We start from the raw sequence: 56275 nt of genomic DNA, 5'->3' as shown, positions 1-56275 counted from the left end.
CGCGCACGGCGTAGCACGGAAAGAAATATGTCTCACACCTAATTGGCTCGGAAGGGCCATCGAGCGAGGCCCTGCAAACGACAAGCGTCAACGCACCTCGGGAATGGAGCTCAACGATATGACCTCATTCTGGAATGCAACCGTGATCTTCCCGGTCATGGCGATCTCGTCGCACATTGAAGCGCCCCAGGCGATTTTCGTTTCGGATCAACCGCCCGATTGCGCAGACGTCGTTGAAAAGGTTCTGATCAAGACAAAAGGCCGGCTCCTGTCGTTCAGCTCAACCAAGGATAAGTGCACGGTTGTTTTTCTTCTGGATAAGGACGGGGAGCGTCCCGAAAAAGTTATCATAAAGGTCGATAGAAACAAGATTTTCGACAAGATCGAATAGTTTCTCGCACTGCAAGGATACAATCATAGATTGCCATCTTCACGCAACTGAGTATCTCTCGCACTGAAGATGAAACTGAAAATACAATATTGAAGCCCTCGGCGGCTTTCAGTTGATGGTTTGGTTCCAATGGAAGTGGATGATCGTTCATGACAGGCAAGATCACGCGCAGAATGATATTTCTAGTATGCGCGTTTCTCATCGTGCTGACGGCACTTGGTCTTCTGATGCGATTCTATGGCCCGATGGCAGAAAGTCATCAAAAATACGGCGAGATTACCAAGGTTTAGGGCGATCTCGTTAATCGCCAGGTCGGCGGCAAATTGACTTGGGGCCGTTTCTTGCGTGTTTGGATTTTCGGCGCGCCAGCTCAATGCGAGCCCGTCGGCTCGGAGCCCAGATCCGCGTGACATCATAGCGATCGAGAGCTGGGCTCCATTACATGAACGGGCGTGGTGGATCACGTTTGTGCCGGTCTAAGTGAGGCGGAAGCCACAATCAGCCCGGCCGCTCTCAAGTGAGAGAAATTACCAGGCGTCAATTGCAGGCATCGATCCGTTTCAACGCGGCGGTGATGCCTGAGAGGGAATAGGAATAGCTGGTGGCGGTTCCCCGCTTCGAGGTGGCGTGCAGTTCCAATTTGTCGCCCGACTTCAGCGCCTGGATCATGGACGGCTGGTCAGCTTCGTTCTGAACCCAGCCGTGCCTGTCCTGGGTGAACATCGCAAAGGTTTTGCCGCCAATCACGGCCGTCATCGGCGCACCTTGCCTGAGATCGTAACCCACCATTGCCTCCGGGACGTAGTCCTTTCCCGATGGGCGCGCGACCATGAAGAAATTGTCGCCATGATCGACATTGGCGGGCATCTGCGCCGTCGGCGTTGACAGGATATAGCAACTCGTGCCGCCGTCGGACTTATAGGAAAATGCGCCCCATGCACCGAATTGATCGAGGCGGACGGGCGGTGCAGCGTGAGCTGCGGTGATTGCGGACATGGTGAGCACGAGAGAGGCTGCGAGAATTTTGACAGTCATCGTTTCCTATCATTTCTTCTGTCAAGGAAGCCCGGCGCGAACATGCACGTAGACATCTCGTCATGCTTTCAAGCTTGCCGCTACTGATCGGCCCGCTGCGGGCAATTTCCTTCGAGATTGATCTGGACCCGATCCGCCGATCGCGAATCGGTCGCTTTTCATAACGCGGATTTTGTGTCATGTCATGATATATATGGAGGCCAGTGATTTGCCTATCGGCGCGTAGGCTTGCATAGGTCTCGAAGCAGCCAATAAGCACAATCCACCAAGAGGCATGTTCATGATAGACGCCGAGAAGTCGAACCTCGATCATGGAAAGGCTCGCGGCCCGACGGAAGATGGCCCTGCTCGGCGTGTCGCAAATAACGGTACGGCGGAGCACGACCAAGACATGCGGTTGGGCTTACTTTTGCTGTCGGCTCTGGCACTCGGCCTCGGCATCGTGACAGGCCTGGGGGCGGTCCTGTTCCGCGATTTGATTGCGCTTCTGCACAACCTGTTCTTCAACGGCACAGCCTCGATCGCCTATGACGCAAACGTGTTCACCGCACCCAGTCGATGGGGTGTGTTCATTATAGCCGCGCCGGTTATTGGCGGGGTCATCGTCACTTTTCTCGTCAGCAATTTTGCGCCGGAGGCCAAGGGACACGGCGTCCCCGAGGTCATGAACGCCATCTATCATCATGAGGGTCGGATCCGGCCGATTGTCGCGGTCGTGAAATCTCTCGCTTCTGCCGTCGCAATCGGTAGCGGCTCGTCGGTCGGTCGCGAGGGGCCGATCATTCAGATCGGTTCGGCACTGGGATCAACCCTTGGACAGATCATTCGCATGCCGATCGGCCAGCGCATCGTCATGGTTGCGGCCGGCGCCGGTGCGGGCATCGCCGCGACTTTCAACACGCCGATTGGCGGCGTCATGTTTGCCATCGAGCTGATGATGCCGGAAGTCAGTGTCAGCACCTTCCTGCCGGTCGCAATAGCCACGGGAGCCGCAACGTTCGTCGGCCGATGGTTCATCGGCCAGCAGCCCGCGTTTCTCGTGCCGCCCCTGCAGGCACTGACGACCGATGGTAGTGCCGTCATATTGCTGCTCCTCTATGCCGCGCTCGGCGCGGTGGCCGGAGTGGCGGCTGCGGCCTTCATTCACGGCTTGCATCTGGCCGAAGACTGTTTTGAGAAAATTCCAGGCCGCTACACGCGCCATATCCTCGGCATGTGGTTTCTTGGCCTTCTCATGTACGTTCTCTTTGACCGTTTCGGCCAATACTATGTCGATGGTGTCGGGTACGCCACGATCGAGAGCATTTTGGTCGGTCACACGACGACCCTTGGGCTCCTGGCCTTGCTGTTCGCATGCAAGTTGATCGCAACATCGACCAGCCTGGGCGCGGGATCTTCCGGCGGTATCTTCTCGCCATCGCTTTTCATGGGCGCGACCCTTGGCGGCGGCTTTGCGGCCTTCGTACACATGCTCGGCATTCCGATCCCGATCAGTATCCCGGCCTTTGCCATGGTTGGCATGGGTGCGATGGTCGGCGGTGGCACCGGCGCGGTGATGACGGCCATCACCATGACATTCGAGATGACCCGGGAATATGACATCGTCATGCCGATGATCCTTGCGGTCGCCACCAGTGTCGGTGTCCGGCGACTGCTTTCCCGCGAGAATATCTACACGCTCAAGCTGGTCCGCCGGGGCCGGCCGATACCCAAGGCGTTGCATGCCAACATGTTTCTGGTGCGCCATGCCCACGAAGTCATGGACAGCGACATACTTATATTGCCGGCGGAACAGAGCTTCGACGAGTTTCTACGTCAGCACGAAGAGGAGGGACGGCTTCGCCACGTCGTCGTGATTAAGGGCAGCCATGTGTTTGGCGTCATACGCATCAACACGGGCCTGCGTCGCGGCCTGGAGGATCGTCATACCGGCATAAGCCTTGGCGATATCGCTAGCCGCGACTTTACCATCGTCGGTAACGAAATGATCGCCTCCGAAGTCATTCAGCGGATATGGCGAAAGAACGCGTTCATGGCGGTGGTGGTCACTGGTCACGGAATTCCGCGCGATACCGATGTCGTCGGCGTCATAACCAAGGAACACGTTGCCAATTCTGTTGCAGAGGGTCTTAAGATTTATCCGAGGTGAATTGGCGATGAAGGACTCGCGGTGGCGACTTCGATCGGTCATTCGATCAATGCGGGTGTGGAGACATTGCTCCTTGCTGAATAGCGCGGCTGCCCGCTTATATGTGCAACGACGATAGAGAAAGCCGCGATCGAGCAAAGCAGAATAATTAGGGGAATGGCCGCCTGCTTCGCGAATGCGATGACCGAAGGTGTCTCCTCTGGACCCTTCGATGCACTGGCGGCATTGGTTCGCGGCGCTGGTAAGCTAGTCGATTCCGGCGGCGCGCAAACCGCCTTTCTGCCCTTGCCTCCGACATGGCTGCGCCATGATCTCAGCTTGATTGCTTTGAATTGCAGCACCTCACCCACGTTCTTGCACCCAGAAGATTGAAAGGAACCCGCGGCGAATTTGGGATCGACAAAAGCCGGCTGGCCGATCACTCAGCTATTCTGGTTCACCACCTCAGGATAGGCCGCCTTCGAAATCATGCGCGAGAAGATCGCTGCTTGAATCCAGGATATTTAAGGTCGTGCTTGTCGGCGGGCGATCCAAGGCAACATCTTGTCAGTTCGGAACGCACGACAGTTATCACGCAGTTCGCGTCGCAACGGCCTGGCAGGACAAGTCCGTTGGTCTTGTCTCGTCAAAATCCATCACCGACCCAACGACACCGAAGACGCGAACATCGCCGCCCTTGTTTTTGAGAAGCCCGGCGACCGAGCCATATACCACGACGACCGCGCCGGCCTCCACGATTAGGTCATGGAGGACCGTACCGTGAAGTTCAAAGGTTCGACCTCTCGGAACCGTCAGACTTCCGGTGATCACACCATAAAACTGCACATCGCGATCAAGTCGTATCGAGCCATCAATTCTGACATCTAGTCGTTCCAACCGAAGTTCCTCCATGGATTAAGCGTCGTCGTCTCGTTCAGTCCCCTACATCAATATATGTCATAGCATGACATAAATCAAAGAGGGTCGAATGGCGACCTGAAAAATCACGCAATTTTGTTCAACCTCGCGCATTCAGGTGCAAGCGGAGGAGAGAGCCCGCGCAGGGCACCCGATAACAGCGATATTCTCACCATTCGAGCATTGTGCGTGGTTCGCTTAAAGTATATCATGTGATGATGTAAATTGGCTCTGGCTTCGTAGCGCGGATAGGTTTGCTAACGATGGCGTCGAATGAAAAGACAAATGCAATAGCGGCGCTTTTCGATGACCTTGCCAGTGCGAACGAGGCGATTGAGCGTCTGGCTTCCGTTGGCATCTCTCCGACCAAGATCGAGGTGCTGACGGGAGCCGATGCCATAGCGTTTGCCGCCAGCGAAGAGAATGGATTTTGGCACAAGCTTGCGACATTGCTTTTCGAGGACGACGATCGGAGCGCGCTCCTGCGAGACTTACGGCATGGCAGTCATCTGCTTGTTCTAAGCGATCTCGAATTTGGTGAAGATGACCTCGCTCTCGACATTCTCGACAATGACGATCTTTGGGATGCTCGTGACAGCCGTTTTGAGAAATGAAACTACGTTGCCTGCAAAAGGATAGACGATCCTCGTTTGTCGCCGGTTGTTCAACTGCGCTGCAAGGCAGCGTCGGCATGCGCCACTGTCTCCAGGCAACGTCAGAGCCGATCGCCGATCTCCAACGAAGGAGCCACCTTGTCTTGTGAACCCCGAGGCACCTACCCGCCAATTGGTGTTCTGAAGCCGGTTGCGGAGAATGTCTGGATTGTCGACGGTCCGCTCATTCGGTTTGGCATGCCATGGCCGAGGATGTTGTTCCCGACGCGAATGACCGTGATCAGGCTTGCCGGCGGCCTTTTCATTCATTCGCCGACTGCACTCTCGCCCACTTTAGAAAAGCAGTTGCAAGAATTGGGCTCCCCGCGCTGGATCGTGGGACCGAACCGCATCCATTATTGGTGGATCCCCGATTGGAAAGACGCCTATCCTGGCGCGGACATCTATCTTGCCCCTCGCATTCGCGAACAATCCAGGGGGCGCATCAATTTTCCTGCGAATGACCTGTCAAGGAGGACCGGCTATCCGTGGGATGATGAACTCGTGACCTTGCCCGTGGAAAGTAGCTTCATGACAGAGATCGAGTTTTTTCATCCTAAGAGCCGTACATTGGTGCTCACTGACTTCATCGAGAATTTTGAACCCTCCCGACTTGATGGTTTCTTCATGCGCTGTCTTACATGGCTCGGCGGAGTGCAGGACCCGCATGGAAGCATGCCCCGTGACATGAGAATGACCTTCTCGCGAAATCTCCTGGACCTCAAAACTGCCGTCGAAACGATGATCAAATGGGATCCGGAGCGGATTGTCCTGGCCCACGGTCGCTGGTACGAAACGGACGGTGCCCAGGAGTTGCGTCGCGCTTTTGGTTGGTTGCTTGATTAGTCTTGCGCTTTGCCCAACATCAGTTAGCTTCGCCCTACCCTTCCGCCAGACGTTTTTCGTCTCAATTGGAAGCTCGGCCGACCGAAATCGGTGGCAGAACGATCCTCGCGAACCTGTCGGCGAAATAGCAACCCAAAATGTCTTGAAATTCCCGAGCGTCGATAGTCTTCCGAGGCGATGCTTGCATTTCTCCAGCCTCTCAATGTGCCGCCAAGGATGCCGGCATCAATATTAAACTGCTGCGGTCGTGGCCGGCTATGATTTTCAGCGAGATGCCCGCAGTCACCTTGATCGGCTGGGGAAACGGATGCAACACCTGCAGCCAGCCGCCGCCGGAATAATCGTCGGGATGATTGGCAAATTCGATTCCGTCGGTAAGATCGATCTTCATCCACTGCACGATCCCGACCGCCGTTCCATCCGCGCTGACGGGAATATCGACGACGCGAACATCTTCGGCATGTTTCGGGCGGGTGAGGTCGATGGTCTGCAGCTCGACATCAGGGGAAAGCCGCCTCCATTCGGTCATCGAGCCGTGTACCGGCAAGCGGTTGGCGGCAAGTCGCGTAAATTCCGACACGTCGAAGCCGGACGCCACATCGACAAACGAATAGGCGGCGAGGACATCGCTCTCGACCAGGCACCCGATGGCACTCGCCGCGCGCGGGATGATTGTAGCGCCTTCGTTTATCAGGCGCGCATGGGCATCTTCAAATGTATCGAGCACGTTCTCAGCCAATAGGTCGCTGGAGAGAATTTCCGAGACCAGAATGTCGGCTCGCTCCTGCATGTCGCGCCCGACAATCAGATCCGTCGACATCTTGCCAACAATGCTTATCCGGTTCGACAGCCCGTTCTGCTCGACGATGCGCTCGGCCGTTTCTGCAATGACCGGCAGCGTTTCGCAGGCAACCACATTCGTCGCTCCGGCGCGCGCCGCCATCATCGACAGCAAGCCGCTGCCGGCGCCGATATCGAGTATTTGCACTGACGGACCCCGCTCGGCGATAGCCCTGGCAATAGCCATCTCGAATGCATCGTTGCGGCGAACATCGTTCAACATCGGAATATGCCAGAAGGGAACGATCCGCGACGTCAGGCGGCGCATCTGGTGCCGCGGCATGATACTGTCCGGTTGAAGGGATACCACGCGGCGAAAGCCGGCAAGAGCATCGTGGCTGCGATCGGCTGCGGCAAGGGCGACCGATAGGTTGTTCAATACGAGCGGATTGTCGGGAGAGGCCTTGGCAGCGGCTTCAAAACAGCTGATCGCCTCGTTCACTTCACCTTGCCTGAGGAGCAGTGCACCCTTTTCAAGAAGGGCGACCAGATGGTTGGGTTCGATGCAAAGCATGTCATCCCAATAGCCTAATGCGGCCTTTGCATCGCCTCTCAATGCGGCAATCCCCGCTAACAATGGAAGAATGTCCGGCACGCGATATCGATGCTGCAACACCTCGAGATAGTGCTGCTCGGCGCGTTCGATTTCTCCCGAAGCGTGAAACTTCATCGCCAGGTTCAACGACTCGCGCGCCTCGACAAGTGCCTGAACTTCACCCTCAGTCTCCATTGAATGCCCCCAAAGATAACGTATTTTCGAGTCCTCCCTTCCGTTACGTTCGGGCTGGTCGCTTCGTTACAGGGGATTGAAGAAAAAAGATCAGATGTCTGCTGGTCGCGAGCCTCTCATTCCATAGCGGGTATCCTACATGACAACGCAACGCTGCGCTGAGTAGCCGACCAAAACGCGTCCCCGCAGCTAACCGTCCGCCCATGGCAAGGCAGATCACTCCGGCGGGCTTGAGGCAATGGAGACGACATGGGGATCGCCCGCGCATTTTGTTTGGCGGCTTTGCTTACCTCACCTTTTGCCTTCATGTCGGGAACCTCGAACCCACCCTTTCTACCGATGTTTTTGGCTTCCATTGGAACATCGACCGTTCGAAATGGTTGGCATGACAGTCCCCTGCAATCGTCCAGCCCGTCAGCGAACGACAACCTGCGCGAAGCACACACATGTTTCCGAACTGGTTTCATTTCCTTGCCATCCTGGCCATTAGCCTCGGCTTTCTTTCGGCTTTCATTGTGATTGCGGATGTCGTGCGGCATCCACAACACATGGCAATCATGAGTGTCGCCTGGCCGGTCACGGCGCTCTTCGGCACGCTACCGCTTCTTTGGGCCTATTTTTCCTTCGGCCGTCTCGCCAGTCAGGACGCCATGACGGAGGCAAAAAATCGCGGAGAACAGAAGCCGAGCAGGACCAAGATTCCCTTTTCCGTCATGGTTGGAAAGGGAGCCTTGCACTGCGGAAGCGGCTGCATGATCGGTGATGTTCTCGCCGAATGGCTCGCTTTTGCTCTGCCGGCAATTGCAGTCGCCTTGGGCTGGCAATCACTCTTTAGCGAAAAAATGTTCGCTGACTGGATTCTCGATTTCATCTTCGCGTTTGCCCTGGGTATCGTCTTCCAATATTTCGCGATCGCGCCGATGCGCGATCTATCCGTCTTGGAAGGGCTGAAGGCCGCCGTGAAAGCAGATGCGCTCTCGCTCATGGCGTGGCAGGTCGGCATGTACGGGGCTATGGCCGTGCTGCAGCTTTTTGTCTTTCCGACCGCTTTGGCGCGAAAGCCGATGTTGACAGCTGGGAATTCTGGTTCGCCATGCAGATTGCCATGATATGTGGCTTCGTGACGAGCTACCCGATCAATTGGTATCTCATATCCGCCGGCATCAAGGAAAGGATGTAACGCTCGCTCGGGCTCTATGCCTTACTCTCAACGCCTTTCTTTAAGCGCTTCGTTCTTTTCAGGCGGATCAGGCGTGCGCCCCAAAAGGCTCCGGACGACTGGGCAGCTCCAATGTCTTGCCCACCTGTTGGTGCCGTTCGACGTCTGAGGGCCAACTATAAGAGGGCAAGGAATACCGCGACTTCAGCCGGTTTTGTAGCTCGAAACAGCACCTCACCCTCCTTGCTGACCAGCACTACGCAAAAGTCCACTACGGAATTGGCACCAAGTTGCGAACGAAATACTTTTGACCGCAATCCGCTCACGGCGCCAAATAAAGGCGTCACCTTGCCATCGTGCACGCGCACAACCGCCAGATCGGCCTCTTTGAGGCGCTGGCGAGCTTCAAGGATTAAACGCTCCTGCTCGCGACCGGCTTCTCGGGTCAGATCGTTGAAGATCACCACCACCGGCTTCTTACCGCTGAAAGCCTCCAGCCCCTCGGCAGCTTTCTGGGGCTGCAGCTTCAGTTCACGATATTCATCGACAATCGTCATGGATTCATCCTCGACTAAAATTCTCGAACACTCCGCATTCAAGAATGAATCCTTTCCGGCCGGCTTTGTTCCGATCCCATTCTGTCAACAAATCAAACAGCGGGTCGCAATCCGTGAGCGGCTCCGTCGCTGGGCGGATATGCCTAATTCAGGCGGTCGGTCAGACCAATGCTGGCCGACTTACCGCACGGCGCCTAGGCCGAAACTTCCTCCTGCGCAGAACCGGACCGTCGCCAGTTAGTTACGATAATTTAATTTTCAAGAATCCCACGAGCCCGAAGTCCCGGCTTGTAAACTCAAAGAACATTTCGCGCGTGCATACGGTGTTGAAACGTCTGACGTTTCCGTCGCGGACGTTGTTGGCGCATGTGTTTCGAATCTTGGATCGATCGACACTGCCAGTTGCCAAGAGGCGATGGACGACAACCGATTCTTATTTCTGCCACGGAAATGTCGATATTTCTTCACCATCTACAATGGACGGGACCTGTTTTCGATAAAGAGACGGTCACGCCATCTTAAGTCAAGGGCGCCGGGAAACACCCTGCAACAAAGCCTTCCGACATTGAGTTGTCGGACGACTAAAGAGGAGGATAACTCCAATGATCGGAAATAACGATAATGATGGCGAACTAGTCGGCTTGCGCAGTAATTCGCGGCGCGATTTGCTTCTGGGCATGTTGGGCGGAAGCGTTGCCGCGGTTGCTGGCCTGCCGACGCTTGCCAAGGCCGCAACCAATATGGAGGGCGCGTTTCCAAGCCATCCGAGCTGGAAGTTCGTTTTCATCAATCACGTCACGACGAACCCTTTCTTCGTTCCGACTCAATATGGCATCGCTGACGCGTGCGCATTGCTCGGATGCTCGTATCAGTGGACGGGATCCCAGACATCCGTTGCGTCCGAGATGGTCAACGCGATGGATACGGCGATTACAGCCAAAGCGGACGCGATTGCCGTCTGTCTCGTCGATCAACACGCATTCAATGCGCCAGTCGAACGGGCTCTCGCTGCCGGCATTCCCGTCTTTGCCTATAACGCCGATACGACCGGTAACAACCGCCTTGCCTATATTGGTCAGGACCTTTATCAGGCCGGCAAGTCGCTTGGTGAACGCATCGTCAGTCTTGTCGATGAAGGTGAAGTCGCCGGCTTCATCGCCACGCCAGGCCAGCTCAATATCCAGCCACGCATGGACGGGGCGAGGGATGCAATCAAGGCATCCGGCAAGAAGATCACGTTGGCGGAGATAGCCACCGGTCCGACCATCAATGAGGAAGTCACGCGGGTCGATGCCTATTACACCGGTCATCCCAATCTGAAAGGTATGTTTGCGGTCGACGCCGGCAGCACCTTGTCGGTCGGCAAGGCGATGCAGAAATACGGTCTTCACGCCAAGGGCATCCGTGCCGGCGGCTTCGATCTTCTGCCGCAGACACTCGACGCGATCTCTGAAGGGCATCTGGATTTCACCATCGATCAACAGCCCTATCTGCAGGGATTCTACACGGTGATGGAAATGTTCCTCTTCACCGCGTCCGGCGGCCTTACCGGGCCTTCCGAGATGAATACTGGTCTGAAATTCGTCACCAAGGACGGCGTTGAAGCCTACCGCAAGACGAAGAGCCGCTTCGAAGGCAATTCGAGCGACAAAGCTCTCCTCGAAAGACCCAAATCGATCGCTGGCTGAGTTGCCGAATGTCGAGTGTTGGTCAAAAGGTTGGTTTGTTATGACCGAACAAGATGCGGGCCGCCGATCGGCCAATGTTGATGTAAAGCCCCACATGACGCCGTCTTGGTTGAGATCATGGCAGACCATGGGAATGGTCGTCTTGCGCTGGCGTGAGACGAGCATTCTCGCAGCAGGCATCGCGCTTGCTGCCTATTTCCAATATGCCAATGGCGCGTTCCTATCACAAGCCAATCTGCAGAACCTCATCCAATACTCCGGCACCACAGCAATTATCGCCGGCGGCGAAGTGCTGGTGCTGGTCTGCGGTGAGGTCGACCTGTCGGTCGGCATGGTCTACGCACTGACGCCGTTTGTCATGTATTTCGCGGCAGCAGCAGGTGCACCATACTATCTGGCGGTTTTCGTCGGTCTCGGTGCGGCGGCCGTTGTCGGTCTTATCAACGGGCTGATCACAACACTGCTACGGGTGCCGTCCTTTGTGACGACGCTCGGAATGCTGTTCGCCATCAATGGGTTCACGCTAACGATCTCGGGCGGCTTTCCGGTCGAACTACAAGCTGGGGAGGGGTTTACCAGTCTGCTCGGCGGGAGCGCCTGGTCGGAACTCGGCTGGGCTGTCGCCATCACGCTCATCTTGCAATTCGTTCTCAAGAAGACCCGCTGGGGTCTTCATACCGTGGCAACTGGCGGAAATCTCGTCGGCGCAGCCGAAGTCGGCATATCTGTGCGCCTGATAAAGATCGGTAACTTTATCCTTTGCAGCGCCTTGGGTGGCTTTGCGGGGGTAATTGACGCGTTTCGGATCGGATCCGTCGACCCCCTGGCCGGCGGTTCCCAGATCATGTTCCAGGCGATGGCTGGTGCGGTTATCGGCGGCACCTTGCTCACCGGTGGTGTGGGAACGGTCATCGGCGCTCTGATCGGGTCGCTGGTCCTAGGTATCCTGACGGACGGCTTCACGCTGCTCGGCGTCAGCGCCTACACATTCGATATGATCCTCGGAGCGGCGATCCTCGTGACCATGGCAGTCAACGTTCGCCTGACCCAAATGCGCGGTGGAGACGTGTGATGCCAGACCAGATTCAAGCCGAAGTCCTCAGAGCGGAGCACATCGCAAAGTCGTTCGGCCAGGTGACAGCACTGCGAGACATCAACCTACGGCTTCACCGAGGCGAAGTTCTGGGGCTTCTCGGCGACAACGGGGCAGGCAAGTCCACCCTCATCAAGATCTTGACCGGCTTTCATCGTCCGACAAGCGGCCAGCTCTATTTCGAGGGCCAACCCACAACGCTTCACTCGGTAAGCCACGCACGCTCCCTTGGGATCGAAGCCGTCTTCCAAGATCTCGCGCTGATCAACGAAGTCAATGTCTACCGCAACATGTTCTTGCGGCGTGAGCCGGTCCATGGCCGCTTTCTCGGCATTCTCGATGATCGCACAATGCGGGCGCGGGCGATTGAATTGCTGGACCGTATGGGGGTGAGGATTCCGTCCGTTGATGTGCCAGTCGCCAGACTATCCGGCGGTCAGCGACAGGCGATTGCAGTTGCTCGTTCTGTCTACCAAAAGGCGAAAGTTCTCTTGCTCGATGAGCCAACCGCGGCGATGGGCGTCAAGGAATCCGCCCAGATTCTTGATGTTATCCAACGTCTGAAGCGTGAGGGGGAAGTTGCCATCATCATCATTGCACACAATTACGCGCAAATTTTCGATGTCTGCGACCGCATCAACCTTGTCGAGAACGGCGCCATCGCCTTCGACAAGCCGACCGCAGACACCTCGATTCAGGAGCTGATGGATCTCGTCGTCAGCAAATATCGTAATGCTCGCGTCACGGCCTGACGGGATGGTACGGGCGTGAGCTCGCGGCGCCCTGTATCGAAGAGGCGCGAGGCCACCCACGGCATTTGGATCGTCGCCCTATAGGCCGATCGGTTCAGGACCCCGGAATGTTCATTTGTGTCGAGATTTCACCCAACGTTGCATTTCATCGCGATCCCGCTCCGATGCTGATATCGCAAATTCGGCAGCGGGTTCTCAGCCACTGAATGGATCAGCCCCAAATGCAAATCTATGTCAAAGCGTTGTGAACTGAACAAACGCGGTTCTCCGTCGCAATCAATGATCAACCATGGATAGCCCTTCTCGCCAAGTCTCCTTGGGGGGCCGGGCGTGTCGAGGCGGTCAGGGTCTGCTTGCCGCTAAGCATTGAAGCTGTTAGTTTCGCGGCCATGTCGAGTGAGTTGCTCAATCCAGAAAAGGCACTGATTTTCCGAATAGTCCACAAAGACAATATCGGGCAGGTGCTTCAATCCGGTTGTCGGTGCAGAAGCGCTGTGGCTGCGCAGAACGGATATGTCGAGATCGGCAATCAGGAGCTGATCCAGAAGCGAGCGCAACGACTCGTACCGTGCGCTCCGGGCGGTACGCTGAGCGACTACGTCCCGTTCTATTTCACGCCTTTCACCCCGATGATCTACAATATCAAGACAGGTTACGGCGTCCCACAGAAACCATTGAAGGATATTGTCATTCTTGTTTCGTCGCTGCCACGGCTACTGACGCAGAACAAGCCGTTTGTGTTTAGCGACCGGCATGCCTACTTAAAGACGGCGCAGTTCTCGAACGATTTGGCAGATCTGGACCGTATCATTTGGCCCGTGCTGCAGGCACGGGACTTCAAGCGCGATGACCTTGACAAGTTCGAGAAATACCAGGCCGAAGCACTTGTGCATTGGCATGTTCCTGTTAGCGCGCTAATGGGAATTGCGTGCTATGATTCGGAAACTCGCGATCAGATGCAGCAGTTGGCTGCCGCACACGGCACAGCCGTTCAGATCGTCGCTCAGAGAAGCTGGTTCCTATGATGATCGAATTCACCGAAGGAAATTTGCTGGAATCCGATGCCGAGGCACTCGTCAACACCGTCAACACCGTTGGTGTAATGGGCAAGGGCGTTGCTCTCATGTTCAAGGAAGCCTTCCCGGAGAACTTCAAGGAATATGAAGCCGCCTGCCGCGCGAAAGAATTGCAGGTGGGGAAGATGTTCGTGACGCGTCGCGACTCGTTTATCGGGCCGAAATGGATCGTCAATTTCCCGACCAAGGCGCATTGGCGCTATCCGTCCAAAATGGAATGGGTTGAGCGCGGTCTTGATGACTTGAAGGCCGTGATTGCGAGCAATGACATTCGATCCATCGCCTTGCCGCCCCTTGGAGCCGGCAATGGTGGATTGGAATGGGCCGATGTCCGAAAACTGATGATCGCCAAGCTTGAGGGCCTGAAGGACGTTCACGTTGTTATCTACGAGCCGACGAAGACGTATCAGAACGTTGCCAAGCGAACCGGCGTCGAGAAGCTTACCGCCGCTAGGGCATCGATAGCGGAGCTAGTAAGACGATATTCAATCCTGGGGATCGAATGCTCGCTGCTTGAGGTCCAGAAGCTCGGCTACTTTCTCGAACGCTTCAACCGTAAGCTATCGCTACCGGAGTTCGAGTTTGACTTTGGCGCCAATAAGTTTGGTCCATATTCCGACAAGCTGAAGCATATGCTCAATGGACTCGATGGCAGCTATCTGCACTGCGATAAGCGGCTCGCAGATGCCGGCCCTTTCGAGCCGATACGGTTTGATGAGGCCAAACGCGATGTGGTCGCGCTTTTCATGAGAACCGAGGGCAAAGGCCATCTGCCGGCTGTCGAAGCGACATCTGCGCTCATCGATGGCTTTGAGTCGCCGCTGGGCATGGAACTACTTGCAACAGTTGATTGGCTTATAGTCGAGATGGGCGCGGAGCCGACCGTTTCGGCGGTCCGGGAGAAGCTTGCGTCCTGGCCTGGCGGGAAGGAATCGGCGGACCGCAAGTTGCAGCTATTTGAGGATCGTATCATCGATATCGCGCTGGATGCGCTCAAGCAGTCGAAACTGGCTTAGTTTTCTGGCTGTGAACAGGACCATGAACCAAAGCGGTCGGAACAAAATCGACGAAGATAAGCAGGTTCACCTTGGCGAACATGCGGACGCGCCCAAAGATGCGGCTGCCCAATTGCTCGGCTCGAAGGGGGGCAAGAAGCGTGCGGAACGTCTGACGCCACAGCGACGTTCTGAAATTGCGAAGCTTGCGGCTTCGGCGCGTTGGTCGCGGAGGCAAGCGTCCTCAAGCGAACGCAAGCCAGATTAAGGGTGGAAGCAGTCCTCGCTTTCAAGCTGGGTGCTGGCACCATTGAAGCGACCTTTTGGACCGCTCATTATCGCCGCCTGCCGGCTGTAGCGACATCAGCGGCTCGTCAATTGGGAGAGGTTGCACGGCCCTCTGGTAGATCGGGAGGCGAAGGATTGGCCCTGCGGCCGACCCCATCGGTCTCGGCCGACCCCTTCTGCGGGATATCCCCACAACGCTCCTGAGAGTGAGAGTGCAGACGGGTTTTCCGTGACGGGTTGAGGGCTGGAGAGAGGTCTCCGGCGCCCGTCGTGGAGATGTCCCATGACCCAAGTCGAAATTCTGAACGCAACCCGCTACCGTGTCGACGGCTATAAGGTGGATGTGGCCCGTGGCGAGCGCGTCGGCCGCGTGTCCTCAGAGTGGTTCTCGCGGCCCGCCGACGAGCGCTACCTGTCCCTGTCGGATCTCTTTGCCGCCGTGCGCGGTCGCAACGAACGCAGCCGGACGCGGACTGTCGAGAGCGCCGCGATCCGCGTGGAGGCAAGTCGTGACGATGCCGAACGCCTGGTGCTGATGCTGCCGGGCTCCGACGAACCGATCGCGCCGACACATTGGAGCTTCCGCCAGCTCGCGAGCTTGGTCGGAGCGCCGGCCGCCTACCTCCGCCATCTCCCGGCTCCGCTCGCCGGCATCAACCTGCAATATGGACTCACCTCGCATCGCGCCGAGCCGGTCAAGACGCTTGAGATCGAAGACGGCCGTGTCGAACTGCGTGCCGTCACCGGGCCTGACTATGGCCGCATCTTCGACCACGAGCTGGTCTCAGCCGTGCAGCGGATCGCTGGCAATGGCACGGGCGACACGCGTTGGAAGGTGCCGGGCGTCCTCGATTGGTCGACGGGCATCTACAATCCGCGCGTCGATATCACGCAGGACTCGACAACGCTCTATGCCTCCGATCGGGACGTCTTCCTCTTCCTGGTCGACGACCTGAATCCGATTGAGGCCGGCCGATTGCCCGATGGTTCGCCAGACCTCTATTTCCGCGGCTTCTATTGCTGGAATTCCGAGGTCGGGGCGAAGACGCTTGGGATGGCTAGCTTCTATCTCCGTGCTGTTTGCCAGAACCGGAATTTGTGGGGTGTCGAGGATTTCGAGGAGATCACCATCCGCCACTCGAAATACGCTGCCTTGCGCTTCGCGCATGAGGCGGCGCCAGCGCTGACCCGCTTTGCCAACTCCTCGCCGCTCCCCTTTGTCAACGGTATCAAGGCGGCGCGAGAGAAGATCGTGGCGCGCAGCGACGAGGACCGCAGCGACTTCCTGCGCAAGCGTGGCTTCTCCAAGACGGAGACGGCGAAGATCATCGAGACGGTGCTGGCCGAAGAAGGCCGTAAGCCCGAAAGCGTCTTCGATTTCGTGCAGGGCATCACCGCGGTCGCCCGCGACAAGACCCAGCAGGACGCGCGGCTCGATCTCGAGGCGCGCGCGAAGAAGCTTCTCGATCGGGCGACCTGACTCCCAGGAAGCCGGAGACACGGCTTTACGAGTCTCCGGCTCCGTGCCGTTCCCGCTTTCCTGATCGTCGGTCCTGCGGCGCTGCCCTCCAGAGTGAGAGGGCGGCGCTGCGCTTCGTGACGAGTTGATGCCGAGAGAGAGGCTTTCGGCGCTCGTCGCGGAGTACATCCCGATGGCTACCCCTGTTCAGAAAATCACCCTCTCGCCTTCGCGCGACATCCCCTTCAACAAGCTCTTGCTCTCCCAGTCGAACGTCCGGCGCGTGAAGGCCGGCGTCTCGATCGAGGAGCTGGCCGAGGACATTGCCCGCCGCGGCCTCTTGCAAGGCCTCAGTATCCGCCCCATCATCGATCAAGCCGGCATCGAGACCGGCATGTTCGAGATTCCGGCCGGCGGTCGCCGCTACCGGGCGCTGGAGCTGCTCGTAAAGCAGAAGCGCCTCGCCAAGACCGCGCCGGTGCCGTGCATCGTCCGCAACAGTGGCCTCGCGGAGGAGGACTCGCTCGCCGAGAACGTCCAGCGCGCGCCGCTGCATCCTCTCGATCAGTTCCGGGCGTTCCTGGCGCTGCGCGAGAAAGGTCAGTCCGAGGAGGAGATCGCCGCCGCTTTCTTCGTTTCGGTCAACGTGGTGAAGCAGCGCCTAAGGCTGGCGTCGGTCTCGCCGGCATTGCTGGACGTCTATGCCGAGGATGGCATGACGCTCGACCAACTCATGGCCTTCACCGTCTCGGGCGACCATGAACGCCAGAGCCAAGCGTTCGAGCGCCTGAAGGCATCTTACGACAAGCAGCCCTATGCCATCCGCCGCATGCTGACCGAGGGCGCGGTCCGAGCTTCGGACAAGCGGGCGCAGTTCATCGGCATCGACGCTTACGTCGCGGCCGGGGGCACGGTCCTGCGCGACCTGTTCCAAGGCGACGATGGCGGCTGGCTGCAGGATGTTCCGCTCGTCGACCAGATGACCGCCGACAAACTGCAGGCGGATGCCGAGGCGATCGCCGCCGAAGGCTGGAAGTGGATCGAGGTTGCGCCTGACTTTGCCTACGGCCACGCCTTCGGTCTGCGCCAGCTCCGTGGCGAGACCGTGCCGCTGACCGCCGAGGAGGAGACGAGCCGCGATGCGCTGCAGGCCGAACTGGACCGGCTGTCTGGGGAATACCAGGACGCTGACGAACTCCCGGAGGAAGTGAACGAGCACCTGTCCGAGCTGGAAACGCTGATCGAGAGCTTTGACAACCGGCCCATCGTGTTCGACGCCGCCGAGATCGCGCGCGCCGGCGCTTTCATCAGCATCGGCGCTGATGGCCAGCTTCGCGTCGAGCGCGGCTACGTCCGACCAGAAGACGAGCTGGTGGCCGAGTCCGTGTCCGGGCCGAACGCGGACGGCGACGATGAATGCGCTATGGCCGCCGGCTACGAGGGTGACGAGGCCGTCGTGACGGCGAAGCCCGAGGCCGGGCCGCAGGAGGACGAAGGCCTCTCGCCCATCTCCGACCGCCTGATGAGCGAGTTGACGTCCCCCCGGACGCTAGGCCTGCGCAACGCGCTCGGCGCGCGACCAGACGTCGCCTTCCTCGCCGCACTACACGTCCTCACCCTGAAGACGTTCTACCACTACGGCTCGGATAGCTGCCTCGAACTCGACCTGAAGAGCGTCAGCTTCGGCACGCAGGCGCCGGGGCTGAACGACAGCGCATCCGCTGAGGCCATCCGCGTGCGGCACGAAAGCTGGTCGAAGGCGCTTCCCAAAGAATCGGTCGATCTCTGGGACGCGCTTCAGGAATGGGACGGCAACAGCCAGGCGGGCCTGTTCGCCCACATCGTCAGCCTCTCGGTCAACGCGGTATACGAGCCCTGGAACCGGCGGCCCCGTGCGGCCGCCCATGCCGATCGGCTGGCGCAGGCCGTCGATCTCGACATGGCGGTAGCCGGTTGGAAGTCGACCGTCGATAACTTCCTCGGCCGGGTGACGAAGGCTCGCATCCTTCAGGCCGTGGCCGAGGCGAAGGGGCAACGCGCGGCTGATCGGATCGAGCATCTGAAGAAGGGCGACATGGCGGCGGAGGCGCAGACACTGCTCGCAGATACCGACTGGTTGCCCGAACCGCTTCGCACCGCCGATCAGAGCGCCTCGAGTGTTGAATCCGTCGCCGAAACTGTCGAGGGGATCGAACAATCGACGGCAATCGGCGACGAAACGGCCATGGCCGAACACGAGCCGTTCGCAGACAATGGAATGGCTGACGACGTTTCCCACACGGTCGCGGCCGAATAACCGTCAACGACTTGCGAGACTGGCCCGCCGGCGACGGCGGGCCTTTTGCTTGAAGGAGGTCCTCATGGTGGAAGCCCTGCATGAGTTGGCTCGCCGTCTCGCTAATCAAGCCGAGGCGGTGTGCCGGCATTATCTTTTCAACGGTCGCCGCGAAGGTGGCTATTGGCTGGTGGGCGACGTGCGCAACACGCCCGGGCGCTCGATGTATGTCCGGCTCAAGGATACGCCGAAGGGCCCCGCTGGCAAATGGACCGACGCGGCAACCGGCGAGCATGGCGATCTCCTCGACGTCATCCGCGAAAGCTGCGGCCTGGTCGACTTCAAGGACGTCACTGAGGAGGCCCGGACCTTCCTCAGCATGCCGCCACCGGAACCGGATACCTATGAGCGCCAGCGTCAGAGGCCGGCGCCGCATAGCTCACCTGAAGCGGCACGCCGACTGGTTCGCATGTCGCAGCCGATCTACGGCACGCTCGCACAGGCGTATTTACGGGAACGTGGCATTACGGACTTACGCGGAACCGGAAGCCTGTATTTCCATCCGCGCTGCTACTATCGACTCGATGAGCATTCGCCGACCGAAACCTGGCCGGCGATGATCGCTGAAGTCACCGACCTCGACGGCAAGATCACCGGGGCGCATCGCACCTGGCTCGATCCCCGCCGCCGCGACAAGGCGCCGATCGACACGCCGAGGCGGGCGATGGGAGATCTTCTCGGCAACGCTGTGCGCTTCGGCATCGGTGCCGAGGTAATAGCGGCCGGCGAAGGCATCGAGACCGTCCTGTCGCTCCGGCAGGTCCTTCCCGAGATGCCGATGCTGGCGGCGCTCTCGGCGGCGCATCTCGCCGCTTGTCAGTTCCCCGACACGCTGCGGCGGCTCTACATCGTCCGCGACAACGATCCGGCCGGCGACGTGGCGCGCGATAGCTTGATCGAACGGGCGAATGCGGCCGGGATCGAGGCGATTGTCATCTCGCCGGAGTTGGGCGACTTCAACGAGGATCTGCGCACCCTCGGCCTGGACGCATTGCGCATGGAAGTCCGGTTGCAGGTCGCACCGCAGGACGCCGCTCGCTTCATGGCGTTGGCGGCATAGCCGGCAGGAGAACGGGCCTGCGGGTCACCGCCGTGCTCGGCGGATGCGTCAATCCATCGGAGGGGGACCGCGCCTCGGCCTTCGAGAGGGCGATCGGCCCACAAGCCGGCTGGCCGGGCAATGGCGGCGGCCGACTATTTTCCGGCGCGGCCTGAAGGCCGCTTTCCATCGCGAGGCAAAATAGCCGGCCTTAGCCATCGAGCCCTGCGCTTGCGCTCCGGGTGCCCGGCCGTCCGGCCCGTGGGCTTCGTCTGCCTAAGAAGGCCGCGACGGTCGCGGTCCAACCGACGGAGCATCCCATGCACGATCACGGCGACTACGAACCTCACCACGAATCCTCACCAACCGACCATGTCCTCAACGAACTCCAGCTCCACGGCTACCGACCCTTCGCCGACGAGCCAGACCAGCGGCTTCTGCCTGACGGCAACCAGGTCGCGGGCGCCCTCGCCGACATCTTCGACGCGCTGATCGGCACTCTGGAGGACACGCGCCTCGAACCCGACCTCGACGATCTCCTCTGGTCGACCGTCAACGTCTTCCATCGCGCCACCGACCGGATCGGCTGGGAACTGGACGACAACGAACAGTCCCAAAAGCGCTCACAGCGAGAACAGGACGGCAGCGAGGTGAAATCGGTCGAACTGGAGCGCCTGACCGCCGAGGGCAAGACACTGATCGAGCGCCAGAACGCCTTCGAGCTGATGCGCGACCAGGCCGCCGAACACTACGAGCGCCATATCGGCAAGCCTTGGCTCCCGCGCAGCGGCTCCAAGGTCAACCGTCGCAATCTGACCTCGGCGATGATCGACAGCCGCGAGTTCCTGATGGCGAAGAAGCGCGCCGACCAGGAGGTGCTCCTCCCGTCCGGCCCCAAGATCGTCGTCACCGGCGGGCTCGACTTCGACAACCATCGCCTGATCTGGACCAAGCTCGACCAAGTCCATGAGAAGCACCCCGACATGGTGCTGATCCACGGCAAATCGCCGAAAGGCGCCGAGAAGATCGCATCGCTCTGGGCGAAGAACCGCAACGTGCCGCAGATCGGCTTTGCTCCCGACTGGACCAAGCACGGCCGGGCAGCGCCGTTCAAGCGCAACGACGAAATGCTGGAGATCGTGCCGAAGGGTGTGATGCACTTCCCGGGCACCGGCATCAACGACAACCTCGCCGACAAGGCCAAGAAGCTCGGCATCCCGGTCTGGAAGTTCGGCGGCGCGTGAGCGCCGCCCCTCATCGCTGCGCGATGTGCGCGGCGATCCCGGTTCTTTCCGGCGCGACATGATCGGCCAGGACATGCCGGTCGGGAAAGTCGCCGTCGTTCTGGCGGCGGAAGGCGATGGGCCTGTCGTCGAACAGCCCCTCAAGGCGTTCGCGCCAAGCTTTCTCGGCCAAGGCAACACCGGTCGCATCGAGACGACCCGTGCCGTAGACCGCAAAAGTCGGAAGGACATCCATCCCCGGGTAAAACAAGATGCCGTGGGTGATCGGAAACAAAAGCTCGTCCAGGGGACCATTGATGCCGCGGGGCGCATAATCCTCCGCCGGGCCACCGCACATGACCGACAGCATGGCCCGCTTGCCCCTCAAGATGCCGTCGCCGTAACGGAATGCATTGCCGGCGTCCTTGTAGCCGTAGGCAAAATTGTAGGCATAAACCCGTTCGACCCACCCTTTCATGATCGCGGGCATGCTGAACCACCAGAGCGGAAACTTGAGGATGACCGCGTCGGCGGTAAGAAGCTTGTTCTGCTCGGCGACGACATCAGGCGTCTGAAAGCCGTTCTTGTAGGCGTGCCGGGATTCATCGATGAACGACAACCGCCTGATATCCGCCCGTTCGGGAAAGTCGTCAGCGTCGAACACCGCCTTCCAATTCGTCGCATAAAGATCTGAGGTCAGGACATCATGTCCCTGCTTCTGAAGTATCTCAGTGCCTTGATCGACAAGGTGGCGGGTAAGCGAACTGGGTTCCGGCTGTGCATAAACGATGAGGACTGTCTTCTTCATATCTCATATCTCCACTTTCGGCTGGACCATGGATCGACCAGGGGATTGGGCCGACCGCGAACCACCGAATACTCCTCACCTCTGCCATCTTTGAAATTCGAAGATATGTGAGCTATCATAATCTCCATGGATAGCAGCCGTTTTGATCTCAACCTACTTGTGACCCTGGAGGCATTGCTCGCCGAGCAAAACGTGACCCGGGCGGCGGCAAGGCTCAATCTCAGCCAGCCGGCTGTCAGCGCGCAACTGAACCGGCTGCGGGACCTGTTCGGAGACCAATTGTTCGTACCGACCCAGCGGGGCATGATCCCGACGCCCAAGTCGGAGGAGCTTCGGGAACCCATTCGCCACGCATTGGAACTGGCGCGTGCTACCGTCACCTCACACCGCAGCTTCGAACCCGCCACCGCCGATTTGACGGTTGCTATCGCCTGCACGGACTATCTTCAGTCGGCGGTGGCCGCTCCGCTTATCGCCGGCCTCAGGGAAAAGGCTCCTGGCATGCGCATCGCGTTGCGAAGCCTCGATATTGCCGGTCTCGAAAAGGAAATGGCGCAGGGCGCAGTCGACCTCGCCCTCATGACGCCGGACGACGCACCTGCCAATCTCAGGACACGACACCTTTTCGACGAACGCTATGTCCTGGTCGGTCGCGCGGGGCATCCGCATTTGCCACCAGGGCTCACCGTCTCGGACTACGCCGAGCTTGATCATGTCGTCGTGGCCCTTCGGGGTCGGGATTTCTCCACGCCTGTCGATGCTGCGGTAAAGGCGCTTGGCCACCGACGGAAGGTCGTAGTCTCCGCCAATTCGTTCCTGTCCTTGATCGACATCGTTTCGACGACCGAGCTGGTGGCACTTGTTCCCAGTCGGCTTGTCGTCGGCCGCGCTGAAAAACTGATCGTCATAGAACCACCCTTCCCGGTTGAAGGCTTCGCCGTCGGCATGGTGTGGCACGAGCGTACCCAGGACCATGTCGGCCAGAGATGGCTTCGGGAGGCAATTGCCGAGGTGAGCAGGGCCTGAACAACAGAGGCGATGGCTTCTTGGCCGAAATTCGGCCCCCGCCGAGCGCAAGCCACCCCGCCTATTTGCGCTGATCCTTGGTCAGACTGATCGCTTGACGCCATCAACCCGTGAAGGGTCAGCTATGCGAGCATGCCGCCGCTGCGGCTACGCCTGCGCGGTGATTGCAGCGCTCAGTCCGACGCATCGGGCGCCTGTCAGCGGGGGATGGTCCTCCGCTCGAAACAGGAGCCGGATCGATGTCCCTCAACGACGCACACGCCTTCGCCTTCAGCCTGGCCACCACCCTCATGGCCGCCATCATCATCTTCCAGGCCGGCGACGGCACGCTGTCGGTCACGCCCGCCAGCGAATATGACGGCGACACCGCCGCCATCGTCCATGAGATCGATCCTTTCGCCCCTTGACCGGGGCGAGCCGGCTGCAGGTGCGGAGATCCCGGACGATTTCCGCTCCCGGCACGCGCGCTCTTGCGCTATACTTCAGCCGCGCCGTGGTGGTGGTGGAAGGCGCGGCCGTCAGACCTTGTCCATACGGAGACCACCCGCCATGATCATCCTCGCAATACTTGCATCCGTCGCAGCGATAGGCCTGCTTTGCTGGCTGCTGTTCACGCTGGCCGTCTTCGCGCTGCCGGCGTTCGTCGGCGTGACCGCGGGCGCTTGGGCGCACGATACGGGCGCCGGCATCCCGGGCGCGATCCTGGTCGGCGCCGTCGCGGCGGCGATCACGCTCGCCGCCGGCCATCTGCTCATCACCTTCGTCCGGCCTACGTGGTTGAAGCTGATCGTGGCCGCAGCCTTCGTCGCGCCTGCGGCGATCGCCGGCTTCCATGCCACCCATGGCATCGTGCAGCACCTTATGCCGTCCCACGCGTGGCAGATCACCTTCTCCGTCATCGGCGCGGTCGCGGTCGGCATCACCGCCTTCGTGCGGGTCGCTGGAATGGCGACGGCTCCGGTCCCGTCCGGCCGGGACCTTGCACGGGCCTGATCTTCGTCATCGCCGTCAGGAGGATCAGGGCAGCCGTAGCCGTGGTCGCTCCCCTCGTCTGATGCCGGAACGATGGGCGTGTGCGACGCGGATCGACGCTGGTCCGGAAAGGCGGTCCTCGTTGGAGCGCTGCGGGAGCAGAGCCGTGTCTTGGCGGGCACCGGACATCGGCACGGCGATCTCGGTGGCGCCGGTGGAAAGCCAGGATGCAGCAGCGTCGGCCTGGCGGGAGGAGACGAATTCGGTGAGCATGCCGTGGCGCCGGTTGCCGTTGCGGGACGGCCGCCATCTTCTCCGTTATCTGACCGTGCCTCGACCGCTCCAAACGGCCTCTTCAATGGCCTGATCTGGCCGAAGGCCGGCTGCGCCTCGATCGCCTATGACGCAACAGCCGCGTCAAACTTTCTTCCCCTGCCGGCTGCGCCGTCATTCCTCGCGAGACAAGAAAGCCCTCCTTAGCTGTCAGGCCCCTTCGGGGTGCGCCGTCGATCGCCTCCGGCCTGCCGATCGCCATCGAGGCCGCAATGGTGCGGGCTCGGGAACGGAAAACGGAGATTTACAATGGCAACCATCGGCACCTTCAAGAAGACCGGCTCGAACGAGTTCACCGGCGAAATCGTCACCCTCAGCGTCCAGGCCAAGAACGTGCGCATCGTCCCTGACCAGCGCGCATCCGGCGAGAACGCCCCCAGCCACCGGGTTCTGGTCGGCCGCGCTGAAATCGGCGCCGCCTGGTCCAAGCGCTCTAACGAGGACCGCCCCTATCTAGGCCTCAAGCTCGACGATCCGAGCTTCAACGCTCCGATCTACGCGAACCTCTTCGACGACGAGGGTGAGGACACCTACTCGCTGATCTGGTCCCGCCCCAACGGGCGACGCAGTGACTAAATTGCGGCCAAGAGGCTCCGGCTTAACAAGTCGGGGCCTCGAATTCTCGACCGAGGCGCATGAGCGGACGGCTACAAGTACCGAAGCCACCAGCTCCGATAATAGTAGGTAAATCCTCCGCTTCTGCGGCGCGTGATGCGCAATCCGCATCGCCTGATGCCTCATCTTAGCCTCCGCTCAGATGTCGGTTTTGCTATGATCTACGCTTCACTCCCGACTGGACATAGGATGTGGGCAAGGCTGTGATTGAACCGTTCGATGATATTGCGCCGGTAGGTCACAAACTTACCGACTACGATCGGACACATATGAGACTTTACATGCGTCTGCTCGATGCAGCAGCGGATGGCGCGGATTGGCGTGAGGCCGTGCAGGTGTTGTTCGACATCGATCCTCGCTTGGAGGCGGAGCGTGCCCGGCGCGTTCATGACAGTCATCTGGAACGCGCGCGTTGGATGACCCAAGCTGGCTACAAGCACCTCCTGCGCAAACCCACGTCCGGTTCCGACGATCCGCTCGAAGGCGGGTGATGCTCTTGTTGCATCACCCGATGCACGACACCGACCTTCTCACATGAACAGATTGCCGGAATCATTTTCGCTCGACTTATGTTGCGTCTGCAGGGAGTTGAGTGATGAAGCCAGATACGTCGCGCTGGCGCCATGGTGATGCCTATGCCTTCTTTGATAGGTTGTCGATCGAGGGCTTGGCCTGGGAATGCCTCCGGCGTCACGAACCCTATCAGCAATGTTTTCGCGCCCTCGTGAAGACTGGGCAGGAATCCGTCGCCCTACCACCTGACGCACAGCGTCGCTGGGGGTTGCGATTTCCCGGCGCGACCCGATTTGTCGGCGCTCGGACAAGAGGTGCTCTGGTCTCCCCTGACTGATCCAGCCATCGTCATTCTCACCCAATCGCCCGATTTCCTGCCGCTTGCTTCCACGATGGCGGAGATGGGCTCTACGCCTGGTAGGCACAGCAACGAGGGGTGCCACACCATCCATCAAGGCGATGAGGCTATGCAGCTTCTCCTTCTTTCAGGCAAGGCCGAACGCAAACCCCTGGCGGCATTGATACCGCTGGATACCGACATTCTCAGTCGACTTGAAGCGCTGAGCCGCTTCTGGCGTACCCTGCAAGGCGGGCGGGTCCCTCCGGATACGCGCATGACGGCGCAACAGCGACGGCGTATGCGCCTGATGATGCAGGCCGCCGACGGGCGCGGTAACGGCGCCAGCTATCGCGACATCGCAATTGCCTTTTACGGAAGCGAGCGTGTTGCCTCCAACCCTTGGAAGACATCCGCATTGCGCGACGCTGCCATTTCGCTGGTTGAAGGAGGGACAGCTCTGATCGGCGGTGGCTACCTCAAGCTTCTGCGACATCGACGCAGGGCCTAGAGAATCTGCCCGTGCAGGGTGGCAATTTTGCCTTGGCCAACTTCCCCATCCCCGGCGAAGCCCGTTCTCCCCCACAGTGATCGCCAACCGCCGCTTAAAGCCGGCGCTCACTCTTAAAACCAAGGAGACACGATCATGCGACCTGATCTCGCCGTTCTGCCGCCACGCTTCCTGCGCACCAAGGAAGCTGCCGAGTTTCTCAGCCTGTCCGCCCGTACCCTCGAAAAACATCGCACCTATGGAACCGGACCCGCCTATCGCAAACTGGGTGGTCGCGTCGTCTACTCCGTCGATGAACTGCAAGCCTGGGCTGCCCGAGGAGCTGTCGTCTCGACCTCTGATCCGCGTGGCGATGTTCTGCCGGCCAAGCGCCAGACCGCAGCCATGGTCGCGACGCCTGGCCGCTATTCCCGCTGATCAGAGGTGTCTTTCAATGGCAGAACCGACTCCGCCCTTATCCGAATTCCAGCGTGGACAACTCGAACTCGTTCGAGCCTTGCCCGGCGATTTCGCAGTGAGAGACACGCAGGATCTGATGGCCTATCCATTCTTCTCCCTATCCAAGACGCACCGCGTCAAGCCGATAGACTATAGCGTCGGCAACATCACGATCCGTGTCGAAGCCGTGCACGATCACGGCATGGCGACGATCTGGGACGCCGACATCCTGATCTGGGTGGCAAGCCAGATCGTCGAGGCGCGAGACGCCGGCCTTCGTACTTCGCGGTTGATGGCGGCAACGCCTTACGAAATCCTCACCTTTGTCGGTCGCGGCACGTCCCTGCGCGACTACCAACGCCTCAAGGCTGCGCTCGACCGGTTGCAATCGACCACGGTCTCCACGTCAATCCGCCAGCCGGTCGAACGCCGGCGACATCGCTTCTCCTGGATCAACGAGTGGCAGGAGCGCACCGACCGAAATGGCAAGGCAGATGGCATCGAACTGATCGTGCCAGACTGGTTCTATCGCGCCGTCCTCGATGACGCACTTATCTTGACCATCGATCGCGCCTATTTCGATCTGACCGGCGGTCTTGACCGCTGGCTCTATCGGCTAGTGCGCAAGCATGGTGGTCGCCAGCGGGACGGCTGGCGTTTTGATTTCCGCCATCTCTATCAGAAATCCGGAAGCCTCTCGCCCTTCAAGCGCTTTGCCTTCGAGCTTCGCGACACGATCCGCCGCCAGCCTCTGCCGGGCTACACGCTGTTTCTTGAGGTGGAGTTCGGCGGACGGATCCTGCTCGCCTTTGAGCCACGCGCGGCCTGTGGACGATCTGTGGACGGCCTCGTGCCATCAGGAACCCGCGCCATTGTGCCATTGGGAACTGGATGCACGTGCTATCGGGAACCGAGAAAGGACCTAACGCATGGATCCGGAAAGCGAATTCGCGCTTCTAACATAGACTCTAACCAAGAATCTAACTTTGAAGCACGCACGCGCAATGGCAAAGCCATCGCTACGGGACGGCGTGATCGTCCTGGCTCAATGCCGCGAAAGGCTAACAAGGCGACACTCCTTCGCAAGGACATAGTGTCGATTTCCGATGCTAGCGAAGCACCAGAGCTTCCTCTCGATGACCGGCCTGAGGGTGTGCGATGAGGACGGCGCAACTTGAGCGGAAGAGCGGTCTCGGCGCAATGGCGCTGACGCAATCTCAGCGACAATTCTGCCCGCAGGCCGCGGTCAACCACCTTAATCGGCGGCATCTGATCGAGCCAAGCGTGGTTTTCTACCACAGTGGCCTGACGGCTTATGTGCCGTCAGTTCGATGCTACCGGCCACTTGTCCCGTTCATTCCGAACCGATGGAGATCCCAGATGGCCGACAGCACCGCGCCGTCCGTCAACAATGCGGATAATCTCACCCATGTCGAGCTGATCTGGGTTGCCAAGAAGATTGAATATTGGATCAGGTTCGGGCGCGAGGTTCACGAACGGGTGCTCGACCGCAGCCGATCCGTCCTTGCCTTTCGCCCGAACAGCATCTTTGCCTTCGTGCGCTGGGGTGCCAACGATTTTGGCACCGTTATCTCGCGCATCGACATTGTTCGCGCAGTCGCGCCGGGTGAGCCATACCAGACGTTGCCGTTTGTGCGTCCCGGTGGCGACATTCTCCTGAAGATCGAGGGCTGGCCCAGGGTCGAACGCGTGCTGCGTCATATCGATTCGATAGAGGCGACCGGCATTGATGCCTGCGATGTCGCACCCGATCACTGGCGCCACGTCGCCAACCGACTGCTCACTCATCAGGAGCCGATTGCTTATACAGCCGCTCGCCATAAGGCCTGGCTGAAGAGACGGGAGATCGAAGAATGACCCGCTTTGTCCCTGTCATGCTCATGTCTTGTGCGGCGATCGGTGTTGCGGCTTGCCTGTACCCCCAGAGCTCGACCGTGTTCATCTGGAATGCTTCGGCGAGCGTTCCGATCGGTCTCTATCGCGTCAAATCTGAACGGCGGGTTTCTGTCGCCGACCTGGTTGCGATAATGCCGCCGGCCCCAGTCGCAGGCTTCATGGTGCAGCACGGCTATATCGGACGTGGCGTGCCTTTGCTGAAGCGCGTCGCAGCTCTGCCCGGTCAGCAAGTCTGCCGGATCGGAAGCGCCGTCACGGTCGACGGCATGCCGCTTGGCGCCGCGTTGGACCGTGATCGGCGCGGCCGCCAACTGCCGGTCTGGCAGGGCTGCCGGCGCATTACCAACGGTGAGCTGTTCCTGATGAATTCTGGCGTCCGGGATAGCTTCGACGGTCGCTACTTTGGTCCTGTCGCGGCACAAACCGTCATCGGCCGAGCGACCCCGATCTACACGGACGAGAACGGCGACGGTCACTTTGTCTGGGCACCGAGTGGTACCTCGATTGCCGACCGATCGGCCGGAGCCACAGGCCTCGGCCCTCTCTCACACCGCCCATAAGGAGGCATTCATGCCACAGATCGGCACGTTTTCACGCGACGCGACAGGCTTTGCAGGCCGCATCCACACCTTCACGCTGAACCGGGACATTAACATCGTTCGGGTTGAGCCCTCCGACGTCGAAAATGCGCCGGACTATCGCGTCTATCAGGGCGAGGACGGGCCAGCGATCGGCGTAGGCTGGAACCGCACGGGTGAACGAGCCGGCGAATACATTGCTCTTCTCATCGACGATCCCATGCTGCCGCAGCCCCTTCGCACCACTCTGTTTCGCAACGACGACAACGGCGCATCCTGGTCGCTGCATTGGAGCCGGCGTCACAGGCGCAGCGGGGGAAGTTGATCTCATGAGCGGCCTTTCCTGGCGCTTCACCTTCCTCCTCCTTTCCGGTCTGTCGGCCACCGCATTTGCGACGCCCGCATCGCTGGCGCGGGACGATCGTTACGCGGCACACATTGTCGAAGCGTCCCGACGCTCTGGTATTCCGGTCCATTGGATCAGGGCGGTGATGCGTACCGAAAGCGCGGACAATCCGCGTGCGATCTCCACCGCCGGAGCTATTGGGCTGATGCAGATCATGCCCGGCACATGGGCCGAATTGCGCGCGCGTTATCGGCTTGGGCGCGACCCGTTCGATCCGCGCGACAACATCATCGCCGGCACGGCCTATCTGCGCGAGATGCTCGATCGCTACGGCACGGTTTCGGCCATGCTCGCGGCTTACAATGCGGGACCGGCGCGCTACGACGAATACCTCGCAACCGGCCGTTCCCTGCCGGCTGAAACGCGTGCCTATGTCGCTTTGCTCGAACCCGCTCTGGGCAGTACGGTCCCCCGGGACAGGCCGCGAACCGCGCTCCAGCCACCGGCTGATTGGCGCGAGGCGCCGCTCTTCGTGGCGCGCGGCGACAACCGCCGGCCTGCCGATGGTCGAGCCGCCGATCACCCGTCGAACGGCCGGCAACCTTCTGTTCCGGCGCAGGACGATCACGTCGCCGGATCGCAACCAGATGCCATTTTCCTCGCCCGGCGCGAGGGGGACGGTCCGCAATGACGGTCAACCGGCCCTTTCGCATCCTGTCGGGCTCTGGCGCATCATGGAGGGTGCCGGGAGTGGAGGCAGGAGCAGCAACCGGAGGATGGCAGGATAAAAGGGCGCACATTGCGCGGCGGTCGGGGGTTTGTTTTTGTTTGGGTTTCTGGCCCGTTGCGAACATTTCCCAGCTTTGCCGCAATGTTCGTAAGCGGTCCAGCACCCTGTTTCTGCGCGATCTTTTGAACATTGCGGGGCTGCGCCATGGCCGATGAGCGCGAGTTCCGCGTCCGTTCAGGGCGCATTCGGTCCAGCCGGGCGCAATCGGCGCGGCCCTTCATCGCGCAGGCGCTCGCCGCGGCGAAGAAGGCTGGCGGCGGCGTATCGCGCTCCGGCCGCGTGGTCGCCGGCAATCGCTCGCGCTTCGGTCACGGCCAGCGCGCCAGCATCCAGGCCAATCGACTGATTTCGTCGCGCTCGCGCGGCGCCGTCGTCAAGGCGCGTGTCGTGCGTCATTCGGCACGCACCGCGCCGCTCGGCACCCACCTCAATTATTTGCGCCGAGAGGGCGTGACCCGTGACGGGGAAAAGGCCCGCCTGTTCGGGCCGGACACTGGGAATGCTGACGCCAGCGCCTTTGCCGGGCGGTGCCGGGATGACCGTCATCATTTCCGGTTCATCGTCTCGCCGGACGACGCTGTGGAAATGTCGGATCTCAAATCTTTTACCCGTGATCTCGTCCGGCAGATGGAGAAGGACCTCGGCACCCGGCTCGACTGGGTGGCCGTCGATCACTGGAACACCGAGCATCCCCATGTCCACCTGATCGTGCGCGGCGTCCGCGACGACGGCCAGGATCTCGTCATTTCGCGCGACTACATCAAGGAGGGGATGCGCGACCGGGCGCGAGATCTCATCACCCAGGAGCTGGGGCCGCGCACCGACCTCGACATCCGCCGCACGCTGGAGCGCCAGATTGAAGCGGAGCGATGGACCCAGCTCGACCGTCAGCTTGTCCGGGATGCACGAGAAACCGGCATCATCGATCTTGCGCCGCAACCGGATCGCCAGCCAGACGAGTTTCATGCCCTGAAGGTCGGACGGCTGCGCAAGCTGGAAGTCCTTGGTCTGGCTGGACAGGTTGGCCACTCGCAATGGTCCATCAAGCCGGAAGCCGAAGCGGTGCTGCGCGAACTCGGCGAGCGCGGTGACATTATCAAGCGCATGCACAAGGCGCTGACGGACTGCGGCATCGAACGCGGCTCGGCCAGCTATGTGCTGGCCGGTGAGAGCCTCGATGAGCCGATCATCGGCCGCCTGGTCGATCGCGGTCTCGACGACGAGCTGAAGGGCTCGGCCTATGCTGTCGTCGACGGCGTCGATGGCCGCGCCCATCACATCAAGCTGCCCGATCTCGATGCGGCCGGCGACAGCGCTCCCGGCTCGATTGTCGAGCTGCGCAAGTTCGATGACGCGCGCGGTGAGCGCCGTGCCGCGCTCGCCGTTCGCTCCGATCTCGACATCGAGCGACAGGTCACCGTATCGGGCGCGACTTGGCTCGACCGGCAGGCGGTGGCAAGAGAGCCATTGTCGCTCTCCGATGGCGGCTTCGGCGCCGAGGTGCAGCAGGCCATGGACCGCCGTGCTGACCATCTTGTCGAGCAGGGTCTTGCCGACCGTCAGGGACGTAGCGTGGTATTCGCCCGCCGGCTGGTCGACACCTTGCGCCGCCGCGAACTCGATGCGCTTGGCGAGAAGCTCGCCACCGAGAGGGGGCAGCCATTCAACCGCGCTGGCAGTGGCGAATATGTCGCCGGCACCTATCGCCAGCGCTTTACGCTCGCCTCCGGCCGCTTCGCCATGATCGACGACGGCCTCGGCTTCCAGCTCGTTCCCTGGAGTCCGTCCCTCGAAAAGCAGCTTGGCCGCCACGTCTCCGGTGTCGCCCGCAATGACGGCGGCATCGACTGGAGTTTTGGCCGCAAACGGGGATTGGGATTGTAAAACCAATAACCCGTTCTTGTTGGGGGTTCTCAAATACGACACTCTGAACACTAAATCCCAAGAGCGATTCGATGTTTACTAAAGAATTCGATGAAATTTCTTTGACCGATCTCCAGGCTCTCGTCGACGAGGGAATTCCCGAAGGCCGCCAACTTGAGTTCAAGCGCGATCACTATGGGCGCAAGGATGACGACAGACGGGAGTTTGCCGCGGATGTCTCGGCAATGGCCAATGCACTCGGCGGATACCTGCTCATCGGCATTGATGAACAAAATGGGATTGCATCAGACGTTTGCGGTGTAACCGAACGGGATCCTGACGGGTTGGTTCGGGCGGTTTCTGAAGCCATTCGTTCGTCGTTCGAACCACCGCTCCTTGATCTCCGGATCAAGTGGATTGCCTTGGGAGCCGAACGGGGCGCTCTGGTGATCAAGGTCGCGCGGAGCTGGAGCGCGCCCCATCGTGTGACCGTCGCCAAAGACCACCGTTTCTTCATCCGCGACGAAAATGGAAAACATCCGATGTCTGTAGAGGAATTGCGTAGAGCTTTCCTGTTTGCTTCCGAGGTTGAAGAGAGGATTAGACGTTTCCGCGCCGAGCGGCTTGAAGTCCTGACGAACAACGAGGGACCTCTTGCAGTTGGTAAGGAGGGTGACGGACGGCTGATCCTGCAAGTCGTGCCACGGGCATCTTTCACGGATGGCGTTCAACTGTCTTTCGATGAACGGGGCGGGACCATGTGGCCATGGCCTCTTGGAGCAAGCGGTGCAAATCCAATGTACTCGCTTGACGGCCTGGTCAGTTATTCAGGACCCGAGGAGCGATTTGAAACCGTCCGCGCATTTTCGACGCTCTTTCGCAATGGTATCGCGGAGGCGGTGGCAAAGATACACATTGGCGGGAAGGACGGCCAGCGCAACGTCTCCCTGACAGGCGTTGAGGAAGATGTAATCTCGGGTCTGCGCCAGATTTTCGGCGAATACAAAAGACGATCCATACCTGCGCCCTATGCGGTGCTGGTAAGCCTTCTTGGTGTACGCGGTGTGTCGGCTCCAATCGACGAATGGCGTGGTGGAATTGCTTATCCGCATAGAGCCGACCGGATTATTCTGCCGGAGCTGACACTTGACGCCGCCGGGGCCGTGGAGGAGCCGGCAACTTCGCTCAAGCCTTTGTTCGATCTCATGTGGAACTCCTTTGGTCAACGTGGCTCGCCGAACTACGACCAGTCGGGGCGATATGTACAGCGCTGAACTCAGCCGTTTGCCTGTATTTTTATCCGGCGCTTGTACGATACTTTGAAATTGCTTGCGTTTTGCCGCTTAGAAGTCGGAGTTGACGGACACCATCCATTGAGGGAATGGCCGTGTCCGCGACGAAAATCCTCTGGGGCCAGATCCTCACCGTCCTTCTGATCGTGCTGATGACGACCTGGGGCGCGACACAGTGGACGGCCTGGCAGCTCGGTTTCCAGCCGCAGCTCGGTCACCCTTGGTTCCAGATCGTCGGCTGGCCGGTCTATTACCCGCCGGCCTTCTTCTGGTGGTGGTACTTCTACGATGCCTATGCGCCGCCGATCTTCGTCGAAGGTGGCATGATCGCGGCGTCTGGCGGCTTCATCGCCATCGCGGTTGCGATCGGCATGTCGGTCTGGCGGGCGCGCGAGGCGAAGAATGTTGCGACCTATGGCTCGGCGCGCTGGGCCGAGCCGGAGGAAGTGGAGGCCGCCGGCCTGCTCGGCCCCGACGGCGTTGTTCTCGGCAGGCTCGATCGGGCCTATCTGCGGCATGATGGCCCGGAGCATGTCCTATGTTTTGCGCCTACGAGATCGGGCAAGGGCGTCGGCCTGGTCGTGCCTTCGCTGCTCACCTGGCCGGGTTCGGCCATCGTCCACGACATCAAGGGTGAGAACTGGATGCTCACCGCCGGCTTCCGATCCCGGCACGGCCGCGTGCTGCTGTTCGACCCGACCAATGCACGATCGGCCGCCTACAATCCGCTGCTCGAGGTGCGGCGGGGTGAATGGGAGGTCCGCGACGTCCAGAACATTGCCGACATCCTGGTCGATCCGGAAGGGTCGCTGGACAAAAGGAACCATTGGGAGAAGACCAGCCACGCGCTGCTGGTCGGCGCGATCCTGCATGTCCTTTATGCCGAGCAGGACAAGACGCTCGCCGGCGTCGCGGCATTTCTGTCCGATCCGAAACGGCCGATCGAATCGACGCTCGCAGCCATGATGAAGACCGCGCATCTCGGTGAAGGAGGTCCGCACCCGGTCATCGCGTCGGCGGCGCGTGAGCTGCTGAACAAATCCGACAACGAGCGATCCGGCGTGCTGTCGACCGCCATGTCGTTTCTGGGCCTGTACCGCGATCCTGTCGTCGCCGAGGTGACGCGGCACTGCGACTGGCGCATTACCGACATCGTCGGTGGCAAACGCCCGACGACGCTCTACCTCGTCGTTCCGCCGTCCGACATCAATCGCACCAAGCCGCTGATCCGCTTGATCCTCAACCAGATTGGCCGCCGCCTGACCGAGGATCTGCAGGCGAAGGGCGGCCGCCACCGGCTGCTGCTGATGCTGGACGAGTTTCCTGCATTGGGCAGGCTGGATTTCTTCGAGAGCGCCTTGGCCTTCATGGCGGGCTATGGCCTCAAATCATTCCTGATCGCCCAGTCGCTGAACCAGATCGAGAAAGCCTATGGGCCGAACAATTCGATCCTCGACAACTGCCATGTGAGGGTGTCGTTCGCCACGAATGACGAGAGGACTGCGAAGAGGGTGAGCGACGCGCTCGGCACCGCCACCGAGATGAAGGCGATGAAGAACTATGCCGGGCATCGGCTGTCGCCCTGGCTCGGGCATTTGATGGTCTCGCGCTCGGAAACCGCGCGGCCGCTGCTTACGCCTGGCGAGATCATGCAGCTTCCGCCGGTTGACGAAATCGTCATGGTCGCGGGAACACCGCCGATCCGGGCCAAGAAGGCGCGATACTTCGAGGATGTCAGGTTTCAGGAGCGCATAATGCCGCCGCCGAAACTGGTCCGCACCAGCGAGCCGCATCCGGACGACTGGAGCCGCCTGCCGATCCCGACCCGTGCCCCGTTTGACGAAGCTGTGGCGGGCTCCGCCGAGGAGTATGAGGATCCGACCGAATCCGAGCGCCGCCAGCAGCCAGAATTGGGCTGCGTGAAACCCGTCGAGAAGAGGGAGCCCATCGAGAACGAGTTCGAGATCGATCCCCCAGACGAGATGGAGGAGGAAGCCACCCGGAACCGTCGGATGACCCGTCTCATGCAAGGCGTGGCACGGCAGGTCTCGCTTGATCCGAATGACGGGATGGAGCTGTGAGCACCATGACCGGCCGAAAGAAGAAAGCGCAGATCTCCGTCTATCTCGAACCGGACGTCATGACGATCCTCTCGGATTATGCGGCTCGCCGGGAGCAGCCGATGTCTTTGATCGTGGAGGCGGCCGTCGCCTCGTTTCTGTCGCCGGACGACGTCGAACGGCGGGAGGCACTGATTGCCAAGCGCCTCGATCAGATCGACCGCCGCATGACGCGGTTGGAGCGCGATCTTGGCATCTCGGTCGAAACGCTGGCCGTATTCGTCCGTTTCTGGCTTACGACCACGCCAGCCTTGCCCGAACCGGCGGCGCAAGCGGCACGCGCCAAAGCTACTGAACGCTATGAAGCGTTCGTGACCGCGCTCGGCCGACGGCTGGCCCAAGGGCCGAAGCTGCGGCAGGAGATTTCCGAGGATGTCACCGCACGATCGGACGAGCCGACATCATGATCGTTCAGGTTTTACGAAGTCCGATTGCTCTTCTTGCATCAAGTTTCACTCAGTCCGTCATTATCAGGGGGATCATCATCAGCTTCTACCGCCAGTTCAAGCGACGCATACAGTGAGGCAAGCTCTTCTTTTGAAGGCGGTTCCCACGGTTGCAGATTGCTCAACATATCCGTGAAACCGTCGATCTCCTCCTGCGTAAGGGCGGCCGGCTCGGGAGCTTTCAGCTCTGTTGTCTTTCTAAATTCCTCTATTGCATTTTTCAGAGTGTCGATCTCGGCTCGTTTATAGACTGCTCCTTCCTGCGAAAGCAGGTCAGCAATGGAGATCTCCATTTGATCGAGAGCATGCGATAGCCATATCTTCCGGCGATTGTATTTTTGTCGCGCCGATAACTTGGGGTTCTTTGGTCCCTTCGATGCTGCGTTTTGGGACTGTAGCTGACTGAAAATGTCTTCTGGATTGCTGCTCAATTCATACTCCAATAGCTCGAAATCGAATCATCGGCACAATGCGATTTGTTATCGCATTGAGGTTGCGAGCTTAAGATCGAATATGTCTAGGACAAAGCTCAACCGCCGTTTTCCTGTATTTGCTCTCTATACTACTACGACGCTAATTCCTTGTTGAAACGCCGGAATTTCCGGCTCTTTTAATCATCCCCGTCCGGGGACCGTCTGACTTCCCCGGCGAGAAACGGGGATCGGATGGCAGTCTCACATCGAAATTCGGAAGGCTTTGCGCGTAGCGCACGGATGCTGCGCACCGCGCTGGGTGCTGCCATCGCCCGATTTCTGGAAGATCCCAGCGTCGTCGAGGTGATGCTGAACCCGGACGGTCGCCTGTGGATCGACCGTCTCTCGGAGGGTATGTTCGACACGGGCGAGCGCATCATGCCCGCGGACGGCGAACGCATCATCCGACTGGTTGCTCACCATGTCGGCGCGGAGGTTCATGGAGGCGCTCCGCGTGTTTCGGCCGAGCTGCCCGACAACGGCGAACGCTTCGAAGGCCTCCTGCCTCCAATCGTCACCGGTCCGGCTTTCGCCATCCGTAAGCCCGCGATCTCGGTCTTTACTCTCGACGACTATGTTTCGGCGGGAACGATGACCGCCGATCAGGCGGCATTGCTGCGCGAGGCCGTCGCCTCGCACGCCAATGTGCTGGTCGCCGGCGGCACGGGCACTGGCAAGACGACGCTCACCAACGCGCTGCTGGCCGAAGTCGCGAAGGCGCGGGACCGGCTTCTCATTATCGAGGATACGCGCGAGCTTCAAAGCCAGTCCGAGAACAAGGTGCCGATGCGCACCAAGGATTTTATCGCCAATCTGACCGATCTGGCGCGCTCGGCGATGCGCTTGCGGCCCGATCGCATCATCGTCGGCGAGGTGCGAGGCCCGGAAGCCCTCGATCTCTTGAAGCTTTGGGGAACGGGGCATCCCGGCGGCATCGGCACCATCCACGCCGGCACCAGTGTCGGTGCGCTCCTCCGGCTCGAACAGCTCGTTCAGGAAGCTGTCGTCACCGTTCCCAAGGCACTGATCGCCGAGACCATCGACATCGTGGCAGTGCTCTCCGGTCGCGGCTCCGCGCGCCACCTCTCTGAACTTGCCCGGGTCGAAGGACTCGGGCCTGACGGCGACTACCGTGTCGCCCCCGCACGCTTTTTCCCCGACCGCCAACCGCTCCCGAAAGGAGAATAGCCATGCCCCTCCGATTCCCGCCTGTTCTGCGGCAGCTCTTCAGCCCGCCAATCATCCCCTCCAGGGTGCCGCTTCAGGCGAGCGCTTGCATGCCGTTTCTGCGCGGCTTGCGTCGCCACCTCATGAGCCTGGTGACCCTCGCCACGATCATGGTGATGGCGGCTGCGCCGGCTCATGCTTCCGGGTCCTCCATGCCGTGGGAGGCGCCGCTTCAGTCGATCCTCGAATCCATCGAAGGGCCGGTCGCCAAGATCGTGGCCGTCATCATCATCATTGCGACCGGCCTTGCCTTGGCTTTTGGCGATACGAGCGGCGGCTTCAGGAGGCTGATCCAGATCGTCTTCGGCTTGTCGATCGCCTTCGCTGCCAGTTCCTTCTTCCTCAGCTTCTTCTCGTTCGGCGGCGGAGCGCTCGTCTGATGGCGGGCGTTCTGGAACACGTCAGCGAGGTGCCGGGCTTCACCGTCGCCGTTCACCGGGCGCTCACCGAGCAAATCCTGCTCGGTGGCGCTCCGAGAAGCATAGCCATCATGAACGGAACGCTCGCCGGGGCCGTGGGTCTCGGTCTGCGCCTCTGGCTGGTCGGCCTCGCCATCTGGGCGATCGGGCATTTCGCGGCGGTCTGGGCGGCGAAACGCGATCCGCTTTTCGTGGAAGTCGGTCGTCGTCACCTTCGTATCCCCGGACATCTGTCGGTGTGAGGGCGCGGCCATGATGAACCTTGCCGAATACCGCCGCACTGCCGGCCGCCTCGCGGATTTCCTGCCCTGGGCCGCGCTTATTGGCGACGGCGTCGTTCTGAACAAGGACGGATCGCTGCAAAGGGCCGCCCAGTTTCGTGGTCCCGATCTGGAATCCTCTGTTGCTGCCGAACTGGTCGCCGTCGCCGCCCGGCTGAACAATGCCTTCCGGCGTCTCGGCTCCGGCTGGGCGATCTTCGTGGAAGCACAGCGCCAGGAGGCCGCGACCTATCCCGACGACCGCTTTCCCGATCCGGCCTCGGCTCTGCTCGACGCCGAGCGCAAGGCCGATTTCGAGGAGCAAGGCAGCCATTTCATTTCCCGCTACTTCCTCACCTTCACCTATCTCTCGCCCGCCGAAGATGCGGCTCGCGCCGAGACCTTGCTCTATGAGGGGCGCGAGCGATCCGGCGTTGATCCCAACGAGATCCTGCGCGGCTTCGTCGATCGCACCGATCGCGTGCTGGCACTGCTCGACGGTTTCATGCCGGAATGCCACTGGCTCGACGATAGTGAGACGCTGACCTACCTGCACTCGACCGTTTCCACCAACCGTCATCACGTTCGCGTTCCAGAAACGCCGATGTATCTCGATGCCCTCCTGGCCGATCAATCTCTGACCGGCGGGCTGGAGCCGCGCCTTGGCGACGCTCATCTGCGCATCCTCACTATCGTCGGTTTCCCGACCGCGACCACGCCCGGAATTCTCGACGAACTGAACAGGCTCGCCTTTCCCTATCGCTGGTCGACGCGCGCGATCCTGCTGGACAAGACAGACGCCATCAGGCTGCTCACCCGCATCCGCCGCCAGTGGTTTGCGAAACGCAAGTCGATCGCCGCCATTTTGAAAGAAGTGATGACCAACGAGGCTTCGGTCCTGGTCGATACCGATGCCGCTAACAAGGCGACCGATGCGGACATCGCGCTTCAGGAACTCGGCGCCGACTATGCCGGCATGGCCTATGTCACGGCGACCATCGCCGTATGGGACGCCGATCCCCGCCTTGCCGACGAAAAGCTCCGGCTTGTCGAAAAAGTTGTCCAGGGTCGCGACTTCACGGCGATGCCGGAATCCATCAATGCCGTCGATGCCTGGCTTGGTTCGCTGCCGGGGCATGTCTACGCCAACGTGCGCCAGCCTCCGATCTCGACGCTCAATCTCGCCCACATGATTCCCCTCAGTGCCGTGTGGGCTGGGCCGGAACGGGATGACTACCTGGGTAGCGCCCCCTTGCTCTTTGGCAAGACCGAGGGAAGCACCCCGTTCCGGCTATCCATTCACGTCGGCGATGTCGGGCATACGCTCGTCGTCGGGCCGACCGGCTCGGGCAAGAGCGTGTTGCTCGCCTGTATGGCGCTTCAGTTCCGCCGCTACGCCCAGGCCCAGGTCTTCGCCTTCGATTTCGGAGGCTCGATCCGGGCCGCGGCCCTCGCCATGGGTGGAGACTGGCATGATCTGGGCGGGGATCTGACCGAAGGCGATGCATTTTCCGTTTCGCTCCAGCCGCTTTCGCGCATCCATGACGTGCCCGAACGTGCCTGGGCGGCCGACTGGGTCGTCGCCATCCTGACGCGCGAGAGCATTGCGATCACGCCTGATGTCAAGGAGCATATCTGGACGGCGCTGACCTCTCTCGCTTCCGCGCCGGTCGAGGAACGCACCATCACCGGCCTGACGGTGCTGCTGCAATCGAACGACCTGAAGCAGGCGCTCAGGCCGTATTGCGTCGGCGGTCCTTATGGCCGGCTGCTCGATGCCGAAACCGAGCACCTCGGCAGCGCGCCGGTGCAGGCCTTCGAGATCGAGGGGCTGGTCGGCACCGGCGCCGCTCCGGCCGTCCTGTCCTATCTGTTCCACCGCATCGGCGACCGGCTAGATGGCTCGCCCACCTTGCTCATCATCGATGAGGGCTGGCTGGCGCTCGATGATGAAGCCTTTTCCGGGCAGTTGCGGGAATGGTTGAAAACCCTGCGCAAGAAGAACGCATCAGTCATCTTCGCCACACAGTCGCTGTCCGACATCGACAATTCGGCGATCGCCCCGGCGATCATCGAAAGTTGCCCGACGCGGCTGCTTCTTCCGAATGAGCGCGCTGTCGAACCGGAGATCACCGCGATCTATCAGCGATTTGGGTTGAACGCGCGCCAGATCGAGATCCTCGCGCGGGCTACGCCGAAAAAGGACTACTACTGCCAAAGCCGGAGGGGGAACCGCCTGTTCGATCTGGGCCTGTCCGAAGTGGGACTGGCGCTGACGGCCGCCTCCTCGAAATCCGACCAGTCCGCCATCGCCCGCGTCTTCGCCGAGCACGGCCGAGACGGCTTCCTTGCCGCCTGGCTGCGCCTGCGCGGCGTCGATTGGGCCGCCGACCTCATTCCCGACCTCGCCAATCTCATCCCCCAGCCCGACAAGGAGGCAAAATCATGAAGACTCGCCATTGCCGCACGGCACTGCTTGCCGCATCCATTCTTACTCTCTCAGTACCGGCTTCGCTGGTGTTGGCGCCGCCGGCGTCCGCCGCCTGGATCGTCTACGACCCGACGAACTATTCGCAGAATCTTCTGTCCGCCGCGCGCGCCCTGGAGCAGATCAACAACCAGATCACCAGCCTGCAAAACGAAGCGCAGATGCTGATCAACCAGGCACGCAATCTTGCCAGCCTGCCGTACTCGTCCCTTCAGCAGATCCAGCAATCGGTGAGCCGCACGCAGCAGCTTCTGTCCCAGGCGCAGAACATCGCGTTCGACGTCGGCCAGATCGATCAGGCGTTTCAGTCGAAATACGCCAATGTCTCGCTTTCGGCCACCGACGTGCAGCTCGTCGCCGATGCAAAGGAGCGCTGGAAGAACAGCGTCGGCGGCCTTCAGGACGCCATGCGCGTGCAGGCCACCGTCGTCGGCAATATCGACACCAACCGCACCGAGATGTCGCAACTGGTCGGTCAGAGCCAGGGCGCGACCGGCGCGCTTCAGGCCGCGCAGGCAGGCAACCAGCTTCTTGCCCTTCAGTCTCAGCAGCTTTCCGACCTCACCGCATTGCTTGCCGCCAATGGCCGGTCCACCGCGCTCACCGAGGCCGAACGCGCGGCCGCGGCCGAACAGGGGCGCGTGCAGCGCCAGCGCTTCCTGACGCCAGGCTCCGGCTATCGGGCCGGCAGCGCCAAGATGTTCAACTGAGGGCGCGGGCCATGGACGGCAAGATGCTGGCCCGCCTGGGCGCCGTCGTCTTTGTCGCCGTCGCGATCACTGCGACGGCGACCGAGATGATCAGAAAGAGAGAGGCTCCCGCGCGATGGACACGATCGACAGCCGCCGTCGCATCGCCAGCGGATCCCCTCCGGCTCGGCCAGCGCCGGTGCCAGCAGCTTGGGCAGGCTGCCACGAGCGATGCCGAATGCCTGCGCATCTGGTCGGAAACCCGCGACCGCTTCCTTGGCAGGGCTTCCGCGCCGGCCGCCCCACAGATCGTCGAAGGGCAGTGAATCATGGGCGGCAGCGGCGTCATCGACAATTTCCTCGGGGTCTTCACCTCCTATATCGACAGTGGTTTCGGTCTTCTCGGCGGCGAGGTCGCCTTCATCGCCACGACGCTGATCGTCATTGACGTGACACTCGCCGCCCTGTTCTGGAGCTGGGGCGCCGACGACGACATCATCGCTCGTCTGGTGAAGAAGACTCTGTTCGTGGGCGTCTTCGCCTACCTGATCTCGAACTGGAACAAGCTTGCCCGCATCATCTTCGAGAGTTTTGCCGGCCTCGGTCTCAAAGGGTCGGGCACCGGTTTTTCGACGGCGGACCTCCTTCGCCCCGGACGGGTGGCGCAGGTCGGCCTCGATGCGGCGCGGCCTCTGCTTGAATCCATTTCCGATCTCATGGGATGGGTCGCATTCTTCGAGAATTTCATTCAGATCGCATGCCTGCTGTTCGCCTGGGCGCTCGTCCTGCTGGCGTTCTTCATTCTGGCCATCCAGCTGTTCGTCACGCTGATCGAATTCAAGCTGACGACCTTGGCCGGGTTCGTCCTCATTCCGTTCGGACTGTTCGGAAAGACGGCCTTCATGGCCGAAAGGGTTCTTGGCAATGTCGTCTCTTCCGGCATTAAGGTCTTGGTGCTCGCCGTCATCATCGGCATCGGCTCCACCCTGTTCAGCCAGTTTACTGCCGGTTTCGGCGGCGCCACACCGACGATCGACGATGCCATGGCCGTCGTGCTGGCCGCGCTTTCATTGCTGGGCCTCGGGATATTCGGTCCTGGCATCGCCAACGGCCTCGTTTCCGGAGGCCCGCAGCTCGGCGCGGGTGCTGCCGTCGGCACCGGCCTTGCCGTTGGTGGCGCAGCGCTTGCCGCAGGCGGCGCGGCCGGTCTGGCCTTGCGGGGTGGCGCCGCGGCATTGTCCGGTGGCGCGGTGGCTGTTCGGGGTGGAGCCGCGGCGGCGGGTGCCGCATCGGCCGCCTATCATCTCGGATCGATAGGACAGACCGGCGCTTCGGGCGTGGCGTCCGGTCTCGGCGGTGTCGCGCGCGGCGCAGGCTCCGCTGCCGTCTCGCCGCTCAAGCGCGCAGCCAGGCGATCGGCCGAAAGCGTCAAATCGAATTTTTCCGAAGGTGTGAAAGGCGGCTTCAGCGCGACCGGCGGCTCTTCCACGCTTGGCACCGTCGGCGGTGCCGATGCCGCCAATGATGATTCCTTTGCCGCCAACCCGGCGGCTTCGCGCGACGGCCCTCCCGATTGGGCCAAACGCATGAAACGCAGCCAGCACGTCAGCCACGGCGTTTCCGCCGCCGCTCATGCCGTCCGATCTGGCGACAGCCATGGCGGCGGCTCTTCCGTCAATCTCTCCGAAAGTGACCGCTCATGAGCTTGTTCAAACGACCGGCAGCCCACTACGGCAAGACGCCGCAACCCGAAACACCTTATCAGAAGGCCGCACAGGTTTGGGACGAGCGTATCGGCTCGGCCCGCGTGCAGGCGAGGAACTGGAGGTTCATGGCGTTCGGAAGCCTGATCCTGTCGGCAGGCTTTGCCGCAGCACTCGTCTGGCAGTCCACACGTGGGACCGTCGTGCCGTGGGTCGTACAGGTCGACAAGCTCGGCCAAGCCCAGACCGTCGCCGCTGCCACGGCCGGCTATCGTCCCACCGATCCGCAGGTCGCATGGCATCTGGCGAGATTCATCGAGCAGGTCAGGAGCATTCCCGCCGATCCCATCATCGTCCGACAGAACTGGCTCCGCGCCTATGACTGGACGACGGATCGCGGCGCGACGGCGCTGAACGACTATGCGCGGTCTAACGACCCGTTCACCAAGGTCGGCAAGCAACAGGTCGCCGTCGAGGTGTCGAGCGTCATTCGCGCGTCGCCCGACAGCTTCCGTGTCGCCTGGGTCGAGCGCCGCTACGAGAACGGCCAGCTTTCCACCACCGAGCGCTGGACCGCGATCCTCACCATTGTGATCCAGATGCCCCGCGATGCCGAGCGGCTCAAGTCCAATCCCCTCGGCATCTACGTCAACGCGATTTCGTGGTCGAGGGAGATGGGAGAATGAACAAGTCGCCGATCCGCAAAATCGGAAACCCGTCTTTCCACAAACCCGCATTTGCTGTCGTGCTCTTGTCCGCCGCCGCACTAGCCGGTTGCGCTACACCGCAAAAGCCGCCACAGATTCGCTACGATGCCGATGTGCCGGCACTGCCGGCCGTTCCTGCCGTGCTGACCGATGACCGTCCGAAGCCGCTGCACATTCCGCCTGGCTGGACGCCGGCGCGCGGAGGAGCCACGGCAACCACCCCGACCGGGCGGATTCAGAATGCCAATGACGCGGCCCGTGTCGAGCCGCGCCGGGAGGGCTACTACAACGCCATCCAGATCTATCCCTGGAGCGAAGGCGCCCTTTATCAGGTCTATGCCGCACCCGGCCAGATCACCGACATCGCGCTCGAACCCGGCGAAAGCCTGACCGGAGCCGGGCCGATCGCCGCCGGCGACACCACGCGCTGGATTATCGGCGATACCGAGGGCGGCAGCGGCACCTCGCGGCGCGTGCATGTGCTGGTGAAACCCTCACGTCCCGACATCACCACCAACCTGGTGATTTCCACCGATCGTCGTACCTATCTGATCGAATTACGCTCCGGTGAGAAACCCTATATGCCTTCGGTTTCATGGTCTTACCCGCAGATGCCGGGCTCGCGGCAGTCCATTCCTGACACACCGGCTATTCCGACGATAGCGGCGCGAAATTACCGCTACGGCCTCACCGGCGACACGCCGCCCTGGCGGCCGGTCTCCGTCTATGACGATGGCCGCAAGGTCTATGTCGAATTTCCGCGCGGCATCGTACAGGGGGAATTTCCGCCGCTCTTCGTCATCGGTCCGGAAGGCGAGGCGCAGATCGCCAATACCCGTATCTATCGGAACATTCTGATCGTCGATCGCCTCTTCGGTGCGGCGGAATTGCGCCTGGGCAGCGGCAAGCATCAGCAGACTGTGAGGATCGTCCGAACAAGCGGAGTCGTGCAGGCGCCGACAGTCCAAACCAGGGAAGGAGGGCGGTCGTCATGAGCGAGGCCGACAACCGCGAAGATGCAACCCAGGCCCCCGGTCCTGTTCCTTCCATGCGCTTGCGGGCAGAACCGCCGCGCGTCACCCGGCTATCGCGCAAGGTGCTCGCCGGACTTGGCCTGGTCGCGTCGCTCGGCATCGGTGGCGCATTGATCTATGCGCTTCAGACCCGAGATCGCGGCAATGGTGGCGAAGAGCTTTATTCGACCGAGAACCGAACCACTGCCGACGGTCTGGCAGGCTTGCCGCGGGACTATACCGGCCCGATCCTGGGGCCGGCTCTGCCCGGCGATCTCGGCCGTCCGATCCTCAGTGCGCAGGATCGTGGCCAGCCTGTCGTTGTGCCGACAACGCCGGGTGTCGATCCGGCCGAGCAACGACGCCTCGCCGAGGCGGAAGCTGCCCGAACCAGCCGCGTGTTCTTCCAGACAGAAACACGGACGACGGCAAGCGCGATAACGCCCAACGCGAATACGACGCCGAATCTTGCCGGTCTCGATCAGGCCGGAGCTCCCACGGCACAGGATCGGCAGGCCGCCTTCCTCAACGCCGCCGTCGATCGCCGCACCGTTGCAGCCGATCGCGTGATGCCGCCGGCGTCGCCCTATGTGCTGCAGGCCGGTTCGGTGATATCCGGAGCGCTTATCACCGGCATTCGCTCCGATCTCCCCGGCCAGATCATCGCCCAGGTCACCGAGAACATCTACGACAGCCCGACCGGCCGTATCCTGCTCGTTCCGCAAGGAACCCGCATCATCGGCCAATATGACAACAATGTCGGCTTCGGGCAGAGGCGTGTCCTTCTCGTCTGGAACCGGCTGATACTCCCGAATGGACGATCCATCGTCCTCGAACGACAGCCTGGCGCCGATACACAGGGCTATGCCGGTCTCGAGGACGGTGTCGACTACCACTGGTGGGAGCTGGCGAAGGCAGCCGGTCTTTCGACGCTGCTCTCGGTTGGTGCAGAACTCGCCATGGACGACGAGGACCGGCTGATCCAGGCCATCCGCAACGGCGGCCAGGATACGATCAATGACGCCGGACAACAGATCATCCGCCGCCAATTGCAGATCGCGCCCACCCTGACCATCAGGCCCGGATTTCCGGTCCGGATTGTCGTCACCCGTGATCTCGTGATGGAGCCCTATAGAGGTTAAACCAATGGCCAAATTAAAACTCGGACCGTTCATTGACAATAAACCCGTCAAGGTGAGCATTGAGCTACCCGGATCGCTATATCGGGATCTGGTTGCGTATGCCGATTTGCTCGGCAGCGAGCAGGTAAATCCGATTGGGGATCCGATTCGGCTGATCGTGCCGATGTTGCAGCGGTTCATGGCAACGGATCGGGGTTTTGCCAAGGCGCGGCGTTCGCAATGATCGCCGATGCCTTTGGAGGTGGACAAGAAGTGCCACTTCATTTGCCGCCGGCGATTCGGCTCGCGATGCCACCGGCCGGTTTCATTTTACGCGAAAATATATACCCAGGTGGTAGAAATTGCCCTTCTTGCAAACCCATCGGGGTTGGTCATCCGTAGACAGGCACGTTTCGGCGAGGACGTGAAAAAAATCAGTTACGGTTTTGATCTTCCCGCATCGCCCTGACCCCGTCGATTCTGCTGCAGACCTTACGCATGCCAATCAACGTCTCCATCTTCATCTAGTTCCCGCACTGGCAGATATGCGTTGGTCTCCAGCCATTCCTTGACGATGTAGCGGATCATGTCGTTTCTCGTCATCCCGAGCTCCTGGGCAATGGAGAGCAAGGCCTCTTCAGTTTCGACATCCAGGCCAATCGGTGCGGCATTCCGGATCATGAGCGCCGCGCGTCGCAGCATGACTTGCAGATCGGCACGCGATGCATCGCCAATGCGGTCTGCTGTATGATCAAGCTGACCTGCCATATCCCTTGGCATGCGTGTGTCTCCGTTTTGAAAGATGGTATTGCCCATCATTCCACTCCTTCAGGTCTGGTCAAGACTTGGTTCCCAACCACGCACCATGCCTTTGCTCATCACAGCAGAGGTGAGCGTAAGCTGATATCTGAGGTGCTGAATTCGTTGCACGAGGTCGGTGATGGCCGCCCTCGCATCGCCACCATGTGCGTCAAGGATCACTTCAATCGGATCGAGCTCCGGTTCTGAGGTCAATGTGGTGGCTTCAGCATTCATTGGACGCACGTCTCCATTCCGCCGGAACGTGGCGGTTGTCATCATCAAGTTATAGGTAAACTCAGGCCGGGGCGCAGCTTGCGTTTGTTCTTGTTATGTTCTCATCTGGGAGAGAGTCAAGCTCATGTGATCTTGGTAGCGCTGAGAAGGTTTTCCATTTTCGCAAACGGGACATGACAGGAGATCGTGTTAGAGGCCGAGCGATTGTCAGACCGAATACTCAATGGGAAATGACGGCTCCGCGTGGCCGAGCCGGCTTGCGAGAACGAAATCTCTCCAATCTCCAACTTCCAGAAGGCCGTGGTCGCGACTTTTCTATCAAGGTTTGAGGGATGGCCAAGAAACTCGATCAATGCATCTGATAATCTATCAGCGATCTTGACCGAGTAAGAGCAGGCTTTGCGCGCATATGGCCCGCGCGCTACCCAAAACGAAATCGGTTCTTCATTTTCGAGCTTTGCCGTCTTCGGCAACCACTTGAATCCGACCATTCATGCTCAGGGAGTAGAAGAATGACGCCGTGCCGTTGAGGCTCTTTGCGCGTTGTGGGCTGCTGACATACCAATCGAAATCGCCAGTCACCCGGCAAAGGTCTCCGCCGCAGGAGACCACAACGCTTTCCGGTCTCAGCCGATACACTCTATTCGGCCACCGCTCAAAAAACTTGGCCTTGTCATCGAGTATCTCGCTCAATCTCTTTTGCTTGCCATAAAAGTTGACTTCACCCGCATAAACACTGGAAGCGAACGCGACCGCCTGATTGGCCGGCAAGCTTCCGGAATTCACCAATTCAGAGACAAAGTTTCTGGCCGTCGTCTCTTCTTGCCTCATCGCGTTGACCGAAGCAGGCGCTGATTGAATTGTCGGGGTAGAGGACGGTACAGACGAAATCTGGCTGCCTGCTGCATCGGGCGAGAGATGCTCTATCCCGAACTGTTTGATTTCGTCTGCGCTGAAGAAATGGATGTCATCAGACAATGTCCGAAACATAATCGGAAAAATACGGGCATCGACGCCGTACTTGTTCAACGTGTCGAGGATATCGGAGATATTCAGCTGCGCGTCGCCCAGGCCGACATTGCCGCTGATCTGATGTACGCCGAGCCGGCCCTGAACAATTCGATTTCTGCCGGCAAAGAAAACGTAGGCACAGGCCGACGCACAGACGGAATCCGAAGGTATGACAGTGCTCATGCCTTTCGTGTAGACGTCATCAGCAATAAGCAAGCCGTTCTGAACATCACCGCCCGGGCTATTCAGCACCAGGATTTTCACATTCGGGTTGGCCGCCAACATCCTTCTAAAAGACAGAGCAGACCGAGAATCGATTGGCCCATCCAAGCGTATTGCTAGCGGCCAAACAGGCGATATGGAAAACGGTGCGACGTTGTCTTCCGCTCGGACATTGATAGCCCATAAGAGAAAGACAATTCCTACCAAGAATACCCGACTAAAAGACACGACACGGACCCTCTACTCCGCGGATCATTACCAAATAGCGAGCGAATGTCGATAAAGAGATTTCGCCTCAAAGTTACAGCGGCTGGATTTCTAGTGTCCCGGCTTGATTTATTATTTACCGCACTCGAGGATCGCTATCAGACGCGAGGGCGATGCCTTCCAGAGACAAGATAAAGGTCCCCGCTTCACCAACATTTCCAGGCAGCGGTGATGGGCCAAGTTATTTGAGTGGGGACAGCTTTGAGGATTTCATTGGAAGTTCGAACATTGCACCGCCTGACACGTTTCCCGCAACTGTGCCAATGGCCGGCCACAATGCAATAAGTCGCTCTGCCTGTTTCAACACACTGGATTTGTACAGCCCCTGCGACAGAAACATGCCCACGAGTTTCGAGCTTTGAAAAGCCGCCTTCTCAGCGCGGTTTCTGGTGATCCGACGATCGCCCGATATGAAAATCCATCCGCCCTGCTTTGACAATTCGGCAATGAGATCGACATCTTTTATATTCGGTGGAAACTTATCTCTCAGCGCTACGATCTCGTGGTCGTCTCCCATCAGAGCCTGAAGGCTCCTTGCCAATCGGGGAGAAAGGTTGTGATCGAAGAGGACCTTCACGCTGCCAGTGATTCCTCAAAGGCTACGGCGTCTCTAACGACTGCTATGGGGATCTCATAGAGTTTTGCGACCGCCCGCTCGGATCCTTCCGCCTTGACCGCCTGTGCCAGCGCAATTGTGGGTACATTGTAGACAGCGGTTGTCGGCTGGCCAAACACAAGCTCAGGGTCAACGATGATAGTCGCCTTCCCCTTAAACGGACGCCAGCGACTTACGGCGTCATTATCGATGTCCAGATCTTTGAACGTCCGCTCGATGATGGTCTTGATCGTGTATTGCTTCTTCTTCAAATCCAGAAGATTTTCGTCGCCGGACGTATTGACGCTTTCCAGAAAGATCGTCTTTCCATCCGTCTGAAAGCGTCGCGTTGAAAAAGGCCTGTCATCGTTGACGCATTCTCTTGCATAGACGAGGCAATGCCTGATTGTTTTCAGGCCGAGGCCGGCGTCGATGAAGGCGCCGACAAACCGCAGTTCGATGAGGTCACGAAAACCAAGTTCGATATGCCCGTCAGCCTGCGGCAACTGGCTTTGCCACAGGGGATCGACGTGCAGCGTTTCGCCCTGGTGTGTGTAGTCGTACCCGCCAAGCCATCTGCGGACGTTCCGCACGGGAATATTCAAGAGGCGTGCGGCATCGCTGGCGGAATAATAGCCAATACCGAATGGAATAGGCTTCTCGCTGCCACTCATTGTGATTTGCCATCCCCGCTTGAATTCGCCGGCATTATCCGCTTGCCGATCATCTCGTCAAAGAATTTATTTTCCTTATGGCGATTATCGTATGACAACGAAAAATTGTTCCTTCATCGAACCCAGTTATTCCAGCGTTGAAGCAATATGGCGGTATTGGCATTGATCCAGTCTGCGTCTGGTACGACGATGCTATCGCGAACATCTTCAGCGCTTGGCATAGACTTTCGAACGTCCTCGGGGATCAGTGCGGCCGCCTCGCTGCTTGGCGGTGTGCAGGATAGTATCGCGCAAGCCTTCGCCTGCGCCTGCGGTGAATTGAGCCAGAAAGCCATCAACTTCAGCGCATTGTCACGATGTGGAGCGCCTTTGATCAGAGCGACGCGATCGCCGACAAGAAAAGACGCTTTGTAGGACCAGCCAATAGGCAAGCCTTCGTTTTGCATTGCCTTTGCCCGTGTCAACCAGATCTGCCCGAGCGAATAATCCCCGTTACGAAAACCCTGCACACTCTGGTCACCAGTCTTCCACCAGATGGAGACTGCCGGACGAATCTCATCGAGCTTGTTTAGCGCGCGATCGACATCGAGGGGGAAGAGCTTATCCCGGCTCACACCGTCGGCCAGGAGTGCCGCCGCCATCACCCGCCAGGGATCGTCAAAATTGGGAAATGCGCGGCCACCCGGAAATTTCTTCGTATCCCACATGTCCGCCCAAGTTTCCGGGACGGCATCACCGGCCTTACCAAGCCGATAGGCAAGGAGTGTGGCCGTCGACTGAAGAAGAGCGCCGCCGGCCGTACAGGCATGCGGCCCAAGATCCTTGCGGTCGATGAATTGGCGGCAGAATTCGGTGAGGTCCTCGGTGACCTTGCGATGCGCCTCGGAAGCTGCCTGGATCTCGCCATCGAGATAAAGATCCCAGGTGACATTACCTGTTTTCACCATCGCGCTGGCCTTGGCACGCATTTCAGCGTTGGTGGCAACAACCGTCACAACTTCGATACCGGTCGCCTTGGTGAATGGGTCGAACCATGCCTCTTTGAGCGCGCGGTCATATGCGCCGCCGGTTGAAGCGATGATGACCTGTTCTGTGGCCATTGCCGATTGTGGAGGCACAAGAAGCCAAAGGAGACTGGCGGCAACACAGGCCAGTTGCTGGGGTTGGAGTTTGCGGGTTGGATGGCTTTTGGATGACATGGAATGCTCCGCCTCTTTGTTTGAATTTAGGTAGGCTTGACGTCATCGCCCGGTTTTGCGGGCGGTCAACAAGTGTGCCGTTCCCATCAAAAGCAGGGAGACGGCGACGAGAACTGCGGATGCTGCGGCAATCACCGGTGTGAGATTGAAGTCAATGTCCTCGAACATTTTCCGTCCGATCGATTTTCCGCCAGTCTCCGAGATGAAAAAGGCGACCGTCGCTTCGTCGAATGATGCGATGAACGCGAAGACGGCCGCGGAGGCGATGCCGGGCGCAATATTCGGCAGAATAATTCGAAAGAATGTCTGCAGACGGTTGGCGCCACAGCTCAAACCCGCGAGTTCCAGCATAGGGTCGATTCGCTGGAGCGATGCCGTGACGGTGATGACGACATAGGGAATGGCGAGCACGGTATGTGCGATCAGAAAGCCGATGAAGCTGCCGGTGAGTTGCAGCGGAGAGAACACCAGATAGAGAGCGACGCCAAAAACGATGTGCGGAACGATCATCGGTGCAACCGCAAAGATCTGCAGCGCATTCTTGAAGGGCAGGGCGCCCCGGACGATCGCGAGTGATGCCATTGTGCCGATGATTGTGGCGCCGATGGTGGTCGCGATCGCAATCCTGATGCTGAACCAGGTCGCGGCCATCCAATCCGGGTCGCTGAAATAGGCCTGATACCAGCGCAAGGTTAGCCCTTGCGGCGGGAACTGAATGTAATCGGTCTGACTGAGAGACATCGGGATGATGAGCAGCGTCGGCAGGATGAGGAAGAACAGAATGCTTCCCACGAGAACGCCAGCGCCTAGCACCGCAGCTGCTCTACCGAGAGGATGCAGGGATGCGATTCTCAGCCTTCCGGTCGTAGAAACGTGCGGCGGCAAGGCGGAAGATTGGTCAATATACACCGCTGAATCCTTTGCTGCGCGAAAGCGCCTTGCGAAACACGACGATGAAAACGATCGTCATGACGAGAAGAACCGTCGATAGGGCTGCGGCGAACGGCCAATCAAGCAGGACGGTGGTTTGCTGGCCAATCAGGTTTGCCATCAGCATCGATCCCGGGCCTCCCACCAGCGCCGGTGTGATGTAAAATCCAAGGGCAAGCACGAAACACATGGTCGCTCCGGCAAAGACGCCCGGAAGGCTTAGCGGCAAGGTCACGTAGAGAAAGGCTCGGATCGGTCCCGCTCCGAGATTGCGGGCCGCCCTGACGTAGTCGTCGGGGAGTAGCCGCAAAGTGGAAAAGATCGGCAGGATGGCGAAGGGCAGCAACACATGCGTCATTGCGAGCACGACAGCGCCTTGCGTGTAGAGGAGTTTGAGCGGCTCTTCCGTCAAGTTCATTGACATCAGCAAGGAATTTACGATCCCTCGGCGCTGGAGCAGCACGATCCAACCATAGGAGCGGATTAGCACGGAGGTCCACAATGGGATAAAAACGCATGCCGCAATCACCAGCGCCAGCCTCCCTTTGAGGCGGGCCATGACAAGTGCGACGGGATAGGCCGCGGCAACGCAGCTCAAGGTGACGGCAACCGCTATCCCGACGGTGTCGCCAAGAACAGACGCATAGAGAGGATCAGTGAAAAAGCGCCCGTAGGTAGCCGAAGGGCCGCCGCTAAAGCTGAGTGCAATTAGCTTGGTCAGAGGATAGAGGAAGCCTATCGCCAAGATCGCCAAAAGTGGGGCGACCAAGAGCAATGACGGCACTATCGCATAGTGCCGGGCGGAGTGCGGCCGCAGCCAGCCGACCGATAGCGCTTGACGCTGAGCCGCTGAAAATGAAACAGGAAAGCTCATGCTGCAAGCTCCTCCTTGACCGGAAAAATCTGCAGCTTTGCATCATCGAAGGTGACCTCGACGCTGGTTCCATTGATGAACGATGTGGCCTTGCTAGCTGGCATCTCGACTCGCAGGACCACGTCACGCAATCTTGTCAGGCGGACAAGTAGGACATGGGTCGAGCCAAAGAAGACTGACGCTTCGACCACGCCGGTAGCGGCGCTGTCGCTGCTTTGGCCAATTGGCGTGAGGCGAATGTGTTCGGGCCTGATGGCGAGATGGACCGCTGCCGTTCTGGCAAGGGCTAACGCTCTATCATCATAGGCTGTTGGCACGCGCAAGCGGATGCCTTCCGCGAGCTGAACGATACGGTCACTGCCTTCGGATCCGTGATAAATGCCAGGCACAAAGTTCATCACGCCGATGAAGTCAGCAACGAAGGCGTTCGCAGGTTTCCCGTAGAGTTCAGCAGGCGTGCCGATCTGCTGCAGTTCGCCTTGCCTCATCACCGCGACACGATCGGACATCGCCAGAGCCTCATCCTGATCGTGTGTGACATAGACGATCGTTGCGCCAAGTCGTTGCTGGATACGCTTGAGCTCGAATTGCATCGCCTCGCGCAGCTTCTTGTCGAGTGCGCCGAGCGGTTCATCCATGAGAATGACCGGCGGATCGGAAACCAGTGCGCGGGCGACCGCGACACGTTGCTGCTGACCTCCCGAAAGCTGGTTCGGATAGCGGTCGCGATAGTCGGAGAGCTGGACGAGCTGAAGCATCTCTTCCACTCGAGCCTTCAGCGGAGCAGCTGCCAGGGCTCGACGCATCTTCAGCGGAAACCCGATATTCTGCCCGACCGTCAGGTGCGGAAACAGTGCGTATTTCTGAAAGACCATGCCGATGTCACGGCGGTTGGGCGGCAGAGAGGTGACATCCTTATCGCCGATGCGGATCGCACCCGCCGTAGGCGTCTCGAAGCCGGCAATCATGGTCAGTAAAGATGTCTTGCCGGATCCGGACGGACCGACAATCGAGACGAATTCGCCTGGCTCGATTTCCAGGTTTGTGTCTCGGACAGCCCAAACGTCTCCGTAGCGCTTTCGGAGCCCCGAAAGGATCAATCTTCGGCCAATCAAATCATTGTCCTCCTTCAGTTGAGTGAGAATTCCCCATTTTTTGTTGCTCGGCATTAGCCGTTCGCAGGCGGTGCTGGCCTATTTCAGGCAGCCCGCAGATCGCTCGAATACAGAATTCATTGAACCAGCAGCCCGGTGACAGTCACAAAGCGCGCTGCTAAAGCTATTTTGATGTGACAATCGCTTTGCGAAAACTTCACATAATCTTTTTGTTGCATCAAAAAATAGCACTGTCAACATGCGGGAACGGGAAATGATATTGGCATTGGGCGAAGGTGCGGGTTTGGATCGGCAGGCGGTCGGATTGGGAGATGCTGCCTATCGGGAAATGAAGGAGCGCTTGATCCGTGGTGTCTATGAGCCTGGCTACAAGATGACGGTTCGCGCGGTCGCGGAGGAACTGGGTATCAGTTCGACGCCTGCGCGCGATGCCATCAACCGCCTGATCGGCGATGGCGCATTGATTTATGCTGGTCCCAAGACGGTGATAGTTCCCATTCTCAGTGAGGCCGATTTAAAGGAGATAACCCTGGTTCGCCTTGCTCTGGAAGGACTTGCGGCGGAGCGAGCGGCGCAAGAGGGGTCGGAGCAAACCATTGAGACTCTTAGGAAATTGCAGGAGAATATCAATTCCGCCTTGGTGGAAAAAGACTACACGACGGCGCTGTGGCACAATAAGGAATTTCACTTCTCGGTATATCGCCTCGCCGGCCTTCCTCACCTTACTGCGATGATTGAGGGGCTTTGGCTGCGCGTTGGTCCGTCGCTCTACAACCTCTATCCGGAGTTTGCCGAGGAGAAGTATGGAGTGCGCAATCACGAAATGGCGATGGAGGCGCTCGCTGAGCGTGATGGAGCCGCATTAAGGGCTGCTTTCGAGAGCGATATTCGCGATGGGTTTCGTAGCCTGCGGCGTGCAGCGCGTGCAAATCGACACCTTTAGACTCAAAATTTGATGCATTGACTTGACGACGAGTAATTTTGTTGCAACAAAAATATAAAGGCGGTGCAAAGACGCACGTCTGAACTTGCAACGGAAAGCTTCCTGTCATGTTTACGGATAAAGCTCAGGGACGAGGTTGGTCGGCTATCAGAGCGCGATCATCCCATCTCTTTCGCCGGGGAAAAAGCGTGTTCCCGGCCGGTGTCACACGCTCCACGATCGAGAGGGACCCGATCCCGATTTACGTCGCCAGGGGCGAGGGGGCTCATGTCTGGGACGCGGACGGCAACCGTCTGCTCGACCTCAACAACAACTTTACGACATTGATCCATGGGCACGGTTTTGCGCCCGTCACCGAGGCCGTCGAAAAAGTCCTGAAAACTGGCACATGTTTCGCCAACCCCACGGAACACGAGATCGCGCTCGGCGAGCTCCTGGTGTCGCGCATACCGGCGATGGAACAGGTGCGTTTCGTCAATAGTGGTACCGAAGCCGTCATGTTTGCCATCAAGGCTGCCCGTGCCTTTACGCGGCGATCGGCAATCGTCCGCTTCGTAGGTGCCTATCACGGCGCCTATGACTGGGCCGAGGCCGGTCAGGGCGGCGTCATAACGGATAATGATTCCGGCGGTAGTCAACCGAAGCTTGGTTATCCCGGTGCGCCGCAATCAATTGCCGACAAAGTCCTCGTTCTGGATTTCAACGACGCGGCCGGTATAGAGCCGGCAATTGCGCCGAGAGCAAACGACGTTGCTGCCATTCTCATCGACCCGATGCCGAGCAGGGCAGGGCTACTACCTCCAGCGCCGGACTTCATCGCTGCGGTGTCCGCCGTCGCCCGTAAGTACGGCATCCTTGTCATCGCCGATGAAGTTCTCAATCTGAGGCAGGGTTTTGCCGGTGCTTCGGCCCGCTATGGCCTTGAACCGGATCTGATCACCGCCGGCAAGATCATCGGCGGCGGCTTCCCGGTAGGCGCCATTGGTGGCCGCATGGACGTCATGGCCGTTTTCGGTACTGAGGATGAGGTACCGCTTGTTTCGCAAGGCGGCACATTTTCCGCAAATCCCGTGTCCATGGTTGCCGGAAAGGCCGCAATGGAGGCCATGACGATCGAGGCGTTCGATAGCGTTGAGCGCCTAGGGAATCGCTTGCGCGACGGATTGTCTCGTACGGCTCTCAAATGGCGGGCGCCGTTTT

61 protein-coding genes and 1 pseudogene (2 of these 62 running past the window's edge) are annotated in these 56275 nt (G+C 59.9%); 46 read left to right on the top strand and 16 right to left on the bottom strand.

Annotated elements, in window-relative coordinates:
• From ACQZ6J_RS14855 to ACQZ6J_RS14845, 3 genes are all read left to right on the top strand, one after another.
• Positions 1-42, top strand: the 3' end of a protein-coding gene (locus ACQZ6J_RS14855) for a chloride channel protein (RefSeq protein ID WP_449084713.1). 1308 nt of this gene lie to the left of the window's left edge; the window shows 42 of its 1350 coding nt (coding positions 1309-1350); its start codon lies off the left edge, out of view; it ends in the stop codon at positions 40-42.
• 61 nt (positions 43-103) lie between these two features.
• Complete coding sequence (locus ACQZ6J_RS14850; protein WP_449084612.1) at positions 104-391, top strand: hypothetical protein; 288 nt, start codon at positions 104-106, stop codon at positions 389-391.
• Positions 392-540: 149 nt separating this feature from the next.
• Positions 541-681, top strand: coding sequence for a hypothetical protein (locus ACQZ6J_RS14845; RefSeq protein ID WP_449084611.1), 141 nt, complete (start codon positions 541-543; stop codon positions 679-681).
• A gap of 247 nt (positions 682-928) precedes the next feature.
• Here ACQZ6J_RS14845 and ACQZ6J_RS14840 read toward each other — a convergent pair whose 3' ends face one another.
• Positions 929-1426: an invasion associated locus B family protein gene (locus tag ACQZ6J_RS14840; RefSeq protein ID WP_449084610.1), complete on the bottom strand. Its 498-nt coding sequence runs from the start codon at positions 1424-1426 to the stop codon at positions 929-931.
• A gap of 280 nt (positions 1427-1706) precedes the next feature.
• Between ACQZ6J_RS14840 and ACQZ6J_RS14835 the strand changes: the two genes are divergently transcribed.
• Positions 1707-3575 carry a chloride channel protein gene (locus ACQZ6J_RS14835; protein ID WP_449084609.1) on the top strand — a complete coding sequence of 623 codons (1869 nt, stop codon included), beginning with the start codon at positions 1707-1709 and terminating at the stop codon, positions 3573-3575.
• A gap of 38 nt (positions 3576-3613) precedes the next feature.
• Here the strand turns inward: ACQZ6J_RS14835 and ACQZ6J_RS14830 are convergent, their stop codons facing one another.
• Both ACQZ6J_RS14830 and ACQZ6J_RS14825 read right to left on the bottom strand, forming a co-directional pair.
• Positions 3614-3997 (bottom strand): hypothetical protein, encoded by a 384-nt coding sequence (locus tag ACQZ6J_RS14830; protein ID WP_449084608.1) that lies wholly within the window; start codon positions 3995-3997, stop codon positions 3614-3616.
• Between the two features lie 148 nt (positions 3998-4145).
• Positions 4146-4451 (bottom strand): hypothetical protein, encoded by a 306-nt coding sequence (locus ACQZ6J_RS14825; RefSeq protein WP_449084607.1) that lies wholly within the window; start codon positions 4449-4451, stop codon positions 4146-4148.
• A 284-nt stretch (positions 4452-4735) separates the two neighbouring features.
• Between ACQZ6J_RS14825 and ACQZ6J_RS14820 the strand changes: the two genes are divergently transcribed.
• Positions 4736-5086 carry a hypothetical protein gene (locus ACQZ6J_RS14820; protein WP_449084606.1) on the top strand — a complete coding sequence of 117 codons (351 nt, stop codon included), beginning with the start codon at positions 4736-4738 and terminating at the stop codon, positions 5084-5086.
• Positions 5087-5224: 138 nt separating this feature from the next.
• Entirely contained in the window at positions 5225-5971 is a 747-nt protein-coding gene (locus ACQZ6J_RS14815; RefSeq protein ID WP_449084605.1) for a DUF4336 domain-containing protein, read from the top strand.
• Between the two features lie 199 nt (positions 5972-6170).
• Here the strand turns inward: ACQZ6J_RS14815 and ACQZ6J_RS14810 are convergent, their stop codons facing one another.
• Positions 6171-7541, bottom strand: coding sequence for a tetratricopeptide repeat protein (locus ACQZ6J_RS14810; protein WP_449084604.1), 1371 nt, complete (start codon positions 7539-7541; stop codon positions 6171-6173).
• 446 nt (positions 7542-7987) lie between these two features.
• Between ACQZ6J_RS14810 and ACQZ6J_RS14805 the strand changes: the two are divergent.
• Positions 7988-8721 (top strand): annotated as a pseudogene (locus ACQZ6J_RS14805) (DUF4396 domain-containing protein).
• 155 nt (positions 8722-8876) lie between these two features.
• Here ACQZ6J_RS14805 and ACQZ6J_RS14800 read toward each other — a convergent pair.
• Positions 8877-9257: a hypothetical protein gene (locus ACQZ6J_RS14800; protein WP_449084603.1), complete on the bottom strand. Its 381-nt coding sequence runs from the start codon at positions 9255-9257 to the stop codon at positions 8877-8879.
• Positions 9258-9859: 602 nt separating this feature from the next.
• Between ACQZ6J_RS14800 and ACQZ6J_RS14795 the strand changes: the two genes are divergently transcribed.
• From ACQZ6J_RS14795 to ACQZ6J_RS14755, 9 genes are all read left to right on the top strand, one after another.
• On the top strand, positions 9860-10945 hold the full coding sequence (locus tag ACQZ6J_RS14795) for a substrate-binding domain-containing protein (RefSeq protein WP_449084602.1): 1086 nt from the start codon (positions 9860-9862) through the stop codon (positions 10943-10945).
• 40 nt (positions 10946-10985) lie between these two features.
• Positions 10986-12017, top strand: a complete 1032-nt coding sequence (locus ACQZ6J_RS14790) for an ABC transporter permease (protein ID WP_449084601.1) — start codon at positions 10986-10988, stop codon at positions 12015-12017.
• Positions 12017-12790 (top strand): ATP-binding cassette domain-containing protein, encoded by a 774-nt coding sequence (locus tag ACQZ6J_RS14785; protein WP_449084600.1) that lies wholly within the window; start codon positions 12017-12019, stop codon positions 12788-12790. The genes ACQZ6J_RS14790 and ACQZ6J_RS14785 overlap by 1 nt, the downstream gene beginning before the upstream one ends.
• A 389-nt stretch (positions 12791-13179) precedes the next feature.
• Complete coding sequence (darT, locus tag ACQZ6J_RS14780; protein ID WP_449084712.1) at positions 13180-13815, top strand: type II toxin-antitoxin system toxin DNA ADP-ribosyl transferase DarT; 636 nt, start codon at positions 13180-13182, stop codon at positions 13813-13815.
• Positions 13812-14882 (top strand): type II toxin-antitoxin system antitoxin DNA ADP-ribosyl glycohydrolase DarG, encoded by a 1071-nt coding sequence (gene darG, locus ACQZ6J_RS14775; RefSeq protein WP_449084599.1) that lies wholly within the window; start codon positions 13812-13814, stop codon positions 14880-14882. The genes darT and darG overlap by 4 nt, the downstream gene beginning before the upstream one ends.
• A 550-nt stretch (positions 14883-15432) precedes the next feature.
• Positions 15433-16629, top strand: a complete 1197-nt coding sequence (locus ACQZ6J_RS14770) for a DUF932 domain-containing protein (RefSeq protein WP_449084598.1) — start codon at positions 15433-15435, stop codon at positions 16627-16629.
• Between the two features lie 172 nt (positions 16630-16801).
• A complete protein-coding gene (locus tag ACQZ6J_RS14765; protein ID WP_449084597.1) occupies positions 16802-18904 on the top strand; it encodes a ParB/RepB/Spo0J family partition protein in 2103 nt (700 codons plus the stop codon).
• A gap of 64 nt (positions 18905-18968) precedes the next feature.
• A complete protein-coding gene (locus ACQZ6J_RS14760) occupies positions 18969-20003 on the top strand; it encodes a DUF7146 domain-containing protein (RefSeq protein ID WP_449084596.1) in 1035 nt (344 codons plus the stop codon).
• A 299-nt stretch (positions 20004-20302) separates the two neighbouring features.
• Positions 20303-21226, top strand: a complete 924-nt coding sequence (locus tag ACQZ6J_RS14755; protein WP_449084595.1) for a DUF2493 domain-containing protein — start codon at positions 20303-20305, stop codon at positions 21224-21226.
• A gap of 10 nt (positions 21227-21236) precedes the next feature.
• Here ACQZ6J_RS14755 and ACQZ6J_RS14750 read toward each other — a convergent pair whose 3' ends face one another.
• A complete protein-coding gene (locus tag ACQZ6J_RS14750) occupies positions 21237-22013 on the bottom strand; it encodes an NAD(P)H-dependent oxidoreductase (protein WP_449084594.1) in 777 nt (258 codons plus the stop codon).
• 126 nt (positions 22014-22139) lie between these two features.
• Here ACQZ6J_RS14750 and ACQZ6J_RS14745 point away from each other — a divergent pair, with 126 nt between their 5' ends.
• The 17 genes from ACQZ6J_RS14745 (at position 22140) to ACQZ6J_RS14665 (ending at position 36071) form a co-directional block, all read left to right on the top strand.
• The gene (locus tag ACQZ6J_RS14745; protein ID WP_449084593.1) at positions 22140-23039 is read left to right on the top strand and encodes a LysR family transcriptional regulator; all 900 of its coding nucleotides are present in this window, start codon (positions 22140-22142) and stop codon (positions 23037-23039) included.
• A gap of 239 nt (positions 23040-23278) precedes the next feature.
• A complete protein-coding gene (locus tag ACQZ6J_RS14740; RefSeq protein ID WP_008125146.1) occupies positions 23279-23446 on the top strand; it encodes a hypothetical protein in 168 nt (55 codons plus the stop codon).
• Between the two features lie 142 nt (positions 23447-23588).
• Positions 23589-24032, top strand: a complete 444-nt coding sequence (locus ACQZ6J_RS14735; protein ID WP_449084592.1) for a hypothetical protein — start codon at positions 23589-23591, stop codon at positions 24030-24032.
• Between the two features lie 561 nt (positions 24033-24593).
• Positions 24594-24920, top strand: coding sequence for a DUF736 domain-containing protein (locus ACQZ6J_RS14730; RefSeq protein ID WP_449084591.1), 327 nt, complete (start codon positions 24594-24596; stop codon positions 24918-24920).
• A 242-nt stretch (positions 24921-25162) separates the two neighbouring features.
• Positions 25163-25450, top strand: coding sequence for a DNA -binding domain-containing protein (locus tag ACQZ6J_RS14725; protein ID WP_449084711.1), 288 nt, complete (start codon positions 25163-25165; stop codon positions 25448-25450).
• Between the two features lie 104 nt (positions 25451-25554).
• A complete protein-coding gene (locus ACQZ6J_RS14720; protein WP_449084590.1) occupies positions 25555-25809 on the top strand; it encodes a transcriptional regulator domain-containing protein in 255 nt (84 codons plus the stop codon).
• Positions 25766-26320 (top strand): DUF2285 domain-containing protein, encoded by a 555-nt coding sequence (locus ACQZ6J_RS14715; protein ID WP_449084589.1) that lies wholly within the window; start codon positions 25766-25768, stop codon positions 26318-26320. The genes ACQZ6J_RS14720 and ACQZ6J_RS14715 overlap by 44 nt, the downstream gene beginning before the upstream one ends.
• A gap of 135 nt (positions 26321-26455) precedes the next feature.
• A complete protein-coding gene (locus tag ACQZ6J_RS14710) occupies positions 26456-26737 on the top strand; it encodes a helix-turn-helix transcriptional regulator (protein WP_449084588.1) in 282 nt (93 codons plus the stop codon).
• 16 nt (positions 26738-26753) lie between these two features.
• Positions 26754-27920, top strand: a complete 1167-nt coding sequence (locus ACQZ6J_RS14705) for a replication initiator protein A (RefSeq protein WP_449084587.1) — start codon at positions 26754-26756, stop codon at positions 27918-27920.
• A 218-nt stretch (positions 27921-28138) separates the two neighbouring features.
• The gene (locus ACQZ6J_RS14700) at positions 28139-28636 is read left to right on the top strand and encodes a DUF2840 domain-containing protein (RefSeq protein ID WP_449084710.1); all 498 of its coding nucleotides are present in this window, start codon (positions 28139-28141) and stop codon (positions 28634-28636) included.
• Complete coding sequence (locus tag ACQZ6J_RS14695) at positions 28633-29235, top strand: S26 family signal peptidase (protein ID WP_449084586.1); 603 nt, start codon at positions 28633-28635, stop codon at positions 29233-29235. Before ACQZ6J_RS14700 ends, ACQZ6J_RS14695 begins: the two co-directional genes overlap by 4 nt.
• Before the next feature lie 10 nt (positions 29236-29245).
• The gene (locus ACQZ6J_RS14690; RefSeq protein WP_449084585.1) at positions 29246-29578 is read left to right on the top strand and encodes a DUF736 domain-containing protein; all 333 of its coding nucleotides are present in this window, start codon (positions 29246-29248) and stop codon (positions 29576-29578) included.
• A 4-nt stretch (positions 29579-29582) separates the two neighbouring features.
• Positions 29583-30290: a lytic transglycosylase domain-containing protein gene (locus tag ACQZ6J_RS14685; protein ID WP_449084584.1), complete on the top strand. Its 708-nt coding sequence runs from the start codon at positions 29583-29585 to the stop codon at positions 30288-30290.
• A gap of 243 nt (positions 30291-30533) precedes the next feature.
• Entirely contained in the window at positions 30534-32273 is a 1740-nt protein-coding gene (locus ACQZ6J_RS14680) for a relaxase/mobilization nuclease domain-containing protein (RefSeq protein WP_449084583.1), read from the top strand.
• Positions 32274-32344: 71 nt separating this feature from the next.
• Entirely contained in the window at positions 32345-33526 is a 1182-nt protein-coding gene (locus ACQZ6J_RS14675; protein ID WP_449084582.1) for an AlbA family DNA-binding domain-containing protein, read from the top strand.
• Between the two features lie 113 nt (positions 33527-33639).
• Positions 33640-35625, top strand: coding sequence for a conjugal transfer protein TraG (locus ACQZ6J_RS14670; protein ID WP_449084581.1), 1986 nt, complete (start codon positions 33640-33642; stop codon positions 35623-35625).
• A gap of 5 nt (positions 35626-35630) precedes the next feature.
• On the top strand, positions 35631-36071 hold the full coding sequence (locus tag ACQZ6J_RS14665; RefSeq protein ID WP_449084709.1) for a CopG family transcriptional regulator: 441 nt from the start codon (positions 35631-35633) through the stop codon (positions 36069-36071).
• A 38-nt stretch (positions 36072-36109) separates the two neighbouring features.
• Here ACQZ6J_RS14665 and ACQZ6J_RS14660 read toward each other — a convergent pair whose 3' ends face one another.
• Positions 36110-36541, bottom strand: coding sequence for a hypothetical protein (locus ACQZ6J_RS14660; RefSeq protein WP_449084580.1), 432 nt, complete (start codon positions 36539-36541; stop codon positions 36110-36112).
• 234 nt (positions 36542-36775) lie between these two features.
• On the opposite strand from ACQZ6J_RS14660, the gene trbB reads away from it, so the two are divergent.
• The 11 genes from trbB (at position 36776) to ACQZ6J_RS14605 (ending at position 46454) form a co-directional block, all read left to right on the top strand.
• The gene (gene trbB / locus ACQZ6J_RS14655) at positions 36776-37771 is read left to right on the top strand and encodes a P-type conjugative transfer ATPase TrbB (protein ID WP_449084579.1); all 996 of its coding nucleotides are present in this window, start codon (positions 36776-36778) and stop codon (positions 37769-37771) included.
• Between the two features lie 122 nt (positions 37772-37893).
• On the top strand, positions 37894-38190 hold the full coding sequence (locus tag ACQZ6J_RS14650; RefSeq protein ID WP_449084708.1) for a TrbC/VirB2 family protein: 297 nt from the start codon (positions 37894-37896) through the stop codon (positions 38188-38190).
• Complete coding sequence (locus ACQZ6J_RS14645; RefSeq protein ID WP_077470700.1) at positions 38190-38471, top strand: VirB3 family type IV secretion system protein; 282 nt, start codon at positions 38190-38192, stop codon at positions 38469-38471. Before ACQZ6J_RS14650 ends, ACQZ6J_RS14645 begins: the two co-directional genes overlap by 1 nt.
• A 10-nt stretch (positions 38472-38481) precedes the next feature.
• Positions 38482-40938 (top strand): conjugal transfer protein TrbE, encoded by a 2457-nt coding sequence (trbE, locus tag ACQZ6J_RS14640; protein ID WP_449084578.1) that lies wholly within the window; start codon positions 38482-38484, stop codon positions 40936-40938.
• Complete coding sequence (gene trbJ, locus ACQZ6J_RS14635) at positions 40935-41687, top strand: P-type conjugative transfer protein TrbJ (protein ID WP_449084577.1); 753 nt, start codon at positions 40935-40937, stop codon at positions 41685-41687. Before trbE ends, trbJ begins: the two co-directional genes overlap by 4 nt.
• Before the next feature lie 11 nt (positions 41688-41698).
• Positions 41699-41992, top strand: a complete 294-nt coding sequence (gene trbK-alt, locus ACQZ6J_RS14630; RefSeq protein WP_449084576.1) for a putative entry exclusion protein TrbK-alt — start codon at positions 41699-41701, stop codon at positions 41990-41992.
• A gap of 3 nt (positions 41993-41995) precedes the next feature.
• Positions 41996-43369, top strand: coding sequence for a P-type conjugative transfer protein TrbL (trbL, locus tag ACQZ6J_RS14625; protein WP_449084575.1), 1374 nt, complete (start codon positions 41996-41998; stop codon positions 43367-43369).
• The gene (gene trbF / locus ACQZ6J_RS14620) at positions 43366-44055 is read left to right on the top strand and encodes a conjugal transfer protein TrbF (protein WP_449084574.1); all 690 of its coding nucleotides are present in this window, start codon (positions 43366-43368) and stop codon (positions 44053-44055) included. Before trbL ends, trbF begins: the two co-directional genes overlap by 4 nt.
• Positions 44052-45071, top strand: a complete 1020-nt coding sequence (gene trbG / locus ACQZ6J_RS14615; protein ID WP_449084573.1) for a P-type conjugative transfer protein TrbG — start codon at positions 44052-44054, stop codon at positions 45069-45071. Before trbF ends, trbG begins: the two co-directional genes overlap by 4 nt.
• Positions 45068-46231 (top strand): TrbI/VirB10 family protein, encoded by a 1164-nt coding sequence (locus ACQZ6J_RS14610; protein WP_449084572.1) that lies wholly within the window; start codon positions 45068-45070, stop codon positions 46229-46231. Before trbG ends, ACQZ6J_RS14610 begins: the two co-directional genes overlap by 4 nt.
• A gap of 4 nt (positions 46232-46235) precedes the next feature.
• On the top strand, positions 46236-46454 hold the full coding sequence (locus ACQZ6J_RS14605) for a DUF2274 domain-containing protein (protein WP_449084571.1): 219 nt from the start codon (positions 46236-46238) through the stop codon (positions 46452-46454).
• 248 nt (positions 46455-46702) lie between these two features.
• Here the strand turns inward: ACQZ6J_RS14605 and ACQZ6J_RS14600 are convergent, their stop codons facing one another.
• The 9 genes from ACQZ6J_RS14600 to ACQZ6J_RS14560 all read right to left on the bottom strand — a co-directional run bounded on the left by ACQZ6J_RS14600 (position 46703) and on the right by ACQZ6J_RS14560 (position 54132).
• Entirely contained in the window at positions 46703-47029 is a 327-nt protein-coding gene (locus ACQZ6J_RS14600; RefSeq protein ID WP_449084570.1) for a CopG family transcriptional regulator, read from the bottom strand.
• 9 nt (positions 47030-47038) lie between these two features.
• Positions 47039-47245 (bottom strand): dehydrogenase, encoded by a 207-nt coding sequence (locus ACQZ6J_RS14595; protein WP_449084569.1) that lies wholly within the window; start codon positions 47243-47245, stop codon positions 47039-47041.
• A 444-nt stretch (positions 47246-47689) separates the two neighbouring features.
• Complete coding sequence (locus ACQZ6J_RS14590; protein WP_449084568.1) at positions 47690-48538, bottom strand: hypothetical protein; 849 nt, start codon at positions 48536-48538, stop codon at positions 47690-47692.
• Between the two features lie 388 nt (positions 48539-48926).
• Entirely contained in the window at positions 48927-49322 is a 396-nt protein-coding gene (locus ACQZ6J_RS14585) for a PIN-like domain-containing protein (RefSeq protein ID WP_077472029.1), read from the bottom strand.
• Entirely contained in the window at positions 49319-50014 is a 696-nt protein-coding gene (locus ACQZ6J_RS14580; protein ID WP_077472028.1) for a hypothetical protein, read from the bottom strand. The genes ACQZ6J_RS14585 and ACQZ6J_RS14580 overlap by 4 nt, the downstream gene beginning before the upstream one ends.
• Before the next feature lie 113 nt (positions 50015-50127).
• A complete protein-coding gene (locus ACQZ6J_RS14575) occupies positions 50128-51213 on the bottom strand; it encodes an ABC transporter substrate-binding protein (RefSeq protein ID WP_449084567.1) in 1086 nt (361 codons plus the stop codon).
• Between the two features lie 42 nt (positions 51214-51255).
• Positions 51256-52062, bottom strand: coding sequence for an ABC transporter permease (locus ACQZ6J_RS14570; protein WP_449084707.1), 807 nt, complete (start codon positions 52060-52062; stop codon positions 51256-51258).
• A gap of 49 nt (positions 52063-52111) precedes the next feature.
• Positions 52112-53017, bottom strand: a complete 906-nt coding sequence (locus ACQZ6J_RS14565) for an ABC transporter permease (protein WP_449084566.1) — start codon at positions 53015-53017, stop codon at positions 52112-52114.
• A complete protein-coding gene (locus ACQZ6J_RS14560) occupies positions 53014-54132 on the bottom strand; it encodes an ABC transporter ATP-binding protein (RefSeq protein WP_449084706.1) in 1119 nt (372 codons plus the stop codon). The genes ACQZ6J_RS14565 and ACQZ6J_RS14560 overlap by 4 nt, the downstream gene beginning before the upstream one ends.
• A gap of 253 nt (positions 54133-54385) precedes the next feature.
• On the opposite strand from ACQZ6J_RS14560, the gene ACQZ6J_RS14555 reads away from it, so the two are divergent.
• Both ACQZ6J_RS14555 and ACQZ6J_RS14550 read left to right on the top strand, forming a co-directional pair.
• On the top strand, positions 54386-55075 hold the full coding sequence (locus tag ACQZ6J_RS14555) for a GntR family transcriptional regulator (RefSeq protein ID WP_449084565.1): 690 nt from the start codon (positions 54386-54388) through the stop codon (positions 55073-55075).
• A 107-nt stretch (positions 55076-55182) separates the two neighbouring features.
• Positions 55183-56275, top strand: partial view of an aspartate aminotransferase family protein gene (locus tag ACQZ6J_RS14550; protein WP_449084564.1) — the 5' portion only. 266 nt of this gene lie beyond the right edge of the window; the window shows 1093 of its 1359 coding nt (coding positions 1-1093); its start codon is at positions 55183-55185; its stop codon lies beyond the right edge, outside the window.

It is taken from the genome of Rhizobium sp. A37_96 (genome assembly GCF_053521765.1).
The sequence above is the reverse complement of the archived record's forward strand: the minus strand, read 5'-3'. Positions and strand labels throughout refer to the sequence as shown.

Coding starts and splice junctions, on each gene's coding strand:
- ACQZ6J_RS14680 (WP_449084583.1), top strand. CDS start 30,534: ATGGCCGATGAGCGCGAGTTCCGCGTCCGTTCAGGGCGCATTCGGTCC.
- ACQZ6J_RS14695 (WP_449084586.1), top strand. CDS start 28,633: ATGACCCGCTTTGTCCCTGTCATGCTCATGTCTTGTGCGGCGATCGGT.
- trbF (WP_449084574.1), top strand. CDS start 43,366: ATGAGCTTGTTCAAACGACCGGCAGCCCACTACGGCAAGACGCCGCAA.
- ACQZ6J_RS14730 (WP_449084591.1), top strand. CDS start 24,594: ATGGCAACCATCGGCACCTTCAAGAAGACCGGCTCGAACGAGTTCACC.
- ACQZ6J_RS14675 (WP_449084582.1), top strand. CDS start 32,345: ATGTTTACTAAAGAATTCGATGAAATTTCTTTGACCGATCTCCAGGCT.
- ACQZ6J_RS14750 (WP_449084594.1), bottom strand. CDS start 22,013: ATGAAGAAGACAGTCCTCATCGTTTATGCACAGCCGGAACCCAGTTCG.
- ACQZ6J_RS14790 (WP_449084601.1), top strand. CDS start 10,986: ATGACCGAACAAGATGCGGGCCGCCGATCGGCCAATGTTGATGTAAAG.
- ACQZ6J_RS14820 (WP_449084606.1), top strand. CDS start 4,736: ATGGCGTCGAATGAAAAGACAAATGCAATAGCGGCGCTTTTCGATGAC.
- trbL (WP_449084575.1), top strand. CDS start 41,996: ATGGGCGGCAGCGGCGTCATCGACAATTTCCTCGGGGTCTTCACCTCC.
- ACQZ6J_RS14760 (WP_449084596.1), top strand. CDS start 18,969: ATGGTGGAAGCCCTGCATGAGTTGGCTCGCCGTCTCGCTAATCAAGCC.
- ACQZ6J_RS14645 (WP_077470700.1), top strand. CDS start 38,190: ATGGCGGGCGTTCTGGAACACGTCAGCGAGGTGCCGGGCTTCACCGTC.
- ACQZ6J_RS14785 (WP_449084600.1), top strand. CDS start 12,017: ATGCCAGACCAGATTCAAGCCGAAGTCCTCAGAGCGGAGCACATCGCA.
- trbB (WP_449084579.1), top strand. CDS start 36,776: ATGGCAGTCTCACATCGAAATTCGGAAGGCTTTGCGCGTAGCGCACGG.
- ACQZ6J_RS14795 (WP_449084602.1), top strand. CDS start 9,860: ATGATCGGAAATAACGATAATGATGGCGAACTAGTCGGCTTGCGCAGT.
- ACQZ6J_RS14800 (WP_449084603.1), bottom strand. CDS start 9,257: ATGACGATTGTCGATGAATATCGTGAACTGAAGCTGCAGCCCCAGAAA.
- ACQZ6J_RS14710 (WP_449084588.1), top strand. CDS start 26,456: ATGCGACCTGATCTCGCCGTTCTGCCGCCACGCTTCCTGCGCACCAAG.
- ACQZ6J_RS14610 (WP_449084572.1), top strand. CDS start 45,068: ATGAGCGAGGCCGACAACCGCGAAGATGCAACCCAGGCCCCCGGTCCT.
- ACQZ6J_RS14555 (WP_449084565.1), top strand. CDS start 54,386: ATGATATTGGCATTGGGCGAAGGTGCGGGTTTGGATCGGCAGGCGGTC.
- ACQZ6J_RS14845 (WP_449084611.1), top strand. CDS start 541: ATGACAGGCAAGATCACGCGCAGAATGATATTTCTAGTATGCGCGTTT.
- darT (WP_449084712.1), top strand. CDS start 13,180: ATGTCGAGTGAGTTGCTCAATCCAGAAAAGGCACTGATTTTCCGAATA.
- ACQZ6J_RS14700 (WP_449084710.1), top strand. CDS start 28,139: ATGGCCGACAGCACCGCGCCGTCCGTCAACAATGCGGATAATCTCACC.
- ACQZ6J_RS14705 (WP_449084587.1), top strand. CDS start 26,754: ATGGCAGAACCGACTCCGCCCTTATCCGAATTCCAGCGTGGACAACTC.
- ACQZ6J_RS14745 (WP_449084593.1), top strand. CDS start 22,140: ATGGATAGCAGCCGTTTTGATCTCAACCTACTTGTGACCCTGGAGGCA.
- ACQZ6J_RS14575 (WP_449084567.1), bottom strand. CDS start 51,213: ATGTCATCCAAAAGCCATCCAACCCGCAAACTCCAACCCCAGCAACTG.
- ACQZ6J_RS14580 (WP_077472028.1), bottom strand. CDS start 50,014: ATGAGTGGCAGCGAGAAGCCTATTCCATTCGGTATTGGCTATTATTCC.
- ACQZ6J_RS14735 (WP_449084592.1), top strand. CDS start 23,589: ATGATCATCCTCGCAATACTTGCATCCGTCGCAGCGATAGGCCTGCTT.
- ACQZ6J_RS14840 (WP_449084610.1), bottom strand. CDS start 1,426: ATGACTGTCAAAATTCTCGCAGCCTCTCTCGTGCTCACCATGTCCGCA.
- trbE (WP_449084578.1), top strand. CDS start 38,482: ATGATGAACCTTGCCGAATACCGCCGCACTGCCGGCCGCCTCGCGGAT.
- ACQZ6J_RS14770 (WP_449084598.1), top strand. CDS start 15,433: ATGACCCAAGTCGAAATTCTGAACGCAACCCGCTACCGTGTCGACGGC.
- ACQZ6J_RS14565 (WP_449084566.1), bottom strand. CDS start 53,017: ATGAGCTTTCCTGTTTCATTTTCAGCGGCTCAGCGTCAAGCGCTATCG.
- ACQZ6J_RS14595 (WP_449084569.1), bottom strand. CDS start 47,245: ATGAATGCTGAAGCCACCACATTGACCTCAGAACCGGAGCTCGATCCG.
- trbK-alt (WP_449084576.1), top strand. CDS start 41,699: ATGGACGGCAAGATGCTGGCCCGCCTGGGCGCCGTCGTCTTTGTCGCC.
- ACQZ6J_RS14835 (WP_449084609.1), top strand. CDS start 1,707: ATGATAGACGCCGAGAAGTCGAACCTCGATCATGGAAAGGCTCGCGGC.
- ACQZ6J_RS14650 (WP_449084708.1), top strand. CDS start 37,894: ATGAGCCTGGTGACCCTCGCCACGATCATGGTGATGGCGGCTGCGCCG.
- ACQZ6J_RS14765 (WP_449084597.1), top strand. CDS start 16,802: ATGGCTACCCCTGTTCAGAAAATCACCCTCTCGCCTTCGCGCGACATC.
- ACQZ6J_RS14690 (WP_449084585.1), top strand. CDS start 29,246: ATGCCACAGATCGGCACGTTTTCACGCGACGCGACAGGCTTTGCAGGC.
- ACQZ6J_RS14665 (WP_449084709.1), top strand. CDS start 35,631: ATGACCGGCCGAAAGAAGAAAGCGCAGATCTCCGTCTATCTCGAACCG.
- ACQZ6J_RS14685 (WP_449084584.1), top strand. CDS start 29,583: ATGAGCGGCCTTTCCTGGCGCTTCACCTTCCTCCTCCTTTCCGGTCTG.
- ACQZ6J_RS14810 (WP_449084604.1), bottom strand. CDS start 7,541: ATGGAGACTGAGGGTGAAGTTCAGGCACTTGTCGAGGCGCGCGAGTCG.
- ACQZ6J_RS14740 (WP_008125146.1), top strand. CDS start 23,279: ATGTCCCTCAACGACGCACACGCCTTCGCCTTCAGCCTGGCCACCACC.
- trbG (WP_449084573.1), top strand. CDS start 44,052: ATGAACAAGTCGCCGATCCGCAAAATCGGAAACCCGTCTTTCCACAAA.
- ACQZ6J_RS14600 (WP_449084570.1), bottom strand. CDS start 47,029: ATGATGGGCAATACCATCTTTCAAAACGGAGACACACGCATGCCAAGG.
- ACQZ6J_RS14720 (WP_449084590.1), top strand. CDS start 25,555: ATGAAGCCAGATACGTCGCGCTGGCGCCATGGTGATGCCTATGCCTTC.
- darG (WP_449084599.1), top strand. CDS start 13,812: ATGATGATCGAATTCACCGAAGGAAATTTGCTGGAATCCGATGCCGAG.
- trbJ (WP_449084577.1), top strand. CDS start 40,935: ATGAAGACTCGCCATTGCCGCACGGCACTGCTTGCCGCATCCATTCTT.
- ACQZ6J_RS14605 (WP_449084571.1), top strand. CDS start 46,236: ATGGCCAAATTAAAACTCGGACCGTTCATTGACAATAAACCCGTCAAG.
- ACQZ6J_RS14850 (WP_449084612.1), top strand. CDS start 104: ATGGAGCTCAACGATATGACCTCATTCTGGAATGCAACCGTGATCTTC.
- ACQZ6J_RS14755 (WP_449084595.1), top strand. CDS start 20,303: ATGCACGATCACGGCGACTACGAACCTCACCACGAATCCTCACCAACC.